This is a genomic window from Paenibacillus sp. FSL P4-0127 (genome assembly GCF_038007325.1).
GTDB lineage: Bacteria > Bacillota > Bacilli > Paenibacillales > Paenibacillaceae > Fontibacillus > Fontibacillus macerans.
The window spans coordinates 115,343-173,013 of the sequence record NZ_JBBOWY010000002.1 but is presented as its reverse complement, the minus strand read 5'-3'; the positions used below and the strand labels follow the sequence as shown (position 1 = coordinate 173,013).

At 53.7% G+C, this 57,671-nt stretch carries 45 protein-coding genes, 2 pseudogenes and 1 CRISPR repeat array (2 of these 48 running past the window's edge); of the genes and pseudogenes, 10 read left to right on the top strand and 37 right to left on the bottom strand.

Annotation, left to right across the window (positions count from 1 at the left end; all coding sequences use genetic code 11):
- Positions 1–1,603, bottom strand: the 5' portion of a protein-coding gene (locus NYE74_RS27350; protein ID WP_124333592.1) for a beta-glucoside-specific PTS transporter subunit IIABC. It extends 293 nt beyond the left edge of the window; only the first 1,603 of its 1,896 coding nucleotides appear in the window; it begins with the start codon at positions 1,601–1,603; its stop codon lies off the left edge, out of view.
- 111 nt (positions 1,604–1,714) lie between these two features.
- A complete protein-coding gene (gene licT, locus NYE74_RS27345; protein ID WP_036626352.1) occupies positions 1,715–2,551 on the bottom strand; it encodes a BglG family transcription antiterminator LicT in 837 nt (278 codons plus the stop codon).
- 488 nt (positions 2,552–3,039) lie between these two features.
- On the opposite strand from licT, the gene NYE74_RS27340 reads away from it, so the two are divergent.
- On the top strand, positions 3,040–3,381 hold the full coding sequence (locus NYE74_RS27340) for a hypothetical protein (protein ID WP_124333591.1): 342 nt from the start codon (positions 3,040–3,042) through the stop codon (positions 3,379–3,381).
- 65 nt (positions 3,382–3,446) lie between these two features.
- On the opposite strand, the gene NYE74_RS27335 is transcribed toward NYE74_RS27340, so the two are convergent.
- The 8 genes and pseudogenes from NYE74_RS27335 to NYE74_RS27300 all read right to left on the bottom strand — a co-directional run bounded on the left by NYE74_RS27335 (position 3,447) and on the right by NYE74_RS27300 (position 13,036).
- On the bottom strand, positions 3,447–4,319 hold the full coding sequence (locus NYE74_RS27335; RefSeq protein WP_036626355.1) for a UbiA-like polyprenyltransferase: 873 nt from the start codon (positions 4,317–4,319) through the stop codon (positions 3,447–3,449).
- Positions 4,320–5,362: 1,043 nt separating this feature from the next.
- Positions 5,363–6,646 (bottom strand): aspartate aminotransferase family protein, encoded by a 1,284-nt coding sequence (locus tag NYE74_RS27330; protein WP_124333590.1) that lies wholly within the window; start codon positions 6,644–6,646, stop codon positions 5,363–5,365.
- Positions 6,647–6,911: 265 nt separating this feature from the next.
- A complete protein-coding gene (locus tag NYE74_RS27325) occupies positions 6,912–9,002 on the bottom strand; it encodes a peptidase U32 family protein (RefSeq protein WP_124333589.1) in 2,091 nt (696 codons plus the stop codon).
- 119 nt (positions 9,003–9,121) lie between these two features.
- The gene (locus NYE74_RS27320; RefSeq protein WP_036626359.1) at positions 9,122–9,922 is read right to left on the bottom strand and encodes an energy-coupling factor transporter transmembrane component T family protein; all 801 of its coding nucleotides are present in this window, start codon (positions 9,920–9,922) and stop codon (positions 9,122–9,124) included.
- A gap of 457 nt (positions 9,923–10,379) precedes the next feature.
- Positions 10,380–11,225 (bottom strand): annotated as a pseudogene (locus NYE74_RS27315) (energy-coupling factor transporter ATPase); the annotation flags it as partial.
- The gene (locus NYE74_RS27310; RefSeq protein WP_213510940.1) at positions 11,201–12,046 is read right to left on the bottom strand and encodes an ATP-binding cassette domain-containing protein; all 846 of its coding nucleotides are present in this window, start codon (positions 12,044–12,046) and stop codon (positions 11,201–11,203) included. The gene NYE74_RS27310 and the pseudogene NYE74_RS27315, both read right to left, overlap by 25 nt.
- Before the next feature lie 65 nt (positions 12,047–12,111).
- Positions 12,112–12,660: a Gx transporter family protein gene (locus NYE74_RS27305; RefSeq protein WP_036626361.1), complete on the bottom strand. Its 549-nt coding sequence runs from the start codon at positions 12,658–12,660 to the stop codon at positions 12,112–12,114.
- Complete coding sequence (locus NYE74_RS27300; protein ID WP_036626363.1) at positions 12,644–13,036, bottom strand: NusG domain II-containing protein; 393 nt, start codon at positions 13,034–13,036, stop codon at positions 12,644–12,646. Before NYE74_RS27300 ends, NYE74_RS27305 begins: the two co-directional genes overlap by 17 nt.
- Before the next feature lie 279 nt (positions 13,037–13,315).
- Between NYE74_RS27300 and NYE74_RS27295 the strand changes: the two genes are divergently transcribed.
- On the top strand, positions 13,316–14,437 hold the full coding sequence (locus tag NYE74_RS27295; protein ID WP_124333588.1) for an FAD:protein FMN transferase: 1,122 nt from the start codon (positions 13,316–13,318) through the stop codon (positions 14,435–14,437).
- A gap of 470 nt (positions 14,438–14,907) precedes the next feature.
- On the opposite strand, the gene NYE74_RS27290 is transcribed toward NYE74_RS27295, so the two are convergent.
- The 8 genes from NYE74_RS27290 to NYE74_RS27255 form a co-directional block, all read right to left on the bottom strand.
- Positions 14,908–15,789: a glycosyltransferase family 2 protein gene (locus tag NYE74_RS27290; protein WP_124333587.1), complete on the bottom strand. Its 882-nt coding sequence runs from the start codon at positions 15,787–15,789 to the stop codon at positions 14,908–14,910.
- A gap of 209 nt (positions 15,790–15,998) precedes the next feature.
- Entirely contained in the window at positions 15,999–17,336 is a 1,338-nt protein-coding gene (locus tag NYE74_RS27285) for a glycoside hydrolase family 30 protein (RefSeq protein ID WP_036626366.1), read from the bottom strand.
- Positions 17,337–17,686: 350 nt separating this feature from the next.
- Entirely contained in the window at positions 17,687–18,514 is an 828-nt protein-coding gene (locus NYE74_RS27280) for a carbohydrate ABC transporter permease (RefSeq protein ID WP_036626368.1), read from the bottom strand.
- Positions 18,511–19,395, bottom strand: coding sequence for a carbohydrate ABC transporter permease (locus NYE74_RS27275; RefSeq protein WP_036626369.1), 885 nt, complete (start codon positions 19,393–19,395; stop codon positions 18,511–18,513). Before NYE74_RS27275 ends, NYE74_RS27280 begins: the two co-directional genes overlap by 4 nt.
- Before the next feature lie 153 nt (positions 19,396–19,548).
- Complete coding sequence (locus NYE74_RS27270; protein WP_328271718.1) at positions 19,549–20,850, bottom strand: ABC transporter substrate-binding protein; 1,302 nt, start codon at positions 20,848–20,850, stop codon at positions 19,549–19,551.
- A gap of 79 nt (positions 20,851–20,929) precedes the next feature.
- Positions 20,930–22,009: a response regulator gene (locus NYE74_RS27265; RefSeq protein ID WP_328271711.1), complete on the bottom strand. Its 1,080-nt coding sequence runs from the start codon at positions 22,007–22,009 to the stop codon at positions 20,930–20,932.
- A gap of 3 nt (positions 22,010–22,012) precedes the next feature.
- Complete coding sequence (locus NYE74_RS27260) at positions 22,013–23,785, bottom strand: cache domain-containing sensor histidine kinase (protein WP_341005344.1); 1,773 nt, start codon at positions 23,783–23,785, stop codon at positions 22,013–22,015.
- A gap of 68 nt (positions 23,786–23,853) precedes the next feature.
- Positions 23,854–25,860 carry a beta-galactosidase gene (locus NYE74_RS27255; protein WP_036626374.1) on the bottom strand — a complete coding sequence of 669 codons (2,007 nt, stop codon included), beginning with the start codon at positions 25,858–25,860 and terminating at the stop codon, positions 23,854–23,856.
- A 231-nt stretch (positions 25,861–26,091) separates the two neighbouring features.
- Here NYE74_RS27255 and NYE74_RS27250 point away from each other — a divergent pair, with 231 nt between their 5' ends.
- From NYE74_RS27250 to NYE74_RS27240, 3 genes are all read left to right on the top strand, one after another.
- A complete protein-coding gene (locus NYE74_RS27250) occupies positions 26,092–27,711 on the top strand; it encodes a sensor domain-containing diguanylate cyclase (protein WP_124333584.1) in 1,620 nt (539 codons plus the stop codon).
- A 77-nt stretch (positions 27,712–27,788) separates the two neighbouring features.
- Entirely contained in the window at positions 27,789–28,382 is a 594-nt protein-coding gene (locus tag NYE74_RS27245; protein ID WP_036626376.1) for an RNA polymerase sigma factor, read from the top strand.
- Positions 28,339–29,292 carry a DUF4367 domain-containing protein gene (locus NYE74_RS27240; RefSeq protein WP_036626377.1) on the top strand — a complete coding sequence of 318 codons (954 nt, stop codon included), beginning with the start codon at positions 28,339–28,341 and terminating at the stop codon, positions 29,290–29,292. Before NYE74_RS27245 ends, NYE74_RS27240 begins: the two co-directional genes overlap by 44 nt.
- Positions 29,293–29,744: 452 nt before the next feature.
- Here NYE74_RS27240 and NYE74_RS27235 read toward each other — a convergent pair whose 3' ends face one another.
- The 5 genes from NYE74_RS27235 to NYE74_RS27215 all read right to left on the bottom strand — a co-directional run bounded on the left by NYE74_RS27235 (position 29,745) and on the right by NYE74_RS27215 (position 36,133).
- Positions 29,745–31,067, bottom strand: coding sequence for an MFS transporter (locus tag NYE74_RS27235; protein WP_036626378.1), 1,323 nt, complete (start codon positions 31,065–31,067; stop codon positions 29,745–29,747).
- On the bottom strand, positions 31,067–31,405 hold the full coding sequence (gene rhaM, locus NYE74_RS27230; protein WP_036626379.1) for an L-rhamnose mutarotase: 339 nt from the start codon (positions 31,403–31,405) through the stop codon (positions 31,067–31,069). The genes NYE74_RS27235 and rhaM overlap by 1 nt, the downstream gene beginning before the upstream one ends.
- Before the next feature lie 153 nt (positions 31,406–31,558).
- Positions 31,559–33,211, bottom strand: a complete 1,653-nt coding sequence (locus NYE74_RS27225) for a helix-turn-helix domain-containing protein (RefSeq protein WP_124333583.1) — start codon at positions 33,209–33,211, stop codon at positions 31,559–31,561.
- A complete protein-coding gene (locus tag NYE74_RS27220; RefSeq protein ID WP_227872972.1) occupies positions 33,208–35,052 on the bottom strand; it encodes a sensor histidine kinase in 1,845 nt (614 codons plus the stop codon). The genes NYE74_RS27225 and NYE74_RS27220 overlap by 4 nt, the downstream gene beginning before the upstream one ends.
- Positions 35,036–36,133 (bottom strand): autoinducer 2 ABC transporter substrate-binding protein, encoded by a 1,098-nt coding sequence (locus NYE74_RS27215; RefSeq protein ID WP_051985714.1) that lies wholly within the window; start codon positions 36,131–36,133, stop codon positions 35,036–35,038. Before NYE74_RS27215 ends, NYE74_RS27220 begins: the two co-directional genes overlap by 17 nt.
- Before the next feature lie 381 nt (positions 36,134–36,514).
- Here NYE74_RS27215 and NYE74_RS27210 point away from each other — a divergent pair.
- Positions 36,515–36,888, top strand: a pseudogene (locus tag NYE74_RS27210) (MBL fold metallo-hydrolase); the annotation flags it as partial.
- Between the two features lie 652 nt (positions 36,889–37,540).
- On the opposite strand, the gene NYE74_RS27205 reads toward NYE74_RS27210, so the two are convergent.
- A complete protein-coding gene (locus NYE74_RS27205; RefSeq protein ID WP_278739340.1) occupies positions 37,541–39,217 on the bottom strand; it encodes an SWIM zinc finger family protein in 1,677 nt (558 codons plus the stop codon).
- A gap of 150 nt (positions 39,218–39,367) precedes the next feature.
- On the opposite strand from NYE74_RS27205, the gene NYE74_RS27200 reads away from it, so the two are divergent.
- Positions 39,368–39,547, top strand: a complete 180-nt coding sequence (locus NYE74_RS27200) for a hypothetical protein (RefSeq protein WP_124333582.1) — start codon at positions 39,368–39,370, stop codon at positions 39,545–39,547.
- 105 nt (positions 39,548–39,652) lie between these two features.
- Here the strand turns inward: NYE74_RS27200 and NYE74_RS27195 are convergent, their stop codons facing one another.
- Genes NYE74_RS27195 through NYE74_RS27180 form a run of 4 tightly spaced genes read right to left on the bottom strand, consistent with a single transcriptional unit; the run spans position 39,653 to position 43,359 of the window.
- Entirely contained in the window at positions 39,653–40,717 is a 1,065-nt protein-coding gene (locus NYE74_RS27195; RefSeq protein WP_036626387.1) for a mandelate racemase/muconate lactonizing enzyme family protein, read from the bottom strand.
- Positions 40,714–41,295, bottom strand: a complete 582-nt coding sequence (locus NYE74_RS27190; protein WP_227872973.1) for a helix-turn-helix domain-containing protein — start codon at positions 41,293–41,295, stop codon at positions 40,714–40,716. Before NYE74_RS27190 ends, NYE74_RS27195 begins: the two co-directional genes overlap by 4 nt.
- A 46-nt stretch (positions 41,296–41,341) precedes the next feature.
- Entirely contained in the window at positions 41,342–41,899 is a 558-nt protein-coding gene (locus tag NYE74_RS27185; protein ID WP_036626391.1) for a helix-turn-helix domain-containing protein, read from the bottom strand.
- Between the two features lie 20 nt (positions 41,900–41,919).
- Complete coding sequence (locus tag NYE74_RS27180; RefSeq protein WP_051985716.1) at positions 41,920–43,359, bottom strand: serine hydrolase; 1,440 nt, start codon at positions 43,357–43,359, stop codon at positions 41,920–41,922.
- Between the two features lie 587 nt (positions 43,360–43,946).
- Between NYE74_RS27180 and NYE74_RS27175 the strand changes: the two genes are divergently transcribed.
- Positions 43,947–45,143, top strand: a complete 1,197-nt coding sequence (locus tag NYE74_RS27175) for an IS4 family transposase (RefSeq protein WP_115311341.1) — start codon at positions 43,947–43,949, stop codon at positions 45,141–45,143.
- 559 nt (positions 45,144–45,702) lie between these two features.
- A CRISPR array of direct repeats spans positions 45,703–46,006; the repeat unit is 33 nt; unit sequence CCTTTCAATCCACGCTCCCGCATAGGGAGCGAC.
- A 224-nt stretch (positions 46,007–46,230) separates the two neighbouring features.
- Here NYE74_RS27175 and NYE74_RS27170 read toward each other — a convergent pair.
- The 9 genes from NYE74_RS27170 to NYE74_RS27130 form a co-directional block, all read right to left on the bottom strand.
- The gene (locus tag NYE74_RS27170) at positions 46,231–47,190 is read right to left on the bottom strand and encodes a DUF6602 domain-containing protein (RefSeq protein WP_051985717.1); all 960 of its coding nucleotides are present in this window, start codon (positions 47,188–47,190) and stop codon (positions 46,231–46,233) included.
- Positions 47,168–48,007, bottom strand: coding sequence for a type III-B CRISPR module RAMP protein Cmr6 (gene cmr6, locus NYE74_RS27165; protein WP_051985718.1), 840 nt, complete (start codon positions 48,005–48,007; stop codon positions 47,168–47,170). The genes NYE74_RS27170 and cmr6 overlap by 23 nt, the downstream gene beginning before the upstream one ends.
- A 29-nt stretch (positions 48,008–48,036) precedes the next feature.
- A complete protein-coding gene (gene cmr5, locus NYE74_RS27160) occupies positions 48,037–48,414 on the bottom strand; it encodes a type III-B CRISPR module-associated protein Cmr5 (RefSeq protein ID WP_036626392.1) in 378 nt (125 codons plus the stop codon).
- On the bottom strand, positions 48,411–49,421 hold the full coding sequence (gene cmr4 / locus NYE74_RS27155) for a type III-B CRISPR module RAMP protein Cmr4 (protein WP_036626393.1): 1,011 nt from the start codon (positions 49,419–49,421) through the stop codon (positions 48,411–48,413). The genes cmr5 and cmr4 overlap by 4 nt, the downstream gene beginning before the upstream one ends.
- Positions 49,418–50,719 (bottom strand): type III-B CRISPR module-associated protein Cmr3, encoded by a 1,302-nt coding sequence (gene cmr3 / locus NYE74_RS27150; protein ID WP_051985719.1) that lies wholly within the window; start codon positions 50,717–50,719, stop codon positions 49,418–49,420. The genes cmr4 and cmr3 overlap by 4 nt, the downstream gene beginning before the upstream one ends.
- Entirely contained in the window at positions 50,688–52,484 is a 1,797-nt protein-coding gene (gene cas10 / locus NYE74_RS27145; protein ID WP_051985720.1) for a type III-B CRISPR-associated protein Cas10/Cmr2, read from the bottom strand. The genes cmr3 and cas10 overlap by 32 nt, the downstream gene beginning before the upstream one ends.
- Complete coding sequence (gene cmr1 / locus NYE74_RS27140) at positions 52,460–53,935, bottom strand: type III-B CRISPR module RAMP protein Cmr1 (RefSeq protein ID WP_036626394.1); 1,476 nt, start codon at positions 53,933–53,935, stop codon at positions 52,460–52,462. The genes cas10 and cmr1 overlap by 25 nt, the downstream gene beginning before the upstream one ends.
- Before the next feature lie 1,196 nt (positions 53,936–55,131).
- Complete coding sequence (locus NYE74_RS27135; protein ID WP_051985721.1) at positions 55,132–56,178, bottom strand: hypothetical protein; 1,047 nt, start codon at positions 56,176–56,178, stop codon at positions 55,132–55,134.
- 156 nt (positions 56,179–56,334) lie between these two features.
- Positions 56,335–56,535: a hypothetical protein gene (locus NYE74_RS27130; RefSeq protein WP_196427581.1), complete on the bottom strand. Its 201-nt coding sequence runs from the start codon at positions 56,533–56,535 to the stop codon at positions 56,335–56,337.
- Positions 56,536–56,762: 227 nt separating this feature from the next.
- On the opposite strand from NYE74_RS27130, the gene NYE74_RS27125 reads away from it, so the two are divergent.
- Complete coding sequence (locus tag NYE74_RS27125; protein ID WP_051985723.1) at positions 56,763–57,194, top strand: RNA polymerase sigma factor; 432 nt, start codon at positions 56,763–56,765, stop codon at positions 57,192–57,194.
- Positions 57,191–57,671, top strand: partial view of a hypothetical protein gene (locus tag NYE74_RS27120; protein ID WP_270619881.1) — the start only. Its footprint extends 500 nt past the window's final position; 481 of the gene's 981 nt are visible here — the first part of the coding sequence; its start codon is at positions 57,191–57,193; its stop codon lies off the right edge, out of view. Before NYE74_RS27125 ends, NYE74_RS27120 begins: the two co-directional genes overlap by 4 nt.

Below are 57,671 nucleotides of genomic sequence, written 5' to 3'. Positions count from 1 at the left end.
AAAACAGCGAGGTCAGCACCCCGTCGGCCGGAGCGACGACTTTGCCTTCGGCCGGTTCAATGGCGATCCCTTTGCCCATGGCCCCCGAAGAAAACGCCTCGTCCGCGATTTCCGACAGCGGTTTTACCGTTCCCTTGAGCGGACTGCCGATCGTCTCCTGCTTCACCAGCGTTTCGGTATTGCAGGCCTCTTTTGGCTTGGCATCATCCTCTTCATCCTTGTAACCGCCGAAGAACATCAGCAGGAAGCCCAAAACGAAGCTGACGGCCATAGCGATGATGGCCCCATAAAATGCGGCATCCATGCCTTGCGGACCAATAAAGCTGGGAAGCATGAATATACCCAGACCGCCCATGATATAGATTTGGCTGCCCATGGCGCCAAGAATAGCGCCGCCTGCCGCCGCCGCAATACAGCTTAAAATGAACGGCTTCTTCCGCGGCAAAGTAACCCCGTAAATCGCCGGTTCCGTAACTCCGAAAATCCCTGAGATAAAAGCCGGGATCGTCAGCGATCTTAATTTCGCGCTTTTCGTTTTCAGCATAATGGCCAATACCACGCCGATCTGGGCAAACGAAGCGCCAAACGTGCCGGCGAGAATCGGATCATGCTTGAGCACCGCCAGATTGTTGATGGCAATCGGCACAACTCCCCAATGCAGCCCGAAAATAACTAATATTTGCCAGAACGCACCCATCAACAAGCCTTCGATCACCGGGCTTAAGTTGTAAAGGAACAATGTGCCTTGCCCGAGCAGTTGGCCGGCCCAGGTCGAAAGCGGACCGATGATGATGAGCGACAGCGGAACAACTACCAGCAAGGTGAAGAAAGGAACCAGAAACGTTCTGACGACACTGGGGATAATCTTTCTAAACAGTTTTTCCAGCTTCGCTCCGACATACGTGGAGACGATGATCGGAATAACGGTTGACGAATAGGACATCAGGATAACCGGAATGCCCAGGAAAGTAATGTACACCGGCGACTCGAAGATCGTGCCGCTAAACAAGGTATACAGCGGCTCGCCCGACCCCATAATGCTGCTGAGCGTCGGATACACGAGTGAAGCCCCTATAGCCATGCCGATAAAAATGTTGGCGTTGAATTTTTTCGCCGCCGTATACCCGAGGAAAATCGGGAAGAAATAGAACAGACAATCGCCTATAGCGTTTAGAATCTGGTATGTTCCCGAAGCGGCCGTGAGCCAGCCCAGAGCCAAGAACAAGGCGTTGAACCCTTTGATCATCCCGGTGGCGGCCAAGACGCCCAGCGTCGGCTGAAACACTCCCGAGATGATGTCGATGAATCTGTTGAACAAGCTCATTTTTTCCCCGGACGGCTCCGCCGCCGCTTCCTGAAAGCCGCCGATTGCGGCCACATCCGCATATACTTCGGGTACGTGATTACCGATAACGACCTGGTATTGCCCGCCACTTTGGATGACTGTGACAATACCGTCCATCGCTTTTAACACTTCCGTGTTGGCCTTGCTCTCATCCTTCAACTTAAAACGCAACCGGGTTATACAGTGGGTCAGGCTGGCTACGTTTTCTTTGCCGCCTACGTTTTCGATAATGGCTTTCGCCAATGCTTCATATTTCATCGCTGCTCCTCCTTAATTATTTGCTAGTATTTATAAAAAAGGCGAAACCATACGGGCAGCTTCGCCGCCCCGTTTGGTTTCGCCTGCATGACCAGTAACGATCCGTTCCGGTTATTCGGTTTCTCTTTGCGTTACGCGATGCGTGTGAATCGTCAGGTACAGTTTTTCCTCGTCGGAAAGCGGCATGCCCAAATATTTCTCGATCTTCAGCACGCAATCGTAAGCTTGCTTATACTTGGCTTTAACCTGCTTCAGCAAAAAATGATCCAGCGTCTCGACCTTTTCCCGTTTGTTTAAACGTTGGAAAAAATAGCGCAAATGCGTAATAAACCTTTCGTAGCTCACCGACTGCTCGTCAAGTTCGATATTGTACGAATATTTGATGATATTCAAAATATCGCGGATCTTCTGGGTATGACCGGCCGCATCGGCTACTTGGCGTTTCCCGTCGTTCATTTGGGCGTTGATCAGATGGAGCGCGATATTTCCCGCCTCATCTTCGGGCAAGCGCTTTCCCGTCACCTCCTCGATGAACTCCAGCGCTTTTTGCCCGACCTTATATTCCTTCGGGTAATACTTCCGGATCTCCCAGATTAGCGGGTTGGCGTTGGCCAGCCCCCGGTCGTGCAGCCGGAACGCGTTGTAGATATGGTCCGTCAGGGCAACGTAGATAAAATCGCTTAGTTTGGTTTGCAGCATGTTTTTTCCGTACTCGATGATGTCGTAGCATAGCGATACGTATTCGGTGGGGATGTCGTCCATCAGCAGCTTGAATTTTTCGGAAGCTTCCGTCTGCTTAAGGATAAACACCTTCTCGATCAGCCCCTTATCCACTTCGTCTCCCGCGCTTTTCTTGAAAGCGATGCCCCGCCCCATCACGACGAATTCCTCGCGCTCCTCATCTCTGGCAATGATGGCGTTATTGTTGAATATTTTTTCGATGATCATCGAAAAATTGCCCCCTCCCCTTTTAAGCAAATGAGTTAAGCAACCAGTTAAACGCTGGGCGGAAAGCCTGTGCCGGGTGTAGCGGGAAACGGCGCATCAAATGTAAACGAATACATTTCGAAATTCGTACATGCCGGGCAACAGTGGCCTGCCCCCAAGAAACGCAGCGATTGTCACTTGCTTAGCCGACTAAAACCAAAAAAAGGCGACCCAAAAACATGACAAATCATGTCCCGGGTTTCGCCTTTTCAGTAACAATCCCAAATCCAGAATACCATCGAACATATTATTTGGCAAGCAAAAATGTTTACGCTTTCACACTAAACATCATTCCAATTTTTCCGATAATATACAGCTTTGCAGGATGCCAAAAACGATCCCAACGCCAGCCAGGAGAAGCTTCAGGAGCTGGAAGGACGCGTGCGGATCGTGAAGGATAAATTCAGGAGAACCTCAGCCTGATCACGGATTTTTACGGCAAATTTTACATGGTCCAGAGCCGTATGCGCCAAGACGCGCCGCTGCTGCCTTCGGAATACGGCAACCTCAGCGCTTCCGGGCTGGGATTTGATGGCCTCGCCGATAAAAGCACCTCCGAGATTGCGGATTTGTATCATCGCACGATGGACACGCTTGCGAAGTATAAAGTGCGGTTGGAGGAAAAATCCGGTATAACCCCTGGGGAAGCGGGCGGCAAGCCGGCGTTTGATCCGAACTCCGAGGCGGGGAAAGCGGAACTCGAGCTTCTGGACCAATCGCTCCGGCCGATCGCTAAAGTGTTTGAATCGTTCGAAGTCGATTACTCGCAAAAAATCGATATCCGTTTATAATCCGGAGAGCATTCTCACCGCGAGAAGCTTGCAGCGAATCTTACAGCAGGAACACAGCAAGAACCTCACAACAAGAAATAGTCTCCAAGCGTGCAGAACAATATAACCATGCTGATTACTTGGTTCAGATTGTACGAGGCCACGTTCATCCGTTTGCGGTTCGATGGTTTGATGATCTTATGCTCCGTCAGCAGCAAAATCACCGCAAGGATAATCCCCGCCGTGTACATCCAACCGAGATGCCGGATCGGGATCAGGGCGATCAGCAGCAGCACCATAATCAAATGCAGGCCGGCCGCAATTCTCAGGCCGTTTTTGAGGCCAAAAGCGCTGGGGATCGACCACAGCCCATGGCTCCGGTCAAAATCGATATCCTGCGAGCCGTAAATGATGTCGAAACCGGCAATCCATAACATCACGATCGTGCCGAGAATAAACGGCGTGAAAGCGAACTTCCCGGTCACGGCAAACCACGCGCCGATCGGGGCGGAAGCGATCGTGAAGCCAAGGTACAAATGGCTTAGATAAGTGAACCGTTTCGTATAGGAATAGGACGAGATCAGGAAAATCGCCACCGGCGACAGCACGAAACAAAGCGGATTCAGCATGGCCGCCGCGAAAATAAAGATCGCATAATTGACTATGACAAAAACGAGCACCTCCCTCGCCTCCAACAACCGCCGCGGTAAATGGCGATGGGCAGTGCGCGGGTTTTGCGCGTCAAAGGTGCGGTCGACGACACGATTGAAGGCGTTCGCCCCGTTCCGGGCGGCGACCAAGGCGATCAGCCCCCACAGTATGACCCGCCACGACGGGAATCCTTCCGCCGCCCACACCATCGATATGATCGCAAACGGCAGCGAAAACAGTGTGTGCGAAAACATCACCAATTCGCTGTACAACCTGATTTTGGAGCCGATTTTTCTAGCTACTTCCATGACATAGTCACTCTCCTTCGTTGCGTTAGGCATAGGGCCGGGGTGGCTTGGACGGGCAAGGTGGCTTTGAACGGGCAGGGTGAGTTGGGCGTAAGGCATGCGGCCATCCACTGCCGTCGCCTGGCTGTCCCCGAATAGCCGGGCAGCAGGTATGCCGAGGATCCGTTCAATACCCGGGGTCTCAAGGGCTGGACGAAAAAAACGCCGCCGTCCTTACCGGCCGCAGAAACTGCCGCAGCCACGAATTCCCTGTTCCCGCTGCCTATCACTTTCCAGCGCCCGCCCCAGGATAAAATAAACACCGACGCTATGGGCCGACGTCTTGGGCCGACGCTATGGGCCGACGCTAGTACCGAGGTTTGTAATAGCGGCAAAAAATGCCGCTATTCGCCGTTCTTTGGCCGTATTATGGCAAATAGCGACATTTTATGTCTCTATTTCCGAGGAACCCCCACCAAATTGCCGTTTTTTCCATCTCCGCCCGAAAATAGCACCCTTTTGTGCCGTTATCTTTCCGCAGGGTGGCCCGCGCCGCGAAATAAGGGCATAATTTGCCGCTATTTCTCCGCTCCGGCGACGTATAGGTCAAGAGCCGCCGGGAACGGGAACGGGGACGGCCGGGGATCAGCCACGGGCCGGGGCACTCCGCCCGGGGCGCCGGCGGGGATCAGCCATAGGCCGGGCCGCTCTGCACGGGGCGCCGGCGGGGATCAGCCATGGGCTGGGCCGCTCTGCACGGGGCGCCAGTGTGGACCAGCCATGGGCTGGGCCACTCTGCACGGGACGCTGGCGGGGGTCAGTCACGGGCCGAGACGCTCCGCCCGGGGCGCCGGCGGGGATCAGCCATAGGCCGGGCCGCTCTGCACGGGGCGCCGGCGGGGATCAGCCACGGGCCGGGCCGCTCTGTCCGGGACGCTGGCGGAGGTCAGCCACGGCCCGAGCCGCTGCCGGGGGCGGCGGGCCCGGTGCGCCGGTACCTGCGGGCCGGCTGACCGAGTGACCGGGCGAGCCCGGCTGGCCGGGCTGACGGTGCTGGCCGGCGGTTAGGCCAAGCCGGCCAGCACCGCTTCCAGCGCGGACAACATGCCGTCGATGTCGGCTTCGGCGATGACGAGCGGCGGTTGGAAGGCAAGAACGTTGCGATTGACGCCGTTTTTGCCGATAAGATAGCCGCGGTCCTTCATCGCCTCGAGCACGTCATCGACGAGCCCGGCCCCGCGCTGCGGCTCATCGGCGCACAGCTCCGCGCCGAGCATCAGCCCCGCGCCGCGCACGTCTAGCGCGAGCTGAGGGAACCGCACGGCGAGGCGCTCAAGCCCGCCGCGCAGCTGGGCCCCGAGGCGCTCCGCCCGTTCGGGCAGGCGATGCGCCTCGATGTAGTCCAAGACCGCAAGCGCGGTCACGGACGAAACCGGGTTGCCGCCGAACGTGGAGGCGGATGGCCGCGTGAAGCTGGCGGCGATTTCGTCGGTGGCGGCGAAGCCCGCCACCGGGATGCCGCCTCCAAGCGCTTTGGCCATCGTCACGATGTCCGGCGCAACGCCGTAGCGGTCCATGGCGAACATCCGGCCCGTACGCCCAAACCCGGTCTGAATTTCATCGGCGATCAGCAGCACCCCGTGCTGCTCCAGCAGCCGCTTCACTTCAGCGAAATACCAGTCCGGCGGCGCGATGATGCCGCCGTTGCCCTGGATCGGCTCGGCGATCATCGCGGCGATCTCGCCGCCTTTCGCCGCCAGCGCCGCCCGCAGCGCCGCGATGGAGCGCCGGCCCGCTTCATCGGCGCTCATCCCCCGCTCGTAGGGGCGGGGGATAAACGTCACATCCGCAGCCTCCGCCAGCTGCGAGTCGGTGCGCCACATCTGCAGGCCGGTGACGCTCATCGTCAGATACGTCCGGCCGTGCAGAGACTGCTCCAGCGCCAGAAAGCCGCGGCGTCCCGTATGCAAACGGGCGAGCAGCAGCGCCCCTTCATTCGCCTCCGACCCGCTGTTTACAAAAAACGTCCGGCGAAGCCGCCCGGGCAATACCCCGGCCAGCCTCTCGGCAAGCTCCACATTGGGCTGCGTCAGATAAATCGTGCACGTATGCTGCAGCGTACGCAGCTGCTCCGCCGTCCGCTCGGCGATTTCCGGATTGCAATGTCCGGTGGCCACGACGGAAACGCCGGCGAAAAAGTCGGTGTACCGCGTCCCGTCATGCCCGTACAAATACTGCATTTCCCCTTTGACCAGCTGCGGCGGATTGCGATAAAAATGGCTCGTGCATGGATAAAAATACCGCTGCCGCTTTTGCAGCACACCCTCCGGTCCGATATACGTTTGCATAATTTTCCGCTTCCCTTCTGTTGAGTAAGTCTTGTAAAGGAGCAAGTATAGCGAGCCGCCCAACCTGCCCCGCAAAACACCGCTCGCTTACCGCAGCTGCGGGTGCCGTTTGTGTAATGGCTGCCTTGCTTGAGTAGCGACCGCTTAATTGGGGCCCGCAACCTCTTTGGTTCTCGTCTCCTAATGTGTACCTGCCTCCACTGTTGCTCCTACGGCCTTACTTGCAGCTGCCGATTCATTTGGTGCCAATTCATTTGAAGCTGCCTCATTTTGGGCCCGCGGCTTCTATTGCAGCCTTCGCCTCATTCGTGCCCGCAGCTTCATTTACTACCGCGGCCCCTTTTGCAGCTGCCGCCTCCGCCTTCGCCGCACTGGCGCTGCCTCCGTCGAACTGCAGCGCGCCAAGCGTATAGCCGGCATAAACCGGGGGCAGCTTGGCAAACTCCGCTTCAGCCGTATCCGGCGCCGCCGCCGCGTTTTTATATGCCCGTACGATACGTTCCAGGTCCTCCGCGCGGTAGGTCGCCCCTTCAATCCGCAGCACGGACGCCCCTGCGGCGGCCAATTCTTTGACGGCCGGCAGCAGGCACAGCTCCTTGGCGAGCATCAGATGGTTACGGCCGTATACGTCCCGGTAAACCGGGTTTTCGCCCTTGTCGGTTTTCAATACGAGGATGTGGTTGCCGACGTAATGGTTGTCTTCTTCGGCAATCGGTTCGAACACCTCCGTATTTTCATACAGGTCATGCTCCATGTACATGATCGCCGGGGAACCGTGGACAATGACCTCCAGCGCTGCGGGCGCCTCGGCCAGCAGCGCCGCCAGATCGTTTAACGGCATCTCCATGGACGCCGTCATCCGGGTCAAGCCCAGCCCCCGGTAAAAATCGGCGGACAATCTGTTGTACACGTTCAGATTAAAGTCGCCGATCAACGGATATCCCTTGCCGGCAAATTTGCGGATCGCGCCCAGATTCGTCACCATCAAGCCATCGATCGGCAGGCGTTCCCCGGACAGCAGGGCGTCGTAAATTTCAAACTGCAGCTCGTTCATCATTCGCGGCAGGCACAGGTACAGCTTCGCCTTGCCTTTGAGCGCAGCGAGCTCCTTGACGTCGGCCTTCGTAAACGGGCGGTCCGGTTCAAACACGTCGCCGGACAAATACACATGGTCGGCCCCGGCCTTCAGCGCGGCTTTGGCCTGCTCCGTGTTGTTTACGTGTACGGAGACCTCCGCAGAGCCGGCATCCGATACGGTAGCGCTCCCTGAGCGGCGGCAAGCGCCTTCCCCCGGCTCCCCATGCCGCGCTTTATCCAGCCCTTCCCGAATCGCCGCAATCCGCACCGCGCTAAGCTCCCGCTCCTGCGTCGGTGTACTGAACACTTTGCCGGTGCTGTAAAACTTGCCGGTCCCTTCGTAGCGGCGGTTGATGTTCGCTAACCCCGGCCGGCCAAACGCGTAAGCGGTGGAGAAATCGCGTTTGCGGTTTTGGTACAGCAGCTCCGTGTCGCGGTTGCGTTCAAAGCCGACCGGATCGGCGATGTAGCGGTCGATGGCGTCGCCGTAGGCGCCCACCAGCATGAGAACGAAATCGGCGTCGCGCATGCGGCCTTCGATTTTAAAGGAGGTGATGCCGCCGTGGATCAGCTCCGGGATATGCTCGTACATGAACATGTCTTTCACGGCCAAAGGGTATTCCGCGGGATACACGTAGCCGTCTTTTTTAACGCGGTAATCCCAGCGGCACGGCTTCATGCATTTGCCCCGGTTGCTGCTCATGCCGAATACCATCGAGCTGAAGTAGCAGTTCGCGCCATGCACCGAGCACATGTCCCCATGCACGAAATATTCCAGCTCCATTCCGGTCGCCTGCTGCAAATAACGGGTGGCCGCAAGATCCATTTCGCGGGACGTGACGACCCGGGTTACCCCCATTTCCTGCAAAGCCCGAACCATCTCCACATTGTGCACGTTCATCATGACCGAAGAATGGACATCGATTCCAAGCCCCATCTCCTTAATCAGCGCTAGGACGGCAAAATCCTGTACGATAATGGCATCGGGACCCGCGTTCTCCAGAAAACGCAAGTACGCCCGCGCCTCGTCCAGCTCGCTTTCGTTCAGCAGATTGTTGACCGTGACGTACACTTTTTTGCCGCGTTCATGAGCCATCCGCACCGCTTCGGTAATTTCCTCCAGGCTGAAATTGTAGCCTTTGCGCATCAGACGCATATTGAGGCTGGGGCCCCCAAAATAAACCGCGTCGCAACCTGCGTCGATCACCTTTTTGAAAATTTCGAACGTTCCCGCCGGTGCCAACAATTCGACTTCTCTTCCGTTAAAATAACGCGCCACCGCGTCCTCCCCCTCATCCCTGTATAAGTTAAAACTACTCCCGCCCTTTCTTAAGTCCAACTAGAGTAATTTTTCGGCTATCCAATACACTGCATGGTTAACTCTAATGGATATGTCATTTACAAAAAGTGGCAGCCAATAACAACAGCGGCCAAAAGCATGTAGGATACCACGAACCACGTATCCAGGCTCTTCCACGTCAGCAGGTGGTATTCCGTGCGCGGCGCGCCAACGGCGAACCCCCGGGCCTCCATCGACAGCACCAGCTCCTCCGCCCGGCGAAACGCGCTGACCGTGACCGGCACGAGCAGCGACACGAGCAGCCGCCCTTTCTCTTTCCAGGGCAGCTCTTTCAGGTCCGCGCCGCGGGCCGCCTGCGCCTTAAGAATTTTGTGCGTTTCATCGAGAATCGTCGGGATGAACCGCAGCGCGATGCTCATCATCAGCGTGAGCCGCTCGGATCTTATGCCAATGTGCCCAAGCGGCTTCAGCACGCCGCTTAGGCCTTGGTTCAGCAGGCCCGGCGTCGTGGTAAACGTCAACAGCGCGGTAAAAGAAACCAGCAGCCCCATCCGGGCGGCCGCCAACAACCCGCTGCTTACCCCGCCCGCATATAGCGTCCAGGAGCCGGCGCGCCACAACTCCGCTCCTTCATGCACCGTCAAACATTGAACGACAAAGATGAACGCCATCAGCGTCCAAAGCGGCTTCGCCGCCTTGACGTAATATTTGAGCGGTATTTTTGTCGCCAGCATGTATGCGGCGGAAAACGCCGCCGCCGCGCCAAGCGCCGCCCACGAGCCGACGGCCACGATAGCGACGAGGTACAACAGCATCCCGGTCAGCTTGGCCCGGGGATCAACGCCGTGCACCCACGAGCCGGTGTCGATGCAGCGTCCGAACAGCAATTTGTTCCGCATGTCATCCGCCCCCCTCTCTCGCCGCGCCGCGGACTGCAAAAGCCAGCTTTTCCGGGCCCGGCCGCCCAACCGCGTTTGGCTGAACCGCCTTTTCTTCCTGGAGCGGCTTGGCTTTGACGGCTTCCGGCTCCAGCCCTAGGACAGCCGCGTCCGGAACCGGACGCTGGCTCTCTGTATCCGGCACAGCGGTCGGCGCTGCGCCATTGCCCGCCACGGCGGAAGGCGACGCGCCCTTCCCCGGCTCCACCGGGGACGCTGCGGCATTGCCCGCCACGGCGGAAGGCGACGCGCCCAACTCCGGCTCCACCAGAGACGCTGCGGCATTGCTTCCCACAGCGGAAGACGCCGCGCCCAACTCCGGCATCACCGGAGACGCTCCGGCGTTCTCCGGCGCGGCTCCCGCCGCATCCATCACCGCGCCCCCCGCCAGCTCTGTTCGCGGCAGCGGCAGCGGCAGCAGCCGCGCCAGCCGCTCGGCCAGCGCTTCCGCCGTCAGGCAGGGCTCCTCCGCCTCCAGCCCAAACCGGGCGCTCACCGCCCTCCAACAGTGGATGCTGTCGGGCAGCTTCAGCCCTTCCGCCTCCAGTCTCGCGGCTTCCCGCACCAATTCGCCCGGCGTGCCTTGAAACGAAATCCGCCCCTCCTTCATGACGATCCACCGCTCCGCGTACGGAAGCATTTCCTCCATACGATGGGTGACGACGATCACCGTCTTGCCTTGCTCCCGATGCAGCCGGGCCAACATCCCGGCCAGTTCGGCCCGGCTTTGCGGATCAAGCGTCGCCGTCGGCTCATCGAGCGCAATGACGTCCGGTTCCATCGCCAGCACCGCGGCGATCGCCACTTTGCGCATCTGCCCGCCGCTCAGATGAAACGGGTTGCGCGCCAGGAACGAATCGTCCAGCCCGACCAGTTTCAGCGCCCGGCTGGCCCGTTCCCTGGCTTCAGCTGCCGGGCAGCCGAAATTTAGCGGTCCGAAGCACAGATCCTTCTCCACCGTATCTTCAAACAGCTGCTGCTCCGGGAATTGGAACACCAGCCCTGCCCTGCGCCGCAGTTCCCGCAGCCCGGACGCCTTTCCCCCGGCTTGCAGCGTAACGTCCAGCACCCGGGCTTTTCCTCCCGTCGGTTTCAGCAGCCCGTTGAAAAGCTGCATCAGCGTCGACTTCCCCGAACCGGAAGCGCCGGCGATCGCCGCGAAGGCCCCGCGTGCCACACACAGGGTTACATCCTCAAGCGCGCTGTGCCGCCACAGGCTGCGATCGTCGTACGCAAAGCTTACTTGCTCGAAATCAATGGCCATAACCAGGATGCCTCCTCTTTGCCGCCCCGCGCCAAGTCTTCCGAGACGAAAATCCCCCGCCGCTCCAGCTCCCGCCTCAGCTTCATCCGGAAAGGGGGGATCAGGCGGCAGGAGCCGAGCAGCGCCTCGTCCCGGAACAAATCCTCCGGCGGGAGATCGGCGGCGACCGCCCCTCCGCCAAGCACGATCGCCCGGTCGGAGGCCAAAATTTCTTCGGCATCATGAGTGATCGATACCATCGTATACTGTCCGCTCTCCCGCATTTCCCGCAGGATGCCGAGCAGTTCCCCCCTTGCCTTCTCATCGAGCATGGACGAGGCCTCGTCAAAAATAACGATGTCCGGCTCCATCGCCAGAATCGCAGCGACGGCCACCCGCTGTTTCTGCCCTCCGGACAATTCCGCAGGGTGTTTGCTCAGCAGATGGCCGATCCGCAGCTTTTCCGCATATGACCGGACGCGGCGCCGCATTTCCTCTCGGGGCAGGCACCGCCCTTCCAAACCGAAGGCGATGTCCTCCTCCACGGTCGCGCCGATAAACTGATTGTCCGGGTTCTGAAAAACCATGCCAATGCGCGGCCGCAGGACATGCGCCGTCTCCCGGTTCAGCGGCACGCCTCCTATTAGGATGACGCCGGCGTTTGCGGCCAGCAAACCGCCGAGCAGTTTGGCCAGCGTCGATTTGCCGCAGCCGTTGGCGCCAACCAGGGATACCCAGCCGCCCCAAGGGATGTTTAAGCTTACATCGTCAAGCACCGGACTTGCCGGATCATAAGCGAAAGAGACTTGACGCACCTCATAAGCGAATCCGTTTTTCTCCAATTTCTCTCCGCTCCCTTCTCCTTTGATCCGGCACGCAGACCGGCAGACTTAGGGCAGGCCAAACGTTATTCCGGCACAAAACCGCTGAACAGCTCCAGCTTCGACAGGGACGGAATCAGATACTTGACCGCGATCCCGACGGCTATGCCGGTGAGCACGCCCATAAGCAGCAGCATCGGTAAATAATAGTAGATGTTCGTCGTGTGAAAATAGAGGGAGGCCGCAGTCAGTTGCCCGATATTGTGGGCGATCCCTCCGACCGTGCTGATGCCGATCAGGCTAAGCCGCTTCCGTCCGATAAGGAGCAGAAACCACATCGCCGCAAAGCTGAACAAAGCCCCCATGATGCTGAACAAAAAGCTGGAAAACGAACCGAAAATAAACGCCGTGAGCAGCGTTTTAAGCAGCACCATCATGAACGCGTCCCGGGTTCTGAGGAAATACAGGCACGTCAGCACCATAATGTTGGCGAGGCCCAGCTTGGCGCCCGGAACGCCCATATTGACGGGAATGATGGATTCCACCAGGCTGAGCACGACCGCCACCGCGGCAAAAATCGCCACGATCACCGTTCTTTTTAAGATCAGATTGGATGTTTCATTTAACGACGGCATCCAGATCGCCCCCTTCCCCGGCGTTCACAACTTCGACCATCAGCTTGTGCGGCAGGCAGACGATCGTCCCGCCGTTGCGGTCGATGAACCCGAAAGTCAGGCACAATTTGTCCGGACAGTCGGCGTCGATCATTTCAATGCCGTAATCGTGGATTTTCAGCAGGTTGTAGCCGTGTTCGGTTTTGATTTCTACGGTTTGTTCTTCCTTAGTCAATTCCACGGTTTTATACAGCTTCCCGTCAACCGTAATGTTGGCCACGCGCTCGCCATTTTTGTGAACTTTTTCACTTGAATCCCCGCCAAGCCACCTTGGCACGAGAAAAGCCAGTGCGATGACGACAACCAATCCGATCAACAGGATATCTCCGCGCTTCATGGCAAACTCCCCAAACTTCCTTATTTTTTGATTATATAAATCTTAGATGAACCCATTATACATGCTGCCCTCCGTCTTCAAATGTGACAAATGTCTCTTCCCTGCCCTTGCCTCCCGCATTTCACAAAATCATCACTTGGTCATACATTTTATGGAATTTGCCGGTTGAATTAGTGTGAAAAAGATCAGCAACATTGTGAAAAATATCACTTTTGCAGCATGTCGGTATTTGCTACACTCAAGGCGACATAACCACCGGACCGAAAGAAGGCTGCGACCATGAAAAAGAACAAGACGCCCATTCTGCTATTCACCCTCGTTTTGCTGGCCGCGCTGCTCGGCGGCTGCGGTGGCGCCGGCAGCGCGGCCGGAGGCGCGGCTGACGGAGCAGGCCGCACTGCCGGCGGCTCTGCAGGCGCGGAACCGGCGCAAAAAGCCAGCGCAGTCCAGCCGAAATCGCAGACGTATTTTATATTCGACACGGTAGTGACCGTACGGATCTACGACGAGCGGGCCGCCGAGCAAAACTTCAAAGACCTGGATGTCCTGCTCAAAGAAATCGACAGCCGTATCAGCCGTACGGACAGCAGCAGCGAAATCTATAAAGTGAACGCAAACTCCGGCATCGCCCCGGTCAAGGTGTCACCCGAGACGTTTAACCTTGTGGCGAAAGCGCTCGATTACGCCAAGCGGACGGACGGCAAGTTTGACCCCGCGATCGGCAACCTGGTTAGCTTGTGGAACATCGGCCATGAAGGCGCCCATGTCCCGCCGGAGGAAGAAATCGCCGAGGCGAGACGCTTGACCGATTACCGCAAAATTGAGCTGAACGAGGCGGCGCAGGAAATTTATCTTCAAGAAAAAGGCATGTCCGTCGACCTTGGTTCGATCGGCAAAGGGTACGCGGCTGACCGGATCTACGACTATTTGGCGGATCAAGGCTTTCACAGCGCGATCATCGATCTTGGCGGCAACGTCTACGCGATGGGCGCAAAGCCGAACGGCGACGAATGGAACATCGGCATCCAAGATCCGGGCAAAGAGCGCGGGAACTCGATCGGCACCATTCGGGTGAAAGACAAAACGATTGTAACCTCCGGCATTTATGAGCGGTTTTTTATCGAAAACGGCAAGCTGTACCAGCATATTCTTGACCCTACAACCGGTTATCCGGTAGACAACGGGATCAGCAGCGTGACGATTGTGACCGATAAATCCGCGGACGCCGACGCCCTCTCCACGACCCTGTTCGTGCTGGGGATCGACAAGGGCCTGGAATTCATCGAAAACACGCCGAATACGGAGGCCCTGTTCATAACAAAAGATAAAAAGCTGTATGCGACCTCCGGCTTCAAACAACTGCTTCATAAAACGAACGACAGCTACACGTTTGCCAATTAAGGGGAGGGGCTCCGTCCCCTCTTCTCCTTCTCTCTACCCGCGTTTCGTCCTTTATCCGCGTCCGCATTTCTTCCTCTATCCGCCGGAAATATAAAAAGCCCCCGGCTCTAATGAAAAAAGGGGGCCTTATCGGTTTTATTGCATTTTCTTCAAGCTTGAGTTATAATTATTAATCAGATTGTTACTACCCGTATCGCAGTTCCTCAAAAGATTATAACTCTCCTTATACCTTTCGGTATGAAATTCCTATTTTAATGACCCAATAAAGTAAGAATTTAGTGTTTTTCTGATTCACACTGGCGCGGTCATCGGAGCCGCAAGGACAAATGAGAGGTAGGGCATTTGTTGTTTTGGAAACCGTTGTTGGTTGTAGTCGAAGAAGGAACGCCCGCTTAAGTCTTCAAGTGTACATGGAGACAGGGGTAAACAATAACCATAAACCGGCGTCGGCTGTTGCCGACGCCGGTTTTTTAATACGGAATACGCGAGATGCAGCGGGAAAATGCCAGATTCAACAGCTGCTGATCGTAAACCCGATATTTCCGGTTCTGCTCCAGCACCCAGCGGGCAAAACCGAACGCCCGGGCATATTGATGCTGGTCGTCGGCATTGATCTGAAAATACATGAGCTCCTGCATAATCCGGTCTTCCTCATGGGACAGCTGCAAGCCCAACTGCGAAAATTGCCGCTGCCGGACTCTCCGCGCGGAATCGTCCTGGATGGCTTTATGCACATGGGATACTTGTCCGGTATGCATACGGTAATACAGCAGGTTCATCGGGATATTCGCCATTTTTATGTGCGGGGCCAACCGGTTCCAAAGCTCGTAGTCTTCGGCATGGGGATAGTTGCTGTCGTATTGGACGCCCAACCGGTGTATCATGCTGTTGCGCATCACTACCGTCGGATGGCAAATGCAGCAATGGAACAGCAGCCAGGTCCGGATTTCTTCGTGCTCCACCGGGTTCACCTTCGGTCTCATGCCAATGGAATAAGTAAACGCGGAGGCGCACAATTCGATGGACGGATGCTCATCCATAAACGTCACCTGAACGCCCAGCCGGTCCGGCGTAGACAGGTCGTCGCTGTCCATCCGGGCGACATATTCCCCGGTTGCCAGACTTAAACCCTCATTTAGCGAAGCGACCAGACCGTAGTTTTGGGGATGAAAGATTTTGCGGACTCTGGGGTCCTCGACCAGCGAAATCAGATGAGCGGATCCGTCCGTAGACCCGTCATCGATAATAATAAATTCGAAATCGGTATAGGTTTGATTCAGTATGCTGCTGATAGCTTCCTGAACATAAGGGGCGTTATTGTATACCGGCATAATGACCGAAACTTTGGGCATATGAAATATCCCTCCATCATAAAGTCTCTAAACTAAAAGTAGTTTATAGACTAACATATGATAGTAGAGTCCCGGTGGACTAGACCAATTGCGGGATTTGAAAAAAAAGGCGATCCCCCGAATCTTCGAGGACCGCTCGCCAAGGTTTCTGTCCGGCTTTGTTCTTCGGGCATCGGCGTATTTCACTAGTCTTCCGGCCTAATCATCTGTCAAAACCAAATCGTGTTGAAAGATTCCGGCTCCAGCTCGAAGCCGTACGTTTCCGTGCCGTCCGAGATCCGCACCGTTCTCGTCTCCTTGAACGGGTTGGCGATCACTATAACGCGGCCGCCGTCCGGCCTTTCGCAGCTGACCGCATTGCCGTACCAATGCCCGCGCTGGCCGATACGCTTTGATCCCGGCGCGACAAAATGCGAGAAATGCTTCATTACGTAATACTCGGGGTTAAAGATCGCTTCCTTCCGCTCCGGATCGGCCGTAATCAGCGAATTTTGTTCCCAGCCCCAGGTGCTGCGGCCCTTCGGCTCCAGCACCATGTTCCAGTAAATATAAGCGTTGACCCGGTTCGTGAAATAGTGCTGATACAAATTGAATACGTATTGGGCGTACTCCCAAGTGTTCGTGCCGTCGCCGCATTCGTTTTCCGTCTGCATATAGCGGAGCTCCGGGTAGCTCAAGGCCGTGCGCTGGATCGCCCATTTGCCGGCCCACTGGTACCCGACGCCTTTGACATACTTGTAGGCCTCCGGGTCGCTTAACACCGTATGCGCATACGCGTCGTGGTCGGCGGCTTTTTTCTTCAGCCACTCGTCCCACGGTTCCGGTGCATTGATCGTGCCGAGCCAGATTTCCGTATCGAGCCCGTGTTTGTCGAAGGCCGGGCCAAGATAATCGCGGATAAATTCGCGAAGCTGCTCGCCGGTCCAAACGCAGGACGGAAATTTTTGATCGGCCACGACCTCGTTTTGGACATGGACCTGGTGGATCGTGATGCCTTCTTCCCGGTACGCCTGAACGAACTTCACGAAGTATAGGGCGTACGCCTCCAGGTTTTCTTTTTCCCAACGCAGCGTTCCATAGTTATAAGCCTTCGGAGACTTCATCCACGCCGGCGGACTCCAAGGCGAAGCGAACAGCTTTAACTCGGGGTTTAGGGCCAACGCCTCCTTGATGTAAGGAATCAGATACTTGCGGTCCCGTTCGATTGAAAAATGCTCCATCGCATAGTCGCCGTCGGTTTCGTTATGGCTGTACCATTCCAGAGCATAGTCGCTCGCCCCGATCGGAAGCCGGCAGATGCTGAACTTCTGCTCCCCGTCGGGGTGGAACAAATGATACAATACCCGCTTTCGTTCCTCTTCCGGGAGCCCGTTTAACGCCACGTATCCCAGCTCGTTAAAGCACCCGCCAAAGCCTTCCACGTTTTGAAAAACTTCCTCCGTCAGCGTCAGGTCCGCTGCCCTTTCACCCGCGATCGCGGTTGGCGCGTTTTTTTCCACCCATTGCCGCTCCCTTGAGCTTGATATCCATCGTTTCGGTTGTCCCATAGGAACCTCCTTATTCTTTAAATTGAGAAAAATCTCCAGCAAAAAACATAAGGGCAAAAAATGTCGTTATTCCGGCGATATCCGTCCATTTGAGAGTAATAGAGGAAATTTATGCCGCTATTTTCTCGCATCGCAAGGAAATGCCCGCGTTCTGGAGCATTCATAGGAAAATAAGGACATAAAATTCCGCTAATGGGGTGAACATGGCCAGGGCTCCGGATAATAGGTACATAAAGCTCCGCTATTTTTAAGGCCGACGCTTGGTTCGCTCTAGGCACTAGGCAGCAGCCGGGCCAGCCGGCGATCAAGCACCGCTTTCAGGCTGAGCCAAATATAAGCATATGTTTCGCTCAGCCCTTCACGGCTCCCTCCGCGATGCCTTCCATGATGAATCGCTGGAAGAAGCCGTAAATGACCACCACCGGGATCGCCGTCAGCACGAGCGAAGCCAGAATCAGCGACCATTCCTTGTTGTACTCCCCGAACAGCATGTTGGTGGACAGGATCAAGGTGTAATTGTCCACGTCCGTCAGCATCATCAGCGGAAGCAGGAAGTCGTTCCATATCCACAAAAAGTCGAGAATGGCGATGGTGACGGTAATGGGCAGAAGCAGCGGCAAAATGATCCGGAAAAACGTCTGGAATTCGTTGCAGCCGTCGATTTGCCCGGACTCCTCCAGCTCCCGCGGTATCGATTTGACGAAACCGTGGTACAGAAAAATCGCCATGTTGACGCCAAGGCCGATATAGATGAGCGCCAACCCGTAGGTGCTGCCCTGCACTTGCATCGTTTTGGCCATCCGAGTGAGCGGAATCATAATGGAATGAAACGGCACCAGCATCGAGGCGACAAACAGCAGAAAAATGAAATTGCTTAATTTGCCCCGGGTACGGGATAACTTATAGCCGGCCAAAGCCGAGCAGAAGACGATCCCGCCGATCCCAAGCACGGATACGATCACCGAGTTCATGGAGCTGTTTAACAGGTGGATTTTTTCAAAGGCCTGGGTATAGTTTTCGAAATGCAGCTTGGTCGGAAGCGCTACGAACGAAGCGAACATCTCTCCCTGGGTCTTAAACGAGTTGACGACCGCCATATAGATCGGGAAACAGGTGAACAGAGCGCCAACGGACAAAATCAGCCCAATCAGCAGGGAATTGATTTTTTTCATGCTCATGCTTCCACCTCTTTTTTCTTCATGACGTTCATCTGAATCAAGGTGACGACCAGCACGATGGCGAACAAAATCAGCGATTTGGCGCTGGCATACCCGTACCGGAAGTTGTTGGAGAACGCCTCCTCGTAAATGTTCATCGTGATGACCTGCGTGCTGCGCCCCGGGCCGCCCCCGGTTAAGCCGTACACGACGTCAAACACCTTGAAAGCGCCGTTCAGCGTCAGAAAAAAGCAGATCGTCACCGCGTGCGTAATCATCGGCAGGGTTACGCTTTTTAGCGTTTGGAACGAATTTGCGCCGTCGATAATGGCCGCTTCCTTCAAGCTTTGCGGCACACCCTGCAGGGCGGCCAGATAGATGATCATCATGTACCCGACCCCGTTCCACAGCGAAACGATCAGGATCGAGTAGAACGAGTATTTCGGATCGCCCAGCCAGGCATGGTCCAGGAAGGTGAAGGCCGCTTTTTCGGCGAGCTGCGGGATCACCTGCGAAAACACGAAGGTCCACATAAAGGAGCTGATGATTAAGCTGATCATGTTCGGCATGAAGAAGATCGTCCGGAAAAACCCTTTGCTGCGGGTCCGCGTTTCGATCAGCACCGCCAGCAGCAAGGCGATTACGTTTTGCAAAATAACCATAAACACGACGTACTTGAGCGTAAACAGCAGCGCATTGATGAAATCCGGATCCTCCGTGAGCGCTTCCACGATATTTGCGATTCCGACAAAGCTGTAGTCCTGATTCAAGCCGTTCCAGTCGGTAAACGTATAATACATTCCGCCGAACGTCGGGATAAGCAGAAAGATGGTGTATATAATGAGGGCCGGGGCCGTAAAAGCCAATAGGGAAAAATACTTCTTATAGATCTTGGACGGCATGTTCTTCTCCCCTCCTGTCATTGTCTATGGATGCGGCGGCTCGCCGAAGGTTGAACTGATGCTTGTAACGAAAAAAGGCAGCCGGGTGAAATGTTCTTACGATTATATAGAAGGAAGGAACAACATGTCCCTTCCTATCGTTCAGCCGCCGCGTTACTTATTGACTTTGTTATAGGACTTCCAAGCTTTGTCCAGAGCGGTGATGACGTCGTCCGGCGAGATTTGTCCGGCGATATAGGATTGCAGGGCTTTGCCGGATTCGTCTTTAACCGCCTGCGGAATCCGCGGGTCTTGATACGATTTGCCCGCTTTCACATAAACCATAGCGTCGTCCACCCATGGATAGCTGCTGTAGTCGTGCACGGTGGCGACCGGGTTAAACTTCAACGCCTGGTAGAACGCGCTGGAATCCTTGTCGTCCAGGATGTAGTTGATGAAATCGAGGGCCACTTCTTTGTTTTTGCTCGTTTTGGACACGGCCAGGGAGGTGGACGTGCTCAAGTTGATCATCGTAGCGTCCGGATTGTCGTTGATCGGCAAAGCCGCCACGCCAAAATCGATATCGGGATTGGATTTCAAAATCGTCTCGGCATACCACGGGCCTTGCACCCACATCGCCGCTTTTCCGGTGGCGAACATCGCCGCTCCGTCGTCGCCGCCGACTTCAAGACCGTTTTTGGTGCCGTTGGCGTAGACCAAATCGATGATGTTGAACATCTCCTTAAGTTCCGAGAAGGAGCCTTCGTCTTTGCTCATCCGGTCGATGAAATCCGGGGTTTCCGTATTGACCATCGCTCCTACGGTCAGCGGCAGGAACAGCTGGGGGATCCACGACTCTTTGTCGGACAGAACAAACGGCGTGATGTTGCTTTGTTTGAGCTTTTCGACGACCGCCTTCATTTCCGTTAATGTGGTCGGGGGAGTGAGGCCTTGTTCTTTAAAAATCGTCTTGTTGTACAAATACCCCCAGGATAACGTTTCGAGCGGCACCGCGACGACTTTGCCGTCCTCCGTCGTGACCGAAGGCTTCACGCTGTCCAGCAGCTTGCCCACGAACGGCTGATCGGACAAGTCCTCCAGATAACCGGCTTTATAGAAGGGCGGAATTTCATTAACCGCGTGAATGGCGAACACGTCGGGAGCGTCGTTCGAAGCCAGTCTCGTTTTCAGGATTTGCGGAGCGGTATCGGCCGGCGGCATCTCCAGTTGAACCGTAACGTCGATGTTCTTATCCGCCTTTTCCTTGGCCACGAAGGCATCGATATACTTATCGTAATGTTCCTTCAAACGAGGCTGGGCGATAAACATTTTTAAACTGACGCTTTTGCCGCTGGCGCTTCCGCCGCCTGCCCCCGGCGTTTCGCTACTTGCCGCGCCGCTTCCGCCGCCCGATCCGCATCCGGCGAGCAACGTTGCGATTAAAGCCGTTCCGACGATCCCCTTCCACATCTTCATCATTTATGACCTCCTGAACGATTAAGTTTGTTCACGCTTTCATTTTAATCGAAACATGTAAGCGCTTCATTGGACGGGATTAGACTCCTTCATTGGATATTTTTAAACCTTGTGAAGCTTTTCTCGCTTCTCCCGGCGAAAGCCCGAAATGCTTTTTAAACACCCGGTGAAAATAGGACACATCCTCGTACCCCACCATCTCGGCCACGCTCTTGATCGCGACCTCTTCGTCCGCCCCCAGCCACTCCATCGCCTTCTCCATTCTTAATTGCAGCAAATAGTCCGTAACCGTAATGCCGTACTCCTGCTTAAACGCTTTGCTCAAATACTCTTTGCTGACAAAAAACAGCTTGGCCAACTGCTCCAAGCCGATCTGCTCGGCATAATGATGCTCAAGATAGGATTTCACCTCGCCCAAATGCAGCTTGTTTTTAAATTTCCGCTGTTTGATCAATTCATCCAATGCAGCCATATAGCAGCCTTCCATCAAGCCGGCCGCTTTGTGAAAAGAGTCCGGCACCTCCGTATGCTCCACCAAACGTTCGGGCTCGGAGGCCAGCGCGTTGGCCGCGCAAAGTTCCTTTAAATACAGCAGGATTTCATGCACAAAATAGCGGATCGCCTCCGGCTTCAGGGCCGCGGCAAGCTGCGTATCCGACCGCAGTTCGCCGAACACTTTGCGGATTCCCTCGCCGTTCAATTCATTAAAGCAGGACCCCAGCCGCTTCTTGTAAGCGGCCAGCTTCGCGGACAGCTCCAGGTCGATCCCCTGACGGCCGCCGCGCTGCCGCAAGGCTTCCCCGCATTTGGCCAACACCGCGTTTAATTCCTGGGGATCGATCGGCTTCAGCAAATAGTCGGCCGCATTGTAGCGAATCGCCTGTCTGGCGTAATGGAAATCGTCGTACCCGCTGACCACGATCACCTGCTTGCCGGGAAAACGGTCATGGATGCTGCGCATCAGCTCTTCGCCGTCCGAACCGGGCATGCGCATGTCGGTAATGATGAGCTCCGGACCAAGCTGCTCGATCAGCCGCAGCGCCTCCAGTCCGTCCTCGGCCTCCCCCGCGACCACCATGCCCAATTCATCCCACCGGCCCAGGTTTTTGATAATGTCCCGGTTCCACTCCTCGTCGTCGACGATCAACACTTTGAACATGTTTCATCCCTCCTTCTGATCGGGAAAATGCAGCGTTACGCAAGTTCCTTGGCCCGCTTGGCTGTTCATGTCCACTTTGTATTCCGCTCCAAAATACATTTGAATCCGCGAAGCCACATTGATGAGCCCGATACTCGTCCCCTGCGTCCACACTTGCTCCAGATCTTGATCCAGCTGCGACCGCAGCCGGTTCAGCTGTTCGGGCGCCATGCCGGTTCCGTTGTCCCGGATCATGATGAGCACTCCCGCGGCAGGTTCGCGGCGGATCGCCACCTCAAGGCGCCACTCCCCCGCCTTATGATCCAGGCCATGGACAAACGCATTTTCGACCAAAGGCTGCAAAGTCAGTTTGGGAATCCGGCAGTCCAGCACGTCATCGGAAACGCCCAGCTCGTAATGAAGCCTTTTGCCAAACCGCCGCTGCTGGATATTCATGTAATGATGCAGATGTTCAAGCTCCGCTCTGACGGTTGCCAGCGTATTCGGATCGCGCACGATATAACGGAACATTTCGCTTAAAGAGCGGATGATTTCGTAGCTTTCCGCCGGTTTTTGCGAGAAGATCATCCCGCCGATCAACTGCAGCGTATTTTGCAAAAAATGCGGGTTGATTTGCGATTGCAGCGCCTTGAGCTCGGCCGTTTTCTTTTCCAGGCGGATTCTGTATTCCGTATTAATATGCTCCCTGATCCGCTCCCCCATCGTGGCGAAATTGGCTTCAAGCAGCCCGATTTCGTCCTTTCGCCTGCTCCGGGGAAACGCCTGCCCCTTGGTCAGATCCAGCTTGCGCATCGCCCTAGCCAGGCCGATGATCGGTTTGGTCGTTTTCCAGGCAAAATAAAAGGCGAACAGCGCGGAGACGGCCACGGAAATCATCCCGACGATCAACCCGTAATTCATCGTTGCCCGGGCGCTTTCGTTTATGACGGCGATCGGGACGACTTTCACCAATCGGAGTCCGGCCGGGTCCACCGTATTGTAGAAGACGAACTCTCCGTCCGTTTTGAAATAGCCCGGCCCGGTTTCCTTGGACTTGGACAGCGCCGCGGCCGCATTCACGGGCAGGACGCCGCCTTTGCCGTAAAGAACGCGGCCGTTCAAATCCGTGACGAACACGGACTGCTCTTTTCCTTCGCCGAGCAAATTCATCGTTTGATCGAAATAAGACCAAAGCACATCCAAGGAGATATACCCGAGCTTCTCCTGGTTTTCAAAACGGTTAATGCTGCGGATCAAGCGTAATTTGTCGGGGGCGGACGGGGGCGTCTCGACGATAAAATCTTTGTTCTGCACAAGCAAATCCCGATACGCGCGCGGCATGCCGCTGACCGTTTCCACGTCGTTTCGCATCGAATTGATCGTAAACAGCGTGCCTGTGTCATGCAGGTACAGGATGACGCCGACGAGATGATTTCCGCCGCTGTAATACACGCTGTTCAGCGTATTAAAAACGTTCTGCTGCGCCGTAAAATGACTGGCCGGGGTTTCCCCTTCGGGCCGGTTCAAATAATCGGTCAGCCCCGGGCTGATCTGGATGGAGTAAATCAGATTGTTCAGCCTGGCGAACTGCTCGCCCAGATAAATCCCCGTCCATTTCATGTTGGACAGATTGGTGCTTATCACTTGCTCCTCCATCGAGGTTCTGCTGTTCTCCGCCGCCAGCGCGGCAACGACCACGACGGGGACGACCGCGATCAACATCATCGTCAAAATCAACTTGTTGCGGATACTCGTTTTAAACGGATCGATGACCCGCTGCCGCAGTCTGCCAAACATGCGATCCCCCCGCTGCCGGAAAATATAGTAGAAAACGCCTCGCAGATGCGGGAGGCGTCTGAAACAATCTATTGCTCTTCAATAATCTTGAATCCCCAGGGCTCCAGGGTCAGGGTCTCACCGGGACTTACCGGCGCGCCCGAGAGAAGTTCAGTCCCCTCCCGGTGAGGGTAATTTAGCGATGCCGGCAAATCGGAATAGTTAAAATAGTAGCGGACGGTTTTGCCCATCCCGTTAATCCCGTGTTTGGCAATGAGCGGGAAACGGATGTCTTGATCGGCCCCCCATAAACCGGCCTGCTTCACGGCATGCTCCAGGATCTTGCCCATGATGGCTTCGCTGGTCATGCAGCCGATATAAACGGCCTGCCCTTGGCCGTACCGGTTTTGCGTCACCGCGGCGTATTTCCCCCAATGCGGATGGTCGTAATAGGCGAGCACCTCCGCCTCCGCCGGCGTGAGCAGTTCCATCCACGTATGCACCTGGTTGTGCTCCGCCCCGACCCGGAACGGATCGTCTTTCAGCGATACGTTTCGGGGTTCAACGAACATGCTGTACGAAACGCCGCAAGCCTTCCCGATCACCCCCGGCTGGCGTTCGGTGCGGACTTTGACATTTTCGTCCGTAAATCCGCTCTTAAAAGTATAAACGATGTGCCCGCCGTCATACACGAACCGGTTAAGGCGTTCCAGCAGTTCGTCGGAAGCCGAGTACAGCGCCGGCACCACAAGCAGGTCATACCGCTCAAAGCTTGGGGTGGCGGGCGACACGAAGTCGCAGCCGACATTCATCCGGTACAGCTCATCATACATCATCCGGACGACATCGTTGTAGTTTTTGGCGCTGGTAAAATTAAACTTAAACCATTCCAACGCCGTCAACGACTCGTTGCTGACGAGGATGGCGACTTTGTTCTCCTTCTTCAGGTTCGTCAAATGCGGCGATAACCGGGCAAAATCGCGGCCGATCGTTTTGGCTTCCTCATAGACCGGATTAGGTTCGAAATCGTGGCTGAGCAGGCCTTTCCAGTACGTTTCGATGGAATTGTGGATCGAATGCCAATGCCAATAGGCGACCATATTGGCCCCGGAGGCCAGGTGGCTGAACGCCTGCAATCTCAGCTGCCCGGGATACGGCGTCCAATGGGTGAAAGCTTGCGCCTGCGTCTCGATCACCAAATAATTCGTTCCTTTGGTAGAGCGGGCCACATCTCCGCCGAAGGAAATTTCGCTGCCGGTAAGATCGTCCTGGGAAGGATGATAGATGTCCACCCCGGTGATGTCGAACGGGCGGGCGGCCGCAAAATGGTCGACGTCCGGCTGGATGCCGTAGGAATGCCCGCGCCACTCAAAATCGAAGTTTTGCGTGACGAACTGATCCGGCCGCTTGTATTCGTTTACGATCGACACCTGCCAATTCAGAAAATCGGTAACCAGCTTCCGCTGGAACTTGGCGAACTCCGCGCCCAGGCTGCCGTTGATCGTCCCGACGACCGAGGGGAAGTCCTCCCAGCTGTTGATCCGGTTGCTCCAATAATCCAGGCCAAACGCCCGGTTCAGCCGGTCCAGCGTTTTGAATTTCTCTCTGATGTATTTGACGAACAGCAACTGGACGTTGGCGCCCGCCGTGTGGTAATGCTTCGTTTCGTTGTCGGTCTGGTAACCGATGACCGCGGGGTGGCCGCTGACCCGGGAAATCAGTTTGCGGATGATCCGCTCCGCATAAAACAGGTAAGCAGGATGGGTGATGTCCATAATTTGCCGGGCGCCGTATTTGCCGGGGCCTTTGGCCGTTGTCGCCAGTACGTCCGGATGCTCCTTGACCATCCAGGTCGGCACGGCATACGTAGGCGTACCGACGATGACATGAATCCCCGCCCGATGCATCGCGTCCAGCACCCGATCCACCGAGGTGAAGTCGAACACCCCGTTTTGGGGCTCGTGCGTGCTCCATGTCGATTCGGCGATCCGCACCACGTTGATCCCCGCCTCTTTCATCATCCGGATATCTTCGTCCAGACGTTCGCAAGGCATATATTCGTCATAGTAAGCGACACCGTAAAGCAGCTTTTCCATAAGTTACCTCCCGAAAGTGATCACAAAATGATTACGCTTTCATCGTATTAAAAAAAGCTCCCCCCTTCATTGGACGAAATTAAGCCTTTGGGGTGGACGATTTTAAACCGGCAGCCCGGGATGCCGCAAAAACTCTGTTCAACGCCGCGAAGTTTTGGTATGCTTAACCTCATATCCATCCTCCCGCAGGATGCAAAACCGCTAGAAACAACATAGAGGAATCGCTTAAATATGAACAGCAAAAAGCGCACATACCCCAAAATCCGCCTGGCCGTCCTCTTTTCGCTGATCGTCGGGCTCGCCGTAATTATAACTACGTTTATTTCCGCGGCTTCATCCTATAAAGCCGAAAGAAGCATTTTATACAACCGGACGCTGGAAATGAACTATTCCACTTCGCTGCAGATGAGCCGCACCTTGGGCACTTTATTCAAATCGATGCGGCTGGGGCTGCATACCGTATCCATTCATCTTTTCGACGCGGACGAGGCCTCGCAATCCGCCGACATTCAAGCCAAACTGGATTTCTTCAAGAACAGCAACGACTATTTCAATTCGGTGTTTTGGGCGGACGCCAAAGGCGTCGTTCGCAGCATCGCTTCGCCGAACTATAATTTGGCCGGAACCAAGCTGGTGTCAACGCCGGCGCTGGAAGCCCTGGCAACCCGGAAATCAACGTTGTCGAAGCCTTATACCGGCACAAGCGGACGCCTCATCATCCTGATGACGGAACCCGTGTTCGATAGAAACGGCGTCTATCATGGGTTCATAGGCGGGACGATTTACCTGGAGGAAAACAACATCCTCGACAGTATTTTCAGCGAAAACCTGGCGGATAAGACGGGCTCTTATTATTATATCGTGGATTCCAGCGGCCAGCTGATCTTTCACCCCGACACCAGCCGGCGCGGCGAAAACGTTAGTGAAAACGCTGTAGTCCAAGCTGTAAAAAACGGCGAAAGCGGCCGAAAACCCGTGATCAACACGAAAAAGGTATCTTTTTTGGCCGGGTACGCCACGGTCCCTGAGGTCGGTTGGGGCATTATCATGCAAACGCCGATCAGCATGGTGGAAAAACAACAAGAAGAGCAGATTTGCAAAATGCTGCTGATCATGGCCCTTCCTTTCATCCTGATCATGGCGGCTACGATCTATATGGCGCATAAGGTCACCGAGCCGATCGTATGGCTTGCCCAGTTTGCGAGAAGTTCGGTCCGCAATGCCAGGAAACTGCCGCCGATCCGGACAAGCCATTGGATTTGGGAGGCCGATTTGTTGACGAAGACCGTGCTGAACTCCCTGAAGACGATGCAGGATCAAAATGAACGGCTTACCGACAGCACCCGCAAAGATCCGCTGACCGGCCTGCAAAACCGCAGGGCGCTGAATGAGGTATTGGCTTTATTCGATTTCGCCAAGCATTCTTTTTCGATGCTCATATTGGATATCGACCGGTTTAAGCAGATCAATGACACGTACGGTCATCAAACCGGGGATGAAGTGCTGAAATTTGTTTCGGATCTTGTTCAATCGGCCGTGCGGCAGAAAGATTTCTGCTTCCGCTTCGGAGGCGAAGAGTTTATCGTCATTCTTCCCGATACCCCGCTGGCCGTTGCCTTTCAAACGGCGGAACGGATTCGCGGCCAACTGGAAGGCACGGTAAGCCCGGCCGGCCGGCCGGTCACCGTTTCCATAGGAGTCGCCGAGTTTCCCGTTCAGTCGGATGATCTGGGCGAGTTGTTCCGCTTAGCCGATAAAGCGCTTTATCAAGCCAAGGGCGACGGGCGCAACCGGACGGTTGCGGCGGATGAGAGCTGGACGGAAGAATGTGTCTCGATCAAGGACCGGTAGCCCCGGTTCTTTTTTTTGCGGATTTGTCACATCCGCGGGCCAGTGATACGTTGTATTAGGGGAAAGGGTGTGAGAATGTGGACGATGTCGATCTGTCGCAAACGATAACCGACATTCTGGAGGGTGACACCGAAAAGTTCGCGGAAATCATGCAAGTCTATCAAAAATCGATTTTCCTGTATTGCTACCATATGTTAGGCAACTATGCCGAAGCCGAGGACAGCGGTCAGGAAGTGTTTTTAAAAGCCTACCGTTCATTGGGAAAATATAAACGCGAAGTTCCGTTTGGGGCCTGGCTGTACAAAATCGCCTACAATCATTGCATCGATATGATCCGCAAGCGCAAGCTGGCCAAGTACCTCCCCTTCTTCTACCGGGATGACAAAGAGAACAAACCGGTGGATTTGCGGATCGAAGCCCATTATTTTGATGAATTCGTGCATCGGGCCCTGTCGAAGTTATCGGCGGAGGAACGGAACTTGCTGATTTTGCGGTGCGTTGATGAGAAGAGCTATGAGGAGATCAGCCAGATTCTCGGCCGCAGCAACGCCGCTCTCCGCAAGAAATACGGGCGGACGGCGGCGAAATTCCGCCAGTATTACGCTCAGGCGAAAGGAGTGTGTGCTTATGATATCGGACAAGGATCAGGATCTGAAACAACTTTTTCGTGAAGTTCAGCTTCCCGAGGTGGACCTGACCCCCAAAGTGATGAGCAAGCTGCGCGCCGAAAAAAAAACAAAGGCGCAATTGATCGGGAAACGTAAAGTAGGTTTGCTGGTCATGGCCGGAATGCTGCTGGCGGCCTCCACCGCTTTTGCGGCGTCTAACTACTACTATGCCTTGAAAAGTAAGCACGGCGACATTGTTTGGGAAGAAAAGATATTGGATAAGAGCAGTCCCGAGTATAAAAAGCCTTCCATGGATGAGCAACTGCGTTCGCTGAACAGCACCGGTTTATCCAACGATCTGCTGAAGGATGGGGAGGCCGCGATTTTTTACGTGCTTGAGAACAATCCGGATCATGAAATCGACATCGAATGGAAGCGGGTTCCCTTCCACGATTTGACCGAGCTTCGTTCCCGCATGGCGGGGCAGCCGGTAAAGCTGTTTGACCGTTTCGAGGGTGATTATAAGTTTGCTCATGCCACGGTCTCCTTCTACCCGGCCCTTTATGAGAATCCGCTAACCGATAAAGAAGAGGCGGAGATCGCCGACAAACTGCGGAAGCAGGCGGAGGAATCGGGCAAGGGCTACGCGATGATGCCGATTGAGCTCTCGAAAAATTACTGGATTATTATGAGCTCTTACCAAAGAAACGGCAAAACAGGCATTCTCGTAACGATTTCCAAAACCCCCGGAAAGCAGACGGTTATGCTGCCCGAAGAAGACAAGGACAATCCGCGCGAGACCCTTGAGGTTAAGGGTATAAAGATGCTGTATACCGAATTTGCAACCGGCCGGAATATTCAATGGGTCTATGATATTCCGGGCAGCAAGGAGGCCGTTCATTACATGATCGAAACCGGCTTGCAAATGAACAAAGACCAGTTGATTGAACTGGCCGAGTCTTATTTGGATTAAGCGATATAGCTCCGCCCTGCCTGCCTGTTTGCGGAATCCCAGGCAGGGCGGGGCAGATTGTTTCAGAGAAAAAAATAAGGACATAAAAAGGCGTTATCCCGTCAACATCCGTCGATTTGAGCGAAATAGAGGAATTTTATGTCGCTATTCTTCTTCGTCGCAAGGAAATGACTTCGTTCCCGACCATTCTTAGGAAAATAAGTACATAAAATGGCGCTAATGGGGATAAACCTGCTAGGTTTCCGATAATAAGCACATAAAGTACCGCTATGTTGAAGGCCGACGGTTCGACGGTTGATCAGCAGGTAAGTCAGTTGATTGGTCGTTCCAGCAGCCGGCTGTGTTAATCAGCGATTTATAAGGTTGAGCCCATGAATACCCTCTATATCCCGCGCTTTTCTCTTTTAAACTCCACCCTTCGCGGCGGCCCCGTCCGGGACATCGATTCGTTGTTACCCGGTTCGAGACATGGATTCGTCCGGATGGCTCACAAAGTCCCGTCCGTACACTTCCTCCTGAATTTGTTCAAGCGTCTTGCCGCGGGTTTCCGGGGCCATGACCACGCCGATCACCGCGGCGATGACCAGGAAACCGATCATCACCATACCGGAAGCGGCAAAACCCATGGAAGTAAGCATGGACGGCACCACCAGCGAGATCAGGCCCACCGCTACCCGGGCGGTGCTGAACAGAAAGCCCTGGGCTTTGGCGCGGTATTTGGTGTGAAACAGCTCGCCCGCCCACAAGCCGTAGAAGGCTTGCGCTCCGAAGCCGGCGGCGACGCCCCACAGCACAACGAAGGCCAGCAGCTCGGCCATGCCCATGCCGCCGAAGGACAGGATCGCCCAGGCAGCAATCCCCATGAATGCGCCGATCCCGTACAGCACTTTCCGGTTGGCTTTATCGCCGAACTTGATGAAGACGAAATACGTCGAGGCTACGGTCAGAATCCAGAGGAAGGCCTGCAGCAAATTGGCCTGGGCGGAGGTAAGGCCGCCGACCCGCTGGTAAATGTAAGGCATAAAGTAGCCCATCACGCCCGCCACCAGGTTCCAGAAGCAGTAAATGCCCAAGAGCAGAACGATCGAGCGCAGATTGGCCCGGCTCTTGAACAGCTCGGCAACCGAACTTTTCGCCGCCTGGCCGCCCGCCAGCGCCTTGGCTTCCCTGGCTTTTTCCTCCTCCCAGATCTTGCTCTCGTTGATCTGCTGCTGCATGATCCAGGTGATCAGGGCGATGACGAACAACTGCCCGAAGATCAACCGGCTGCCCAGCAGGCCAAGCGGAGCCAGCGCCACGGACAGCAGCAGCGATATCGCCGGGCCGATGGACCAGGCGAGCTGCCCCCAGCCTACCCGGGCGGCCCGTTCGCCCGCCGGCGCTTCCTCCGAGATATACGTCCAGGCGGCCGGGATCGCCGCGCCCACCGCGATGCCGGTAATCACATAACCCGCCAGCAGCATCGGAAAATTAAACGAAAGGGCGACGAGCAAAACCCCCAGCATGTACACGAGCAGATCGTATTTGTAAATCAGCTTGCGGCCGTATTTGTCGACCAGAAATCCGCCGATGAGCGCGCCGATCGCCGACCCGAATCCGTTGGCGCTGAGCGCGCCGAGCAGGCCCAGCTTCACGTCGTCCAGCTTCAGGTATTCGACCCACAAGGTAAGGCCTCCGGCGCCGGCGACGATGGAACCGGCCTCCAGGTAATTCGACATGGCGACGGTGATGGTTGACTTGAGGCCGTTCTTCTTCGTTGCTTGAGCGGCAGCCATCACACCCGCCCCTTTCCGGATTCCGGCTCCAGGTGGAACACTTCCGTCAACTCGCGGGATTCCGGACTGTTGTCGGGATTGGTCCGCATAATGTCCTTCATGTAATCCCACCATTTGCGGCAGATCTCCGTATCCGCGCTTTTGGCCCAGAGCGCTTCATCCTCGATTTCCAGGTAAGCAAACAAGGTATGGGTCGTTTCATCCAAAAAAATCGAATACGTGCGAACCCCGTGGCTTAGCAGCATCTCCTTCATCTCCGGCCACAGTTCGTCATGACGTCTTTGGTATTCCTCATGGCAGCCTGCAAAAACTTGCATGATCGAGGCTTTCCGTATCATGTTACAGCTCCTTCCCGATCCTCAAAATTTTCACGCCTTGTATGTTGGCGCTTACACCTTTCACTATATAAGCGGGGCGTTTTCGCCTGTAGGAGAGATTCTTCGGATCGGGTAGACATTCTTCTGAACATGACGGGAAACCGCGTGACGCCTTTAGCCGGTTCCTGCAGTCCCCCGGTACTCGGACGGGAGCTGGCCGAAATGCTGCCTGAACAGCCGGCTGAAATAGCGGACGTCCTGATATCCGACGGCCCGGCTGACGTCCCGCAGCTTTGCCGCAGGGTCGGCGAGCAGCCTTCGCGCCTGCTCCAGACGGGCGCGGGTCACGTATTCGAGCACCGTTTCCCCGGTTTGCAGCTTAAAATACTGGCAGAAATACGTAGGGTTCATATGGACCTGCTCGGCGATTTTTTTCACCGTAATCGGGCTTCCCAGGTTCCGGCCGATCCAGTCCTTGGCCGCTTCAACCGGCTTGGCCGCGGACCCGGACCGCGCCTGCTCCAGCGCCGTCACGGCCCGCCTGATCATCCGCAGCGCCAACAGCTTCAGCTCCTGCAGGTTCACCGCTTCCCGCGCCTCCCGCAGCGCCGCTTCGGCCCCCGCGGACCCGGCCGTTTCCCCGCACGTTTCAAACAGGGTGGACTGTATCAGAAGCAGCACATTTTCCGCAACTTTGCGGATTCGCGCCGGGGAGGAATACCCGCCGATATGCTCGAACAGCTGCCTGCACACCGCCTCCGCCTCGGCGGCATCGGCCTGTCCGACCGCCCGCTTCATCCGCTGCAGCAGCGAAGGGAGAAGGCCGCCCGGCTGTTCCCCGCCAGTCTCGCCGCCGCTGTGGTGGATGCGTCCGTACGGAAACACCCGGTTTCCCCCTTCCAGCAGGCGGTGCTGCATGGCGGAAAGCGCTTGCCGCTTCGCGTAAGGCAGCAAATACAAATCGCCGATCGGCTCCGCGAATGAGACCGATACGGTAAACGGCGTGTACGTTCTTACCGCTTCGCGGATTCGTCCGGCCGTCTCCAGGGCGGCTTCTTCCCATTCGCCGCCGTCGCTTGCCGCGTCCGGCCCCGGCCGGCACAGCAGCGCCCAGAAATCCGCGCCCGTACCCCGCCACCACCAGCCGCTCATCCGGTGTTTTTCCGCCGCCGCGCCGACGATTTCACCGGTCATATTTTCCAATGCGAAAAAATATGCCTGCCAATCTTGAGCGGTAAAGCTTCTCGCTTTGACCGGCAACGTGTCCATAGAGACATACAGCAGGATGTACTCTCCTTTCGGAAAAGAATCCACCCAGAACCCCAAGCGGGCCAGATCGCTTTCGTCCGCCGTGATCCGGGCGAGCGCCTGCGTCTGCTGCGTGAATTTGAGCATCGCCTCCTTTTGGCGCAGCGCGCTCCAATGGTAATTTTGCAGCCGCCGCTCCTCCACTTTTTGCTTGATCTCCGCGAGCACCGCCATTAGCTGCTCCCGGTCGAGCGGCTTTAGTAAATAATCGGCCGCGCCTTCCTTCAGCGCCGTGCGGACGTATTCGAAATCGTTATAACCGGTCAGCACGACGGCCAGAAACGAACGGACTTTGCCCGCTTCCCGGATCAGGGCGAGCCCGTCCATTTCCGGCATGCGGATGTCGGTGATCAGCAGATCGATTTCGGCGTCCCGCGTTTGCAGGAAGTCCAGCGCCTCCCTGCCGTCCCCCAAAGCGGCCAGCACTTCCCACTCCTCGCCGCAGGAGGCGACCAGCCGCTTAAGCCCCCGGCAAATTCGCGGTTCATCGTCCACGATCAATACTTTGATAGGCCTCATACCTGTCCCTCCTTTGACGATTCCTTCAGATCTTCCGCACCCGCCCGATCGATCGCCGGAATGCGAATGATAACGGTGGCGCCCTCGCCTGCCATGCTTTCCATTTGCAGACCGTACCTGCTTCCCAGTGTATAATGAATGCGCGCGTTTACATTTTTCAGGCCAAAACCGGAATCCTTCCGCTCCATGGACACGTTTTGCAGCTCACGGTTCAGCTCCTCAAGCCGCTCGCTGCCGATTCCCGGGCCGTTGTCCCGGATGCGGAAGACGACTTGCCGCTCACCCGGGAGCGTGCCTGGTTCTTCAGCGATATGCAGTCCGATCTTTAGACTCCGGCGGCTCTCCATTCCGTACTTCACGGCATTTTCCACGATCGGCTGCAAAATAAACTTGGGCGTGTACCAAGCGGTGTTCACCTCTTCCGTAATCGAAAAAGCCAGCCGTTCTTCAAAGCGGAAGGCCTGGATCGTCAAATAATCGCGGACGTGCTGCACTTCCTCGGCAATCGTAACCCATCTCGATTTGTTGGACACCGAGAACCGCAGCATGCGCCCGAGCAGGGTCACCATTTTCACAACCGCTTCCTGCTCCCCTTCTTCCGCAGCCATGCTGATGCTTTCCAGCGTGTTGTACATAAAATGAGGGTTGATCTGCGACTGCAGCGCGTAGAGCTCCGCTTCCTTCTGGCTTAACTCGGTCTGCACGTTTTTGGCGATCAGCTCCCGGATCATCGACACCATGAAGGTAAAGCTCCGCGCCAGCATCCCCACCTCATCCCGGGATTGAATCCCCGGATCGACGTCAAACCGGCCTTTGCCGACCTCCTTCATCAGGCGGGCCAATTTCATGAGCGGCCTCGTCACCCGGTAGGAGAAAACGGTGTAGAGGATCAAGGTCACAAGCGCGAACCCGGCAAACAGCAAACCGACGATATTCCGGGTGATGTCGGCCTGCTTCGTCAGTTCTTTCAGCGGGATGCTGTACATCAGCCTCCAGCCGTATCCGGCGGAACGCGAGCTGCTCATAATCCAGGTTTTCCCGCCCGCCTGCTTGCGGAAGCTGCCGTTTTGCACCGGATATTCGCGGATTTCGGCGTCGTAGCCGCCGATCCGCGCGCGGTCGGTATGGTAGAAAATTTCGCCCTGCCCGTTCAGCAGCCAAAATTCCGCCTGCTCGTTCCGCTCAAAATTTTGCAAAATCCGATCGATAAACGACATTTGCACCGCGATAAACATCGTGCCGAGGCTGGTGCGGTTGTCCACGTCGTCAATTTGCTTCGTGATCATGAGGTAAGGCTCGCCGCTGCTGAATTTTAGCCCGAAATCGCTGGACAGCAGCAGCTTCGCTCCGCCCCTTAGCTCCAAGTCCTGCCCGTAGGGAATCAGCAAGCCCTTGCTGTCCAGGCCCGTAAAATCGAGGCGGGAAGCGGAGAACAGCCGGTTTTTGGATAAAATGAACACCCCGAGAATTTCCGAATTGCTGCCTTCGAGAAACGTCTTGGACAGATAATTGTTCATTACATAGGTATCCGTATTGAGATCGGAATTGCTCTGGTAGGAATCTTTGCGCAAAATGCGCACAACGTCGGTTGAGCTGAACAACTGCTCGGGAAGCACGGCCAGCTTGCCGATATGCTGATCGATCGAGCCGTTGGCCTGATCAAGGAACTTCGGCATGTACTCGCCGATTTGCTGTACAATCGATTTTTCGTATTGCCGGTAAGAAATGACGCCGAGCAGCGAGATGGGAAGTACGGTGAGCGCCACATAGACGATCAACAGCTTGGAGCTGAGCCGAAAATCCCGGAACCGCCGCCTTCCTCGCCTAAAAAACATACTCATCCACATTATCCTTGGTAAAATCGAGCGGCTCCCCCATAATCACTGAATCCCCCTTCACCCGAATCTCCCCGACATTGCGGACAACCTGGCCGTTGACGGGAGATTGGCCGTCAAGCAGGTTCACCGCCAGCACGATCGTTAAATACCCCAGCCGTTTCGGACTCCAGAGGGTGGCGTTTTTGACGGTCCCGTTCTTTAGATATTCCCGCATCAGATTCGGCGTGGACAATCCGACCGCGTGGATGCTTCCGGCCTGCCGCTTGTCTTCAAGCGCCTTGGCCGCCGCCGGCAGCGCGACGGAGGAGGTGCCGATGATTCCCGCCAAATCGGGATACTTCTCCATCAGCCTGATCGCCTCCGTGTAGGCGAGCTGCGGATCGTCATTGGCCGCGGCGGTCTCGACTAGCTTCATGTCCGGATAGTATTGCGCATTCTGAACCTTAATCCATTTCATCCACTCGTTCATGTTGGAGGCGGTGGAAGCCCCGGCCAAAACGGCGTATTGCCCCGTTTCATCCATTTGCATTGCAAGCGCATCCAACAAATGGCGCCCGAGCGTCTCCGGATCGACCATATTGACGAACAGCTCCCGCCCTTCCGGCTCGGTATCCGAGTCCCAGGTGATCACCCTAATGCCGCTCTGCTTCGCTTCCCGCAGTACGGGCAGCAGCTTGGCCGAATCGTTGGCCGACACCGCGATCAGATCGACCTTGCGCGAAATCAGGCTTCGGATGACCCGGATTTGCTGCCCGGTGTCCGCCACCGGCGATCCTTCATACAGCAGGTTCGCCCCCAGATCTTCGGCCGCCTCGCGCGCCCCGTCCTCCACCAGATTGAAATAAGAATTCTCCGTGGCTTTCGGTACCATGCCGATCGTGTAAGTTTCCTGGGCAACCGGGGCCGCTTGGCTATGGGTCTCCTTCTCGTTGGAATATATGACGTCGTATTTGATGGCCGCATCCCCGTTTCGGCAGCCGCCGATGACGACGGCAAGCAGTAGCAGCGCTGCAAACTGCAGCCCGGCGGACCTCGCCCTTGCAAACCGTTGTCCTGTAAATCGCAGCCCGGCAAACCGCAGCATTGCAAACCTCGGTCCTGCAAACCTCAGTTCTGTAAACCTCAGTTCTGCAAACCGTTGTACTTTAAGTCGTTTTCCTGCAGGCCATTGTCCTATCATCCGCTTTCCTATAATACACATTCTTATCATCCACATTTCTATAAGCCGCATATTTATAAGCCGCATTTCTGTACCCCAGCGGGGCAAGGTTCCTCCCCCTTCCTAATTGCACAATTTGATTTAGCGATTCAATCGTATCCCCATGCTTTTTTGTTGTCAACGCAATATCGGACTTTTAAATGTTGTTTTGTGTTGTTTCTTGTTGATTCCATTGTCCGCTTCGAAAAGGCAAAGGTATAATATGGTTTGAATGTAGATTTGAAGTTTGGTGAGAGGGGACAGATGATGGGCTTAGTTGACGGTACCTGGTTTACCGTAGAAACGATTGACAACCGAACCTACGCCATTAGTGAATACGGCCATTGGGAGAAGGCCCACTCTTTTTTGCTGATCGGTGAAGACAAAGCCGCCCTTATAGATACAGGGCTAGGCATAGACAATATTAAAAGAATTGCGGATAAGCTGACCCGCTTGCCGATCATTGTCATCACGACGCATGTCCATTGGGATCATATCGGGAGCCATGGCGAATTCGATAGCATTTTGGTACACGAAGCCGAACGCGACTGGCTGGTTCATGGGCATTCCCGGGGTTGCCGATCGAGGTCATCCGTAAAGATGTGAGGCGCGATATCAGCCGCCCTGCTCCAAGGCGCTTCTAACCCCCAACCCGTTCAGCTTTCTTGTACGGGTGGTCCTTGAACGAAGGGCCCCAGGCGAGCGAAACGCTGCTGAGCATCAAAGCAGGAGTCCGCCGATAAGTCGCGGGGATTTTTTCATTCGCCGATAAAACTAACAGAAACTAGACTGCCTGAGAAACTTCAGCGAATAACATAAGGACCTAAAGTGTCGTTATTTCGGCGATCCCCGCCCATTTGAGAGGGATAGCGGCATTTTATGTCTCTATTTTCCCTCGTCGCAAGGAAATACCCGCGTACTGAACCGTTCAGAGGAAAATAAGTACATAAAATGCCGCTAATGGGGATAAACAGGCTAGGTTTCGGATATTAAGCGCCTAAAGTGCCGCTATTTTGAAGGGCGACGATGATAGGTCAGCAGATAGATCAGTAGGTAGTCAGTAGGTAGTCAGCTGGTTGGTCGTTCCAGCAGCCGGCTGTCAAGCGCCGATTTCTAGGTTGAGCCCGGTTTTAGGGGCAACAACTCCCCCAAACGTTTGTCCTCCCCCCCTCATTGGAAAAATCCAATAGATTGGTGGATAGCGAACGTCATTTTGAGCTCAGAACATTGTGCCAGGCCGCAGCAACCTGACTCCCGGCTATATTAGAGCTGGAATATCGGCTTAAAACCCGCTTAGATTTTGCTCAACTCCTCCAAAAAGGCCGGTCTTCCACTATACAATGTCATTAGTTCATCGACCATTTGTAGTTGATGAGCCTTACCCGCTATCTTTTTGTATCTCGTAAGAATGCCGCATACGTTCCGGTAATGTTTTCGTGTGGACGAAGCTTTCGCCGCCAAGCGAATATGCTCCTGATACAACGTTAGCACCTCGTCCTTAAACCGCTCTGACAGCCTGTCGGCATAGGTTTCAATTTCGTCCGGATGCTGCCTTACATACTCCACGAGTCCGTCCAGATCGTTTTCCGCTTCAACCAGCTTAAGGTACAGCCTTTCGCCGCGCCAGCCCTTTTGTTCCATCAACTCTTGCTTTAATTGACGATAAAATACTTTCTTATCTCCGCCAATCGATTGCTTCAGCAGGCTGTAATATTCAATATGTCCATCCAGCAGCAGCTCTTTGGCCAGTTTGACCTGTTCTTCCTTAAGCGATAGTTGTTGATAGGCGTCATACCTTATTTTTTTCCATTGGAAAACGAGGCCCCGGGAGGCTTCATCTTGAGCTTCACCTTCCAAAGCCAAGTCCACGACTTTATGAAAGTCCCCCGCCTCCATAAACTTGCCCATATACCATTCCCGAAAAAAAGGGAACCGGAGATTTTCCGTGATAAAATGTTCGTTTTCTTCAGGTGTGCCGTATTCCTGTATGATCCCAAACAATATGCGTAACATACTTTCATTACTGTATTTCTTGTACTCGTTGTCGGCATTTTGGCGGATCAAGTGTTCGATCTGCGCTCTCAGCTTGCTCCTGAACGCTTCAACGTCGGCAAAACCGGCGCATATTTCAAGCAGTCCGTTTTGGTAATCATCCCATCTCCCGCAGAGCCCGCCTTCGATCCGGTCCATCAACTTATTAAAAACCTGCTCTCGCCCATCCGCATCCAGATCGTGGCTTTCCCCGGCGATCTCCCCGATCAGTTCCAGCGCTTCATCGGCCAAAACGCCGATGTCCCCGTCCGAATCGTCGGCATACTCAAAAGCTTCCATAGTTTCTTCCAGTAACAAAAGGGCGATATCCAAAGCCAGCGGGAGGTTATCCGTCCCCCTTGCCTTCTCTAATATTTCACTCATCTCTTGCGTAAAATCATAGGTTTCCCCATACGGAATGAAGCCGTCCCGGCCCGTATATTTTCTGGCGATAGCTTGGATCAGCTTCCGGCAATTCTCCAGTTCCTGTTTGTCGTCCCCCTTGGCATATTTGACCAAAAGGGAATTTCTTAGCATCGCATCCCCCCGGGCAACTTCCATGATAATCCCGACCAACTCTTCCTTGGGAAGCTGATCGAGCACCTCTTTCAACACCGGCTGCCTTTCCGTCCCCGGTTGCTCCGTTTCGTTACGCTCCTCTTCCTCACTGCTTAACATATCCGACAGTTCATAGTAAGCCGCCACTTTGTGCTTGCAAATAGGACCGTAAGAATAAGGGCAATCACAATGGGAATAGAGAATGTCCCCGTTCTCGCCAAGCTTGACGACGACCTCGTAATCGTCGCTGCCTTCCACTTGGATAATATATTCACGATCCCCTTGGTGATAGACGTCAACAACACGGTCATCTATGTAGTAGTCGTATCCCTTAGTTAAAACCGCTTCGGCTATATCGTTCTCGAAATGGTTGATATTCATGGCTATTCCCTCGTTTTCCCTAATATTGATAGTTTATTTCTAATATAGCACACGAATTCTCACGATAGAGTCATGGAAGGAAAAAAGTATCTTTTGTCGAAATTTATAGGAGATAGCTCGAAAATGCTCGAAATGAAGGGGGGTGCAATCATGGAAAAAACGATCGTACATAAGCTTGTTGACGAAGTGATGGACGAAGTGCTCTCGAGCAACCGTGAAGCCCTGGATAGCGCAGGAGTTTCCAAGGCCAGTGTGGAATTGGCCGTCCGGTTGTCGGCGATGACGACCGTGAAAATCCTCGAAAAGCTCGAACTGATCGAAAAAGATTAAAGAGTTTTTTGACGCTGATCCGGGTCACTCAATCCAAGTGAATGAAATGTTCCGAAGACGAAAAAACCCGAACGTTGTAGAATAGACATCGTTCGGGTTTTTGGCTCAATCCACTTCAATCCCTAATCCATATTCATCCGACAAGGTTATATAAGGTCCGTCGCAGGTGAAGCCGCCCCGGATTTTTTCGTTTTCTTTAAAATACATAAAACTGTCTAAGTCTCCATAGATGAAGTTCGGTCTGGATGCCACCAAAGCCGCGCCGGCCGCGATCCCGATCCGGCTCTCCATCATACAGCCGAGCATGCATTTTATTCCGCTTGCTTCCGCGATGGCGTTGATCTGCAATGCTCGATAAAGGCCGCCGCATTTCATCAATTTAATATTGATGAGGTCCACCGCCTCTTTCTTCACCAGCTTGATTGCATCCTGCGGAGAAAAACAGCTTTCATCGGCCATGATTTTCAGAGGCGATTTCGCGCGGACGTAGCTAAGCCCGTCGATGTCCCAATGAGGGACCGGCTGTTCCACCGCCTCTACACCGTATTCGGCGTAGCTGTGAATGACGCGGATCGCATCGCCGGCGGACCAGCCTTGATTGGCGTCCACTTTTAACCGGATGGCCCCGCCGACCGCTTCCCTGATCCGCCGGATCGCTTCAATATCGTCATCCGGATTCAGGCCTGCCTTGACCTTGATCTGGCGGAATCCTTGTTCCGCCAACCGGACCGCTTCCTTGGCCATGTCTTCCGGAGCGCCGATGCCGATCGTCCTGTCCGTCTCCATTTGCTTGGCCATTCCGCCGAGCAGGCGATACAACGGCAGCTTCGCATATTGGCCCATAATATCGTAAAGGGCGATATCGATGGCCGCCTTGGCGGCGGCATTATGAACCAGCGTTTTGTCCATCAAGTAGTGAATAGAATCAATGCTGAACGGGTCCAGTCCGATTAATGCCTGCTTCAAAAGGAGGATCGCATTTACGATCGTGTCGGCCGATTCGCCGGTCACAAACGTGGCCCCGGTTCCTTCTCCGTAACCGGCAAGACCTTCATCCGTTTCAATCCTGACGATGACGGTTTCGCTATAATCAATGGTGCCCAGGGCAATGACGACCGGCTGCCGCAATTCCAGCCTTAGCTTTTTCGCCGTAATCTCTTTGATTTTCATCGAGTTATGCGCCCTCCTCCCTGTTCATTTTTTTGCCAATGGGGATGCATGTTTCCGAGCACGACAAAAACCTTGGCCTCTTTTGTACCGGGGTTATACACCAGATGGGGCACATTTTTCTTCATATAAAGGCTGTCCCCTTCTTCCAGGCGATAGGTCCGTTTATCCGTCCGGTATTCGATGCACCCTTCGAGCACATAACAAAATTCCACAAAATCATGAGTCACCATTTCATCATAGTCCGTCTTCCCCGCTTCAATCCTCACCAGCATAAACGACATATCCGGCTTCTCGCCATTTTTCAACCGGATCGGCGACAGCAGCCGATATTTGGCATGCGCCTGCGGAAAGGTCAACTCTGCCGCCCCTTCCCCGGCCGCGATAAAAACATCCGCCGGCACTTCATATTCCAATAGAAACAGCAGCTCAACATTCAGCGTTCTGGCGAGTTTTCTAAGGACGGACAGGGAGGGTTCCGCCAAATTGCGTTCAATTTGCGAAATGTAAGCGGGCGTGACGCCGGCCAAATCGGCTAAAGCCATGGACGACAGCCCCTGCTCCCGCCTTAAGTCCCTGATTTTTTCACCCTTCAGCTTAAAAGAAACTTCCTTATTGCTAATGGCGCTAACCTCCTATCGTGGATTTGACAATCCATAGAATGGTCGCCGGCTCTTCGTTCGGATTAAAAAGATAATGTCCTGTTTTCCTGGGAATAAAAATGCTGCCGCCTGTTTCGATCCGCACGCTGTCATTTCCGTATCGATACTCAAGCTGCCCTTCCAGGACATAGATGCCTTCGTCCGTATCCATCGATAAATCCTCGGTGGAGATCCGTTCATGGGGAGGAATCTCCAAACGGAGCACCTCGATTTCCGGAGGTTGGGCGCTTCTCCAGGCCATCGGCGTCAACACCACGCACTCCCCGGGCAGGTTCAGGAATTTGATCGTTGCCCGCTCGATTTTGCGAAGCACGATCACCTCTTCATCGGGCTCTTCGGCAAACATCAGAGTGGCCGGGATGTCCAGCTCCTCGGAAAGCTCTCTCAGTACCGGCAGCGAGGGCTCTTGACGGTTATTTTCCAGGTTGGACAGATAACCCGTGGTGACTCCAATCCGCTTCGCCAATTCCGCTAGGGTGAGATTTTTCTGTTTTCTCGCTTCTCGCAGTATATCTCCCAACATACTAATGAGTCCTTTTTGTTTTATTTTCTTGTGAACAGGATCGATTCCACTGTAAGTTCAAACGGGATGCTTAACGAGGTGATCCGGCCGTCCACGCCCGTAGCGAATGAAACGGGATGCGGGCCGCCGAGCAGTTCGAACGTAAAAATATCGTAATGCAGGTGTTTCACATCCATGGAATTGTTATGGAATTGCATATGCAGCGCGTCATCCTTCACCGTGATGCATATATCGCCGTAGCCGGGGTTCGTATACTCTCCCGCGTATTCTTCCAAGTCGTGGCTGTAGGGTTTGCCTTCGATTTTCGTACCGTAAATTGCGCGAAGTTGTCCCTTCATTGCGGCCAACAAGGTATCCATGCCGTCTTGATATGCCGTGAACCAGTCCTTCTCGCCTGCGTGTCCAAGATACCGGTCATATATTTCCATGGATAACGCCGTCGTAAACAAATTACTGTTCGCATTGGTGAGGACAGCGCAGCCGATATGGTCATCCGGCATAAAGGAAATTAAGGCGGAGCCCCCGTTTACATTTCCCCCGTGATCCACCACTTTGCGCCCCCGGAACAAATCGACCGTCCACCCCAGCGCATAACCGATCGTGACGCGCTCCGGAAATTCAAAAGGCAGGATCTGATACGGGATGTTCGGTTTATGAAGTTCTTTAAACAGAGCCGTATCGATTAATGGCTGCTCTCCCGCTTTGCCGCCGTTCAGGTTAAAAACAACCCATTTCGCCAAATCATCGATTGTCGTATTGATCGAGCCGGCCGGCCCCATCGCGTCGATCACTAATGGGACGTTTTCCTTGTTGACGCCATTTTCGTCCGGCGTATACAATCTGGCGTACTTGCCGCTCTGATCCGGATACGGAATACGGAAGCTGTATTCTTGGATACCCAGAGGCGAGAAAATTCGCTCCTCTACGAATTTCTCCCAGGTCATGCCGCTGATTTTTTCGATCAAGTATCCTACGGCCGCATACATATGATTTTGGTACTGAAAGCCGCTTCTGAACGGGATATTGTTCTTCAAATGACGGATACGGTTAACCGCCAAGTCTTGACGGTTTAAATCATCCCAATTGAACCACATGAGTTCGTGTCTCGGGACTCCGGTTCTGTGACACAGCAGATCCCGCGTAGTGGCCTGTATGGAGCCTAATGGATCGGACAGTTTGAATTCCGGCATATACGTCCGTATCGGCGCATCCAGTTTCAGCTTCCCTTCATGGGCCAGAATCGCGGCGGCTGCCGCCGTAAACGACTTGCTGGAGGAGCCGATCGGCAACAAGTGTTCCTTGGTCATCGGAATGTTCTCGTCCAGGTTTGCGTACCCGAACGCCTCGGAATAAATGACCTCTCCATCCTTGATGATGGCCACCTGAGCACCGGGAACGTTCAGGTCGGACATCGCCTTTTCGATGGTCTCATGAAGACCGTTCAAGATTTGATCGCTCATGTGATCCCTCCTATCGATTAAGTAAATTCAGTGGGTTACCGCAGTTAACGCCTCATTTTCGTTTCCCCTCTAGTCGTGCTTAGAAGTTATGACTATTATTTTAAATGAATTGTTTTAATTGTAAATATAAATGTGCGTCTTTTTATTTTTATATTTATAATTTGGCTTTGCTGAACGTGAACCAGGGGGAGTAGTACCGAAGAACTGGCGGGTGGAGGGCGGGCGTAACGAGGAACAGGTGAGCGGGCGTACCGGGGCGGCCATCCAGGGGGACTAGGTGCGAAAGCGTAGAAGAGCGCTAGCGCGATTCTAACGGTTGTGAGCGACGCTATTTGAGCTAAAACGGGGGTTTGCAAAATGTAACGGTTGCCAGCGAGCTTATTCCCCAATTTTCGGCGGTAAAAGGGCTGTTTTCGTCCAAATAAGCACATATACAACACTAGCGTTGCATAAAACCTAACGCGAATAATCAAATATTAGTTAAATATGGGTAATTATGATCATTTTTCATGGAAAAAGCATAAAAAATCTCCTATTGTAAAGAGGTAGGTACGTTGTCCATAACTCTCTACAAAAGGAGACCATCCATGGATAACGTTAAAGCTAAAACGGTCATTCGTCAACTGATTTCCTTACTGCCCATCGATGTGCATCAACGTTTACTCTTCGACCATTACACCAAGAAACTTACCACGATGAAAGCGATCATGCTCTTCATCAATGCTCAGTTGAAACAATGGTCATCTTACGGTGAAATGGAAATTGCACTTCGTGCTGAGCCGAAACTTCAGCAGCTTCTACAGTTGGAGAGTATCAGCGGCTCGCAATTATCCCGAAAACTCGATCAGATCCCAACGGAGCTGTTGGAGTGGATGTTTCAGCATCTGGCATCACAAACACAGCAACGTGCTTGCCACCAGGGCCAGAGCGGGAAATTGCACATCATTGATTCTTCCAGCATTCGACTGCCGCTTCAACTTGGAAGTTGGGCCAAGATGTCAAATAAGAGTAGCGGCGTCAAGATGCATCTGCGCCTCGTTGTTACAGCTCCCGACAAGCTATTTCCTGATGCCATGATCCCCAGTTCGCTCAATGTAGGGGATCGTGCGGGGGCCGTTGAACTGGTCGTCCCCTCGGATGCGATTTATGTGATGGATCGCGGTTATGATGATTATGCCCGGATGGATCAATGGGTCCAGGACAACATCCAGTTTGTGATCCGTATGCGAGATCGCGCGCTTGCCACCGTCATTGAGGAGTATCCTGTTCCGGAAGGCTCGAACATCACGCGGGACGCCAAGGTTTGCGTGGGCAGTTCCTTCCGATCCATGGAACATTCCGTTCGTTTGGTGGAGTTTTATGACGAGCAGGAACGGACTTATCGTATTTTTACATCGGTATGGGATAAGACCGCTGAAGAAATCGCGCAGATCTACAAAAATCGCTGGCTCATCGAGTTGTATTTTAAATGGCTGAAGCAACATTTGCGATTGAAGAAGCTGCACAGTCATAAACCACAGGCTATTTGGAACCAGTTATTCTTGGCTTTAATTACTGCCTTGCTCGTGGAGCACATCCGGCACAGCACCCAAACGGCAAAAACAAACTGGCAAGTGCTCCGGATTCTCCGCGAGTATTTGTACCGTTCATGGCGATCCTTTCGAACCGAACTGGATCGGAAACCCAGTCGAAGTAGTCCGGGGAGACGTCCGGGGTCAGGTCCCAAAGCGTTATCGGTGCGCACAATGGTTGGGATAATTAAGCCAAGCAAGTTCAAGGAATAATATCCATTATATACATTTAATGGGACATCGCGACCTACGCATTAGGTAACCTTGGCTTTTTGGTCTTAAGCTTAAAAAATGACTGTAAAAAAATCCATTTATAGTTTCAATAATCCAAATGTGGGTTTTGCTGAAAATTGATGTTAGTGTTCTTGCAACGCTAGTGCATATACAACCCTTAGAAAAGAAACCCCCCGATTTTCGGCCGAATAGGCGCGCTGACAACCGTTAGCGTAGAAAATATTTCGGATGGATCGATCATTCGAGGCTAACCCGTCAGTCAAGCATCGATTTTTAGGCAGACTCGTAGTTCTTCTTTTTAAATTTATACGAAAATGCAATTCCTTATTTTTATGTAAAAGGGCTCACTGTCCAGAAATTCTCTTCAGAATTTTTGGACAGTAGGTGAGCTGGTTCTCCTTCATGTGTACAAAATTAACCTATGGGCTCGTTCTTACGTACCCAGTTAGCGAGTCTTTTTTCTTTCTTGGGAAAGTAAATCCCATTCTAGCCCCTCGTAGGGAGCGACACAAAATGGAAGAAATGAGCAGCGTAAAATTCTTTCAATCTACGCTCCCGTATAGGGAGCGACGAATTATCGTTTGAAATTTCTTGTGCTCCGGATAAACTTTCAATCCACGCTCCCGTAGAGGGAGCGACACAATACGGTTTTGGAGTTTTAAAGAATTGATCGAACTTTCAATCCACGCTCCCGTATAGGGAGCGACGGGACTACATCGTCAGCAATAAACCCGAACACTTTCCTTTCAATCCACGCTCCCGCATAGGGAGCGACATGACATCCGAAAGCAACTGGGCCACGCTAAGGACCTTTCAATCCACGCTCCCGCATAGGGAGCGACCGCGATCATTTCAACCCCGCATCCAGCAAGGGTTTGAAAACGCTTTAGTGCGAATCCCCTTTTTTATGGTTAATAAATGGGGTAAGTATTGACGTAAAATCCCGAAATCCCGCGCTGGGCGAGAGGTGCGAATGTCCCGGGATTTTTATGTGAGCTTGGGGTTCGCACCGCCACTATATTCCGTTTTGCTAGAGAACGATTACTTCCCGGTTCATGCTCCAAGGCTACTCCTTCGTATACCGCTCGTTAAACATATCTACATAGGCTTTATGTGGGAATAACATCGGGTTATTAATCAGCATCAAAAGCTGATTTAGTTGAAACGTTAGAGAAAGCAGCGAGATTTCTTCTTTTTCCCCGCTCTTGCTGTCCAGGTTAACGCACACCCGATAATTCTGCAAATCGTACTGCTTCTTTATGTCCTCAATTTCCGTTGCTGCCGTCTGTTCTACGTTTATTTTTTCGGAATTCTTTGGCTTCGGCCAGTTAAATGCTTTACGATAAGCCTCTTGCTCTTTATCGTTATGATTTAATTCATTATACCAATATTCCAGATTCTGCTGAGCGGATGTCAATGCAACAGTCAAGCGCTTCCCCTTAGGGTGGATAATCATATCGAAACCGTCCGGTATCTTCAGTTCCGATTCGCTGGTATGACACAATATCCGAAGCGGGCGCGTAGAAGTCTGTGTATGTTTCTTTTCTTGCAGGTCATCGCCAAAAAAAACGTAAGGATTCATTCTGGCAACGGCTCTTTGAGACGTTTTAAGCCCCCTGATTCCATTCAGCCAATTCTCCAACGCTCCAAAATCCGGACTTTTACTCTTACATTCCACCACGACAGCAACCGCCTCGATCGGAATATATTTTAAGGTTCCATGCCGAAAAATATAGGGAGTGTATTGTTCGTCGTAAATAGCCAGATCGACTTCATTGGATACCCGCCCGGCGGAATCGATGATAAACACGGAACGGGCGATGGAAAACTTCTTCGGAATCAGCTGCTCGAACATGGCCTTCCAGATTTCTTCCCGGAAACCGCCTGATGTTCCCGGATGCTGGCTCTGAAAACTAAGTTGGCTGACGATCGATGCCTCCAGTTCGGCGTAGTTGTTCACGATATGGCGAATCGCTTTCTGCCTGTTTTCATCCGCAGTTTCATTACTGTTGCTTTCTTTGCTCATCTTTTAACCTCGCCTGTTTCAAAGTCATTCTTCCATATCCGGCGTTCGTCTTCCCTCCGATACCTTCCAGTTTCAAGGCCCGAAGCACAAGCTGCTCCGCAATCTCCAACCACGCATCGGCTTCCTCACTGTCCGACTCACAGAACAACATAATTCGGAAATCAGCCACCACCGAGAGGAATGGAACGGGAATCGGCGAATCATCGTCACGAGGAGCATTCGCTCCGCTTTCTACCGGCGCATACTCCGCTTCCGGCCGAAGCCGTTTCGAGGCATCACTCGACAGACTGTTGTAGCTTTGATGATGCGGCGTCATCACATCCGGCAAAAGAGCCGTACGGACCGTTTCGGGCGTTGGAAGCGCATCGAAAAAGCGGATATATCCCGCTTCCTGTTGCGTACCGAACAGTACCTTGTAGCTGTCGCCGTCCATCCGAAAAGACGGGTGCTCCGCCCCAAGATACCGGTGGCAGTAGTGAGCAGCCAGCCCTTTGAGCGCTGTTCCCGGAATGTACGGCACGCCATAAGTCTTGTGCAGCGCCATGCCTGTTTCCAATACCGTTTGCTGGCCTTGGCCGATAATGCAAGGCGACTCGCTAGAGACAAAGAAAGGTCTATGCCGCCCGGCCATTTTCTGATAGTGTCGCTGATACAGTTTCCTATACCAATCGATTGACTCGGTCCAATAAGTTTCGTACTCTTTCACAACCCGATCGTAAAAAACACCTTTGGTCTCCCCATTTTTGTCCACGATCATTCCGAGGTCGGAATCCTCCTGAAAACCCCGGTATTTGTTCAACATCTGATGCAGATTCACGGCTTCCCCTCCTTTCCTTGATTCATGGGTCAGGATTCCGGCTGGCGGAGCAGCGTTTCGCTGTAACGCTTGAACCAGGTTGCGGCATGCAGAGCACGGCGGGATAAATATCGATAAGGCCCGCTGTCCTTAGGAAGGCTCTTACTTGTTAGTTCCCCCCGATTGAGCGCTTCCGCCATATGACACAAATAGTCTGCATAAGCTTTTCTTACGATCGATTCGGAATCTTCCCCAGAGACGGACTTTGCTTCGTAAAACGCCACAGTCAGCCGCAAGCCGTTCTGAAGCAACAGTGACGGGAATTCGCGGCTTCGCCGGAAGTATTCGGCCGCATCCGAGGAATCCGGATCCATGCTGCTGATGTGACGAAAAGCCACTTCGGCATATCGGTGTTCATACGAGTTCATGCGCGTTCCCCTCCGGAAAAACGACATTGCACTCGTCCTTTGCCTACCGTCAGATTGCCGCCGATTTGCAGCATTTTTGTACCGGACAGTCTGCTCAGCAAGCTTTGCTCCGTCAGTCCTTCGATCCTGGTGTACAGACGGTCGCACCAGACAATGCCGTACAGGATGGACTCCGTCGGCAAATATTCCTCAGACCACAACATCCCGTTCTGTACGGTCTTCGTATCGGGCGAAATGCGAATCCGCGGCGTCACTTCACAGCACATGGTTACAAAGTACTGAAAACTCTCATCGGAAACGAGCACTAAACGTTCTTTAAACATACGACGAGACACGTCGTCTGCGAAAATCCGCTCACCTGCCCATGTGGCCAAAAGATCAAGTTTATCCGACTTCAAGGCCCTGCATTCAAATTCATCGAGGAAAAGAGGAAGCGTGTTTTCATCCTTCCAGTCAGCCGCCGAATGAACCGACGGAGCTTTACCATCCCCGGATGCCGAGTTGGTCAATGCGCTCCCGGTCGTAATCCAGGCGCGGGAATCGGTTAGTTCTTGCTCCAGCTCCCCGATATCCGGACAGGCAACCATACCTGCGGCCGCCAGATCGCGGGCCAGCCGCCGGACGGCAAGCGGGCAAGTGACATACGCAAAAGTTCCATAAAAGCTGGCTACCGGGAACGCAAACAACCGGCTGTCCGAAAAGACGAGCGCACCCGCATTTCCCTCAATTCCCTTGCCCCCGGAATCTCTTTGATCCGCCTTTCCAAAAGCGGCATTCAGCCACTCCTCTTTCTTCAACGGAACCGAAGCGGCGTTGCCTTCCCTCTTCTCCAGTTCCGCCGCCAGCGATTCACGCTGCACTCCTTTTATGCTGCTGCCCGGGATATAGGGCCATTCAGTTATTCTTTCTCTCATCATCGGCATATCGATCGCGCCTACACCCTGACCGGTCCCGATATGGACCGGGGACAGACAATGAATCCAATACATCTTGCTGCCAGCAATCATCGAGATTCCACCTCCTGATTTCGTTCATCTCCGCTGTACGCTTTTTCATCCCACACGCCCCATAAAGCCAGTCCAAACCCGTCGTTTCTGTCAAGCATGGCCGTTCGCCGGTTGCGGTCGGATACGGATTGCAGCCACAGCTTTTCCGCGAGCAGCCGCGGGTTCCCCCGCTCGACTTTGAAGAAGTAGACGCTCCCGGCTGGAACCATACGCCGGATGGCCTTTTCCTCCCGCTTACCATAGCTCCAACCGGAAATGGGCTGCCAGCGAGGGACACAAGCCCATTTGAGTTCCAAAACGATATCTTCCTCACCCATTGCTTCCGGTTTTCCTCTTAAGTCGCTATCAAGCCATCCCGGTAGCCAGCCTTTCGTAAAATACGCCGGGGTTGCCAGCACCATTCGAATATAGCAGGCCCCGTCCAAAGCCTGGAGAATCGAGTCGGGACAGGACCAGACCTCGCCAGCTTCGGTTTCACTGAAATGCGCTAGACGCCGTTTGCCGCCAAACGAGTGGATCGCCGACAAGCCTTTCGGCCAAGCGATGTTCGACTCAGACAAATCCGCTTCTGCCAGCAGATACGCATCCTCAGGAAACACCAGCGCCTCGGTGTCGAACAAAATCCCCTCCATCGCTGTGTGCGATGCCTTGTCAATGGCTACATGCGTGCGGACATCCCGGGGGAACGCCCGCAGGAACGGTTCAGATGCGGCTTCCTTGACGTAAGTCAAACCACCCTGGACGTTTTCCGGCAAGCGTGTCTCATCCGCATACCAGTTATCCAGCGGTTTCATCCAATCTTCCGTTAGCGCATGTGTTCCGAGCCAATCGATCATCCATTCGGCGGACAGATATTGCGGCGCTGCGGCCGCGCCCTTGCCTGAGGCACCCGCAGCGGGCCAAAGCCGGTCTCCATGCCAACCGCTTCTGCCTGTACCGAGGAACCCTTCCCCTTCTCCCGGCTTGCGGGGGACGATCCTGTCCACTTCCAACCGGTTCCCGGCCTGCCGAAAATGCAGATCCCGAGGAACCGGGAAATAAGGTTGCTCCTTATAATGCAAAAGAGGACCGCGTACGGCCAGCTTGGCTACCTCGAGCTTTTCTTTCTCGCCGAACGCGGTTGTATGACCGTGTTCCTCCGCCAGCTTCTTCCCCAGCAGCGTACGGAGCGTGCCGGCGACAACACTGGGCGGCACTTCGCTCATGCTGTGCGCCTTGGCGCCGGGATTCGCCTCGAACGGACGGCCATCCCGCAGCATCACCGGTTCAAGAGGGCGAATTTTCAGCCATCGTTTCATAGATCGCACCCGCTTTCTCTAGATTGACGGCAATGATAAACTGCTCGGCCAACATACGCAACCGCTCCAGCAGCGCGCCCTTCCCGCCCAGCATATCGAGCATGGGCGCGAGCAGTTCGCGCTGCACCGCTTCCGCTGTTAAATGCTCGGGCTTTTTACGAACGGCCAGCCGCTCCAGTTCCTTTTCAATCAATCTGCGCGTCCGCTCTTGATCGGAAAGCCAGAGCGAACCTTGGCTCAACCGGCTGTACTCCTCATACAAGCCACGCAATTCATATGCAAACGAGAACGAAAATAACTTATCCCGATACCATTGCTGTATCCGCTGCAGACGTTCCACCGGCTGCTCGTCAAAAGACAGGCGTATCCGCATCTGATCGCCGCCGTTGCGTTTGCGGTAAACAATAGCCAGGCTGTTCCGCTCCTGTTTGGCCAAACGCTCGGCTTCCGCCGCCAGTTGCCGAACGTCTCCAAGCATTTCCATCATATGTACGACCGCAATTCCGATGGACAGCGTAGGCCGTCTTCCGTCTTCAGGCATCGCTTCCTTCATAACGCAGGCAAAAGATTGCTGCAAGCTTGCCGCCGCTTCCAGACACTTGTCGATCGGCAAATAGGCCATGACGTCATCGCCGCCGCTGTAAACCAGCCGACCTTCGCAGGCGTTGATGATGTTTTCCGCACTGTCGGCGAACCGCGACAGGCGTTCCGTGAACAGGCCATGCTGCTCAAATGTGGACAGCTCGTTTAGAGCTTCGCCCATTCGGTCCCCATCGCAGAGCAGAAACGCATAATACGGTGTCGGGCGAATGCCGATTTTCCGATACAGCGCCTCGAGCTCCGCTGCAGCCTGGGACACGAGCTTCCGCTTTTTTTCATCCTGTATAGGCGGATTGGCATGTTCGTCCACAAAATCCTCGATCCGGCTCTCGTAAAACAGCCTGAATAATTGGCCTTCACCGTTCGGATTCAACTTGCCGAACACCGGGTCAATCTCCCGCAGCCTAGAAAAGTAGCCTTCCACTTGATGGCGCAGGTTCTCATCCTTCCGCAGCCGCCGCTGGAAGTTGTTGAACGCCACATCGCAGACGGACAAAAAACGGCTTCCGGCACGCGTGTACAAAGAGAGCCGCTTTACCGCCGAAATGGCATCCAGCGTTTCATGCGATTTGATGCCGAAACGGGCCAAGTCGTTCTGCTTGTCCATCAGCAGCACCGACTCGCGGCCGCCATCAAGGCTCGATTTCTTTTCGCCGAACATTTTTGCCGGTTCGTTCTGTTTGAAATCACGCAAGGTTTTACGGGCGGTCAGCAATTGCTCGGCGCGTCTCAGCGCTGTTCCGTAATCGTTCAAGTCAGGAAGCAGAACCCAGACCGCATAGAACTCGATAAAGTCCTTGATTTGCCGATCCCACAGATTTTCATTAACATACGGCCGCAACCGCTCCAATGCCTCATCTGAAATTTGCTTCCAGGCCCTGGCCACTTCAATACGAATATCTAGTGCAAGTTGCTCTGGGCAATCGGATTCCACATAGCCGAGCAGCTTGTTCGTCACTTTAGCCCGATCCGGCGGGGCCTCCCAATCGATATGCGGATATACGATCTTGCCGTTCTTTCTTCGAAAAGCCTCTGCCGCCGCACGGCTAAGCCTGGAGAGAAGAAAAGAACCGAACCACAGATCTCCCGTCCGCCTTGCCTGGGCGATGAAATCCTGCACAGGCCCGATTGAGAACAGCATCAGTTTTCGTTCAGCCACTGCCATTCCCTCACCTTCCCCGAATTTAAAAAAGCAGTAACCGCCGAGGCGGTCACATCCTGCCGGCTGGTAGGTTGACCATTGCTGTGAATCCTCATCGGGTTTTTCGCCCGGTGTTCCGGAAGATACTCCGGGGCTATGTAAACGGCGCTGGGGTGGATATCTTTCCCGTTGAATCGCTTGCTCGCTTCGTACTGCTTGCGTTCTATATATTTCTTAAACTCTTTCTTTTGTATCAACTGCAGACGTAAATGACCAAGTCTAGGCTGGTTTAACACAACCACCGCACTAATCGCTTTAAAACCGTTTTCGACGGCAACGGCCTTCACAATTACCGGCGAAGCCAGGCGATCACGGTCTTTGGGCACAAGCTCAATATCCGACGGCTCGTATCCCTGATCTTTAGGCGGATGCTTTTGGGTGTCGTTCTGAAAATGAAAAATAATCGGCAACCCTAGTTGAGCACGCGGAAAAGCGACATAGTCCGGGCCTTCCTTGATCGTAGTCGACTTCAGATGATCTTTAACGCCAATTTTCGTAATGCGGCGGATTGAGTCAGCTTCCGGCCAAAATGACCTTGAAAAGCGCTTGGTGCCTCCTTCCTTGTACTCATTTCGAGCATTGCGAAACTTCTGCAGCTCCCTGACGGCCATACTCCACGCTTTGACAGGCTCTGTTTCGCCACCACCAAATTTGATCGTGGTGCTTAAAGTTGGCCATTCGCGGTGCGTTTGCTGAAAATTCGCTTCATGCGAAACCAGATTTAATTTGTATTGCTCCACTTTTTCCTGAAAACATGCTCGTAGTTCATCCGCCCTTGCTGTTTTAGGGGAGAACTTACTGCAATACAGACTCCCACAACCTCTTCGGGTTCGTGAACCAATACCGCCGAAATTGATCCAGGCCCATAAAGCGCATTCCACATCGAGCTTGAGTTCTTCCAAGTCCCGGGCCCACGTCTTTACATCGGATTCGGACAGGTTATACTCAACATGCAAGGTGAAATAGAAGTTATTCAAATATTGCGGGTCTTCCTGCTTCATTCCCAGGAATGAGAAGAGTGCGTACTGACCTTCCCACGGCTCTCTGACCATTTTTTTCTTACTTTCATCAAACATTGGAGTAGATTTAATTCTCGACGAATCGGTTTCAACCCATATTTTCACCGCACTCGGTCTTTCTGTACTACCGAAAATCTCTACCTCCCGGCTTCTTAATTCCGCTACGTTTTGATAAGTGGCCCCGCGAGTAGCCCGCCACCAAAAACGAAGCTGACCGCGGATCGCGCTACTTCTTACCGGACGCAGCTTGTCAATCCACTGCGGCTTCACCCCTCCGCCGACCATCGGCGTCACCACTCGGATAGTGAAGCAGTCGCGAACCATTTTCTTATTTGCGTCATCCAGTAGCGATTGAACCTCTGGCGGCCTCAATTCGGGAGCTTTTAACGTCCGCACTTGGCTTCCACCCCTCTTCTAATTCGACTGATTACGACCCAGGAAAAAAGAACCATTCGCCTTGTTCCACCTATTTCGACCCCTATCGACCAAAACCCTTTTTCCCCACAAATTTCCCAATATGTTATAGGCTTAAAGCAAGAGTGAGAAACGAATCTGAGGGTTGTGATTGCCTTTGTGGGCGGATTTCTACAGTGATTTCCAAGTTAAGCAAAAAACTCCCCCCGCGAGGGAGGAGCTCAATAATTTGTCTAATCGTGGATTGGGCTCAATTCATCTAAAAGGCCGGTTTGCCGTTTATAAATCCGTTAATTCCATAACCTCCCTTAACTTTATCTATCTCCTCTCTCTAAGCGAAGGAGTAATCATCTAGGCAATTGATAAGGAGGGGGCTTCACTCTAAAATCACTCCACATTAAACACGCGAACATTTCCACATTCCTTGAGTGTACAAAAAAAGCCTTTAACCAAAGGCAATTTTCATTAAGATACTCCTATGTGGGAAGTGGCTATTGATCCTGGTAATCGCAAAGAATCAGACCTTCTTTCATTCCACCCTCTCGTGCAGAGAGGAACGCTGAGGCTTGAGAGTGGCGTTATCTTAAGGGGCAACTTGGTATTGATTTTACATCTTTCAAGCCACGCTCCCACATAGGGAGCGACGACGATTTCAGAAACAAAACGGGCGAATTTGCGGAACTTTCAATCCACGCTCCCACATAGGGAGCGACTCCGTCCACCTAACCCCCGCATCCAGCAAAGGTTTGGAAACGCTTTAGTGCGAATCCCCTTTTTATGGTTTAAAAACAAGTTAAACAAAGCCGCAATATCCCGCAATCCCACGCCAGACAAGAGGTGCGAATGTCCCGGGGATTTTATGTGAGCTTGGGGTTCGCACCGCTGTTCTTTCCCGCTTTTACCAACCAATTGATTACTCTTCATTACTTCAAGGCTACATCGTCGTATCTTTCTCGTTAAAGGTACATAGCCTTACGCACCTATTTCGATCCCAATCGCCCAAAAACCTTTTTCCCCCACAAATTTCCTAATATCCATCCATGAATAATCGGTCAATTTGGCCGTATAGCCAAGCGGCGACGACTTCTAAATTGAACAAAAAACTCCCCAAGGGAGGATCTCATTAATTTAACCCGTCATGGATTTGGCTCAACTCGTCCAAAAAGGCCGGTTTGCCGCTATATAAATCCATTAATTCCTCGATCATTTGGCGTTGATGGGCGCTGCCGGCTATTTTTTTGATATCTTCTAATGATGCCGCATACGCGTTGGTATTCTTTGCGTTTGGAAGCGGCGCTGGCCTCCAAGCGAATCCGCTGCTGATACAAAGCGATCACTTCGATCTCAAACCGCTTCGCCAGCCGGTCGGCATATCTTTCAATTTCGCCCGGATACTCCTTCACGTACGCCAGGAGCTCGTCCAGGTCGTCTTCCGCTTCAATCAGCCTTAGATACAACCCTTTGCTTTGCCAATCCTTTTTCGCTTGCAGCTCTTGTTTTAGGTGATGATAAAGGGCTGCCGTATCACCGCCGGCCAATTGTTTCAGTTCTTCATAATATCCAAAATCTCCGTCCAGCAACAGCTCCTCAGCCAAGGTTTTCTGCTCTTCCTTAAGCGATAACCGTTTATAAGCCTCATATCGCAACTTTTTCCATTGGATTACCAGTCCCCGGAGAGCTTGATCTTGAGCTTGGGCTTCCCCTTCCAAAGCCAGATCCACGACCTTCTGAAAATTCCCCTTCTGCATGAACTTCTTGATATACCATTCCCGAAAAAAAGAAAACCGGAGATTCTCCACAGCAAATTGTTCGACTTCTTCCGGCGTGCCGTATTTCTGGATCATTTCAAACCAGATGCTCAGCATCCCTTCATTGCTATAATCTTTATGCTCGTTGCCGGCGTTTTGGCTAATCAATTGTTCGATTTTCATTCTTAACTTGTTCCTCAAAGCTTCAACATCGGCAAAGCCGGCACAGATTCGCAGCAATCCAATGCGGAATTCATCCCAGCCCTCAAAAATCTCGCCATCGCTCCGCTCCATCAACTTCTCGAATACCCGCTGTCTTTGCTCCACATCCAGGTCGCGGCTTTCCTCGGCGATTTCCCCGACTAGTTCCAGCGCTTCTTCTGCCATAACGCCAATATCTCCGTCAGAGTCGTCGGCATACCCGAATGCTTCTATGGCTTCCTCCATAAGCAAAAGGGCGATATCCACGGCCAGCAAGGGGTTGTCCCCGTATTTCCAACCTTCTCAAATACTTCACCCATCTCACGCGTAAAATCAGCGGTTGACCCGTACGGGATAAACCCATCCCGGCCCGCATATTTTCGGACAATGGATTGAATGAGCCTGCGGCAATTTTCCAGTTCCTGCTGCTCATCAACCTTGGCATATTTGAGCAAAAGAGAATTTCTTAAGAATGCATCCTTCCGTGCAACATCCATGATAATTACGATCAATTCCTCTTTGGGGAGTTGCTGCAACACTTCTTTCAGCTCCGGCGGCTTCATTTAAATAATAGTCATACCCTTTATCTAAAATCGCATCAGTTAGGTCATCCTCGAAATGGTAAATGTTCATAGGCGGGCACCTCATTTTCCCTTCTATAAAAGAGATTCTAGTTCATAATACAGCACATGAATTTTAAGAGTGAAGGTAAAAGAATCTCCCATCCTTTTATTTTTATTCCTAACAAAATGTGACCGATTGCCGTCCATAACTGTGTTATTGGTAAAAGGAGGACAGTGCTACCATGCAGCGATCCATGACCCGGCCGGGAAATCATGTGATGAAGAGCTTACGCCAACATGCTGTTCCGGATTGCCATGGTTTATCTGGGCAGCCGTGAGGATGCGGAGGAAGCCACTCAAGATGCCTTCATCAAACTAATGGAAAAAGCACCCGAGTTCAAGGATGCCGAGCATCAAAAGGCCTGGTTGATCCGGGTGATCACCAATCATTGCAAAACGCTGCTTCGCAGAGGCTGGCGCAAGCGGGAGATTAAGCTGGAGGGCGCCGAGCCGGTTACGGCCGGTGCTGCCGAAGATTCGGCGCTGCTCCATCTTGTAATGGCGCTGCCCGTGAAGTATAAAGCGGTCATTCATTTGTACTATTACGAGGACTACCGAGTCCAGGAGATCAGCAAGATTTTGCGGATCAGCGAGTCTGCGGTGAAAATGAGGCTCCAGCGGGGACGACAGCTGTTAAAACTCAAGCTGGAAGGAGAAGAACAGCCATGAATGAAGAACAATTCCGGATGAAATATAAGAAAGCGGTGGATACGATGACAACGAATGAAGCGATGAAAAAACGGATGGAAGACAAACTGCAGGAGCTGCAGCAAGAACGGAAACGTCCGCGCAAAATGGCCTATATCGCCGCCAGCATCGTACTCGCTGCCGGTATCGGTGTGACTGCGTCCGGCTTTTGGAAGCAAGCAAACGAACCGACATCCCCAAGCACCGAGGTAGCCCGGGTGAATCCAGACACGCCTCCCCCAAGCTCATCCGATAGTGTTGTGATTCCCAAGATGGAGCTGCCGAATATGAACTCCGGTGTCAAAGCGAAGATGATCCCTCTGGTCGTCTATAAAGGCAATGTATTTACTCAGGCGGCAACCCGCATCGACGCCGTCGACGCGACTGCGCTGCGCGGCGATAAGCTCGGCCGGACGACGGGCGGCATCGATGAATGGAGCGGCAAGGACGAGTATATCG

What these genes read in the sequence shown, in the direction of transcription:
- licT (WP_036626352.1), bottom strand. Translation starts at nt 2,551, where the DNA reads ATGATCATCGAAAAAATATTCAACAATAACGCCATCATTGCCAGAGAT.
- NYE74_RS27340 (WP_124333591.1), top strand. Translation starts at nt 3,040, where the DNA reads ATGGTCCAGAGCCGTATGCGCCAAGACGCGCCGCTGCTGCCTTCGGAA.
- NYE74_RS27335 (WP_036626355.1), bottom strand. Translation starts at nt 4,319, where the DNA reads ATGGAAGTAGCTAGAAAAATCGGCTCCAAAATCAGGTTGTACAGCGAA.
- NYE74_RS27330 (WP_124333590.1), bottom strand. Translation starts at nt 6,646, where the DNA reads ATGCAAACGTATATCGGACCGGAGGGTGTGCTGCAAAAGCGGCAGCGG.
- NYE74_RS27320 (WP_036626359.1), bottom strand. Translation starts at nt 9,922, where the DNA reads ATGCGGAACAAATTGCTGTTCGGACGCTGCATCGACACCGGCTCGTGG.
- NYE74_RS27305 (WP_036626361.1), bottom strand. Translation starts at nt 12,660, where the DNA reads ATGCCGTCGTTAAATGAAACATCCAATCTGATCTTAAAAAGAACGGTG.
- NYE74_RS27300 (WP_036626363.1), bottom strand. Translation starts at nt 13,036, where the DNA reads ATGAAGCGCGGAGATATCCTGTTGATCGGATTGGTTGTCGTCATCGCA.
- NYE74_RS27295 (WP_124333588.1), top strand. Translation starts at nt 13,316, where the DNA reads ATGAAAAAGAACAAGACGCCCATTCTGCTATTCACCCTCGTTTTGCTG.
- NYE74_RS27290 (WP_124333587.1), bottom strand. Translation starts at nt 15,789, where the DNA reads ATGCCCAAAGTTTCGGTCATTATGCCGGTATACAATAACGCCCCTTAT.
- NYE74_RS27285 (WP_036626366.1), bottom strand. Translation starts at nt 17,336, where the DNA reads ATGGGACAACCGAAACGATGGATATCAAGCTCAAGGGAGCGGCAATGG.
- NYE74_RS27280 (WP_036626368.1), bottom strand. Translation starts at nt 18,514, where the DNA reads ATGAGCATGAAAAAAATCAATTCCCTGCTGATTGGGCTGATTTTGTCC.
- NYE74_RS27275 (WP_036626369.1), bottom strand. Translation starts at nt 19,395, where the DNA reads ATGCCGTCCAAGATCTATAAGAAGTATTTTTCCCTATTGGCTTTTACG.
- NYE74_RS27270 (WP_328271718.1), bottom strand. Translation starts at nt 20,850, where the DNA reads ATGAAGATGTGGAAGGGGATCGTCGGAACGGCTTTAATCGCAACGTTG.
- NYE74_RS27265 (WP_328271711.1), bottom strand. Translation starts at nt 22,009, where the DNA reads ATGTTCAAAGTGTTGATCGTCGACGACGAGGAGTGGAACCGGGACATT.
- NYE74_RS27260 (WP_341005344.1), bottom strand. Translation starts at nt 23,785, where the DNA reads ATGTTTGGCAGACTGCGGCAGCGGGTCATCGATCCGTTTAAAACGAGT.
- NYE74_RS27255 (WP_036626374.1), bottom strand. Translation starts at nt 25,860, where the DNA reads ATGGAAAAGCTGCTTTACGGTGTCGCTTACTATGACGAATATATGCCT.
- NYE74_RS27250 (WP_124333584.1), top strand. Translation starts at nt 26,092, where the DNA reads ATGAACAGCAAAAAGCGCACATACCCCAAAATCCGCCTGGCCGTCCTC.
- NYE74_RS27240 (WP_036626377.1), top strand. Translation starts at nt 28,339, where the DNA reads ATGATATCGGACAAGGATCAGGATCTGAAACAACTTTTTCGTGAAGTT.
- NYE74_RS27235 (WP_036626378.1), bottom strand. Translation starts at nt 31,067, where the DNA reads ATGGCTGCCGCTCAAGCAACGAAGAAGAACGGCCTCAAGTCAACCATC.
- rhaM (WP_036626379.1), bottom strand. Translation starts at nt 31,405, where the DNA reads ATGATACGGAAAGCCTCGATCATGCAAGTTTTTGCAGGCTGCCATGAG.
- NYE74_RS27225 (WP_124333583.1), bottom strand. Translation starts at nt 33,211, where the DNA reads ATGAGGCCTATCAAAGTATTGATCGTGGACGATGAACCGCGAATTTGC.
- NYE74_RS27220 (WP_227872972.1), bottom strand. Translation starts at nt 35,052, where the DNA reads ATGAGTATGTTTTTTAGGCGAGGAAGGCGGCGGTTCCGGGATTTTCGG.
- NYE74_RS27215 (WP_051985714.1), bottom strand. Translation starts at nt 36,133, where the DNA reads ATGCTGCGGTTTGCCGGGCTGCGATTTACAGGACAACGGTTTGCAAGG.
- NYE74_RS27205 (WP_278739340.1), bottom strand. Translation starts at nt 39,217, where the DNA reads ATGAATATCAACCATTTCGAGAACGATATAGCCGAAGCGGTTTTAACT.
- NYE74_RS27200 (WP_124333582.1), top strand. Translation starts at nt 39,368, where the DNA reads ATGGAAAAAACGATCGTACATAAGCTTGTTGACGAAGTGATGGACGAA.
- NYE74_RS27195 (WP_036626387.1), bottom strand. Translation starts at nt 40,717, where the DNA reads ATGAAAATCAAAGAGATTACGGCGAAAAAGCTAAGGCTGGAATTGCGG.
- NYE74_RS27185 (WP_036626391.1), bottom strand. Translation starts at nt 41,899, where the DNA reads ATGTTGGGAGATATACTGCGAGAAGCGAGAAAACAGAAAAATCTCACC.
- NYE74_RS27180 (WP_051985716.1), bottom strand. Translation starts at nt 43,359, where the DNA reads ATGAGCGATCAAATCTTGAACGGTCTTCATGAGACCATCGAAAAGGCG.
- NYE74_RS27175 (WP_115311341.1), top strand. Translation starts at nt 43,947, where the DNA reads ATGGATAACGTTAAAGCTAAAACGGTCATTCGTCAACTGATTTCCTTA.
- NYE74_RS27170 (WP_051985717.1), bottom strand. Translation starts at nt 47,190, where the DNA reads ATGAGCAAAGAAAGCAACAGTAATGAAACTGCGGATGAAAACAGGCAG.
- cmr5 (WP_036626392.1), bottom strand. Translation starts at nt 48,414, where the DNA reads ATGAACTCGTATGAACACCGATATGCCGAAGTGGCTTTTCGTCACATC.
- cmr4 (WP_036626393.1), bottom strand. Translation starts at nt 49,421, where the DNA reads ATGATTGCTGGCAGCAAGATGTATTGGATTCATTGTCTGTCCCCGGTC.
- cmr3 (WP_051985719.1), bottom strand. Translation starts at nt 50,719, where the DNA reads ATGAAACGATGGCTGAAAATTCGCCCTCTTGAACCGGTGATGCTGCGG.
- cas10 (WP_051985720.1), bottom strand. Translation starts at nt 52,484, where the DNA reads ATGGCAGTGGCTGAACGAAAACTGATGCTGTTCTCAATCGGGCCTGTG.
- NYE74_RS27130 (WP_196427581.1), bottom strand. Translation starts at nt 56,535, where the DNA reads ATGAACATTTACCATTTCGAGGATGACCTAACTGATGCGATTTTAGAT.
- NYE74_RS27125 (WP_051985723.1), top strand. Translation starts at nt 56,763, where the DNA reads ATGCTGTTCCGGATTGCCATGGTTTATCTGGGCAGCCGTGAGGATGCG.